Consider the following 57,671-nt stretch of genomic DNA (forward strand, 5'->3'; position numbering starts at 1 on the left):
GATGCTGCAGATATATTATGACTACATATCTGAATTAAGTTATGAATATGTGTAGGTAAAAAAGCATCATATTTAACCTCTAAGATCATTATTGGCTTATCGAAAATCATTTTTGTAGCAACTTTATCATCGAATACATCATATGAATTGATGCCCGCTCTCAAGTTTTTATCAAAGGTAATCCTAACATTTCCCGACTCACATATATAGGCTTCCCTATCATAATCAACTATTACAGCTGGTTTAAGTAATTTAGTCCTTTTCTCAATATATAACTCCCTAAGAAGCTTATTACCTGAGTTCATCAAAAACTCATAATTACCATCTATAAGTTTATAAAACTCTTCTTTGGTAATTCTAACTGACTCCTTGCCGATATATTGTCCGTACTTACTCTTTTTCTCCAACTTAATAATTTTATCGCTAATATTGTAAATTCTTACTCTATATTTCTTTCGCTTAAATATTCCAAGTTCTTTTTCATTAAAGGCACTGTTATACATATCATCAAAGTATAGACTGCGGATATGATAACCATCATCGATAGTACCATTCTCGTCTTTCTTCATACCAGCTAAAAGCCTCTTTTTCAAATAAGTATATTCATGTTCATTGATGAAATACTTTAGTTCATGCCGAAGCATTCTTTGTCCATAGTTCATTGTTCCTCCTTGTATGTCAGTGGCATATATTTACTGAATAATGATCCTTTTAGATCCAGTAATTTCTTTACCATCTTCTCTAACTAAGTCAAATGCTTCCTGCCAATTTCCCTTTGAATCATAGGCTATTACTTTCCAGAAATATTCTCCTGGATTTAGACCATCTACTTTACAGTTAGTACTTTTCAAATCTTTATAATTTACTATAATATTCTTAAACTCATAGTCTGAACTTAGTATAAACTCGTAGCTTAAATCATCCGCCTGCAAGTCATATGATGGGGACCAGTTAAAACTATAGCTTCCATCTCTATTCTTGGGCTCTCCGAGAAAAAAAGGCATTGGATTTTCTAAGGATTCATAGTAGTACTTTTTGTTTTTTTCTGTTATTCCGGCAATAGAATAGTAGTCTTTTTCGAATTTTACTGGTGTGCTCTCAATATAATCTACGTCAGGAGATTTAAAGACACTCTTCTTGACTAAGCCATAATAGCTATCTAGAAACTTACTGGTATTTTCCTCATTGATTGTATTTGATAACTCCTCAATTTTTTTACTTAGTTCTTCAACATTATTTGCATCTTTAAAAAATCTGTTGAAGAGCACCATCCCCCAATAGGTTGACAGGCCTTTTCTCCATTTACCTCTAAATACCTTTTCACTCCATGCTCCGTCATAATCCCAAGGAATAAAAAACCACTTATCGGAATTCAATGGACTATATAGTAAAAAGTTTCGACTGTTTGTGTCGTAATTGTTAATAAGAATATTTACCCCTACCCATGTTAATAGGTTATCTCTGTCAAAATATTTATCAACTACCTCATTTATATCTCTATTGTAGTTATTAACGGCTTCAAGCATCTCAATAAGCTTCTTATGATCATCATTTCCTCTCATTTCAAGAATTTCTTCAAATTTATTATTATCATAGGTTATATCTTCCTTGGTTTTTAATTTATCTGGATATCTAAAAAACTCGAAATATTCCGCTTTGTATAATTGAGCATTTGGATCAAGATTATGTCTCTTCAAAAATCTTTTGTTGGATTGCTCAATGAAGGTAAATAATCCATAGCTTCTAAATTTATCATCCTGATTTTCCGAAGATAAATCTCTAATATATAGCTCCACGAATCGTGTTCGCAGACTGACAAAGTCGGGAAGCATTTCGAAATAGTCAAAGGACAGCTTATTTCTTATTCTCAAGGGGTCTGAAGAGTGTTTATTTAGATTAATGGTTTTGAAACCCTTCCATTTCTCGGTATTATCAAATAGCTTTATTTTATAAGACTTTTGGTTATAAAAACGTGATGATTGTCCTCTAATTTCCATGGTAGCATTTGGCACATAGGTTGAATTATTATCTTTATTAAGTTGTTTACCGCTAAATACAATTTCGACTACAGGGTCCATATCGTCGCTGACATGATCTTTATTCGCATTGTTTATATTAGCATTTAAGTCCTCTAAAGTAACAGCATCGTTACTTTGTGGAGGTAAAACGGTTACGTAAAGCTTATCTACCTGTGAATCTTCATCTTCACTATAAATTTCTTCATTATCAACAAGTTTAACTGTATTCAAAGGGTTACTTATCTTTTTTTCTTTATCAGGTTTTTGGGCTCCATTACTTTTATCTGAATAGTTTAATTTAAAATCTTTTCTTTCTTCTATGGATAAACTTGAAAACATAATAACCGAAAGTAGGATAAAAAAACCAAGACCTAGTCCCCAACTTCTTTTCTTCATGAAACTTAGCCTCCAATTTTATTTATTCTATCGATTAAGCCTGTTAATAGACCCTCATCTTTTTCCTCCCAAGATACCTGGATACAGAAAACATAGTATTCGATATTCTTGAGATACCTTCTTAGCATAACTATTGAGTATATTAGTGACAACAACCCCGACATAAAAAAGCCTAAACCGTAGTATACTTCACCTAAATAAACAGTCACTATAGTAAATAAAGCACTTGTAATCATAAAGTGAGCCGCTACTAAACAGGCATCTTTTTTATTGTCATAATACAACAATATAGTCATGACGACGAACATAATTATAGTGCAGTAGTATCCTAAGATCAATATATTAAACATATCAATCATATTCGCAGTAAATCCAACAAATGGCAAAAGTTTTATTCCTAATATTATAAATCCTATGGAGAAAAAAAGTTGTATCTCCATGATATAAATCAGTTCTCTATATATAATTTTTATCATTTCTTTTTTCGCTACTTCTAGATCTTCATAGCATGCACCATTATTAACTAGATAGAAGTAGTTTCTATATTTTTCATAAAAGGCAGTTTCCACTTTTACAACGAATATAACCATTGTTGGCATTATACTCAGAAAAGCATAGAAAGCCGGAATGTCATAGGAAGGTGCATAAACATATGTAGACTCTACAATATGGTTTACCTGAGTAAGACTCCAGAAAACAAAATTGTGCATGTACAGTCCCAATGTATAAAAAACATTTGTAAAAAAAATCAAACGGTACTTATTAAAGTATTTTATATAGTTAAAGTATAGTGTGCTTTTTTCTCTAAAGTATTGTTGAACTTCAAGTGCTAGTAATATAATAACTATCAAAATGCATATATCAAAGGCTATTAAAACCGATAGAATCTCATCAAGCGTTGTATACTTGGTTAATACATAGCCCATTATGACTGCTGCAAATGTACCATATAAGAAGCTATATGCTACTCTTTTAAAATTATCAACTGCTGATATATACACACTTAAAACCATCTCAATAACCAACTCTACAAACAGCATATATGCAAAAAATTTATAAACAGTATCTAAAGGAGATCTAAGGTAAAATATAAATCCTATTATAGCCGAAACTATAAGTATAAAAGCTATTGACCCATATAGGGCTGGCAGGATATCCTCTTTCCTTTCCATGTATAGCTTATCCGAGAGATATCTAGACAACATCATACAGTAACCACTTGATATAATAACTGCAAAAATAAAAGAATACATTATTGTCGCCTGTAATATTTCCCTTCTATACCTCTCTACGCCAATATATTTTAAAAGGAATTGTAAAAAGGTTATTACTATAACACTAATTACAATAGGACCAATGGTTACAAATATGGAATACAGATAAGCCCTTACTTTAGCAAGTAGCCCTTTATTTTTATAGAGTTTTTTTAATTCAAATCCTATTCCTGCCATTCGTTTCACTTCCAAACTGTTTATACAATTCTCTATAGTTTTCAATAAGGTCATCTTTTCTATAAAAATTCGAAATCCTATTAAATGCATTTTGCCCCATTTCAATTCGCAGTTTTTCATCATTGCAGAGCTTTATGATGGACTGTGCAATCCCGACATAATCCATTACATATTCAATAAATCCAGCTTGTCCATAATGGTCTTGCCTTCCAAATAAAAGGTCTCTACAATCGCCAACATTTGTGCATACATGGGGTTTTTTAGCAGCCATTCCCTCCATTACTGCTAATGGCTGTCCTTCACTTATACTGGTCAAAACAAGCACATCCATTTTTCCAATATATTCAGATATATTTACTGTTCCTGTAAAATAGACATCTTGCAAATTCATTTGTTCTGCTAATAGAAGACATTCCTCATAATAATCATTGTCTTCTTCTGTCGGCCCCATAATATAAAACTTAGCATTTCTAATTTCGTTTTTTACAATATTGAAACTCTGCAGCATTGTCTTAATATCCTTGATTGGGACCACTCTAATTATTGCTCCTATATTAATGCTATCGCCCTGCTTTTCATCAGAAATTTTACTAAATCTTGAAACATCTACACCATTAGGAATTATACGAATCTTTTCTTCAGGACATCCCAATTCTATTTGAAGCTCTTTATTAGTGCGAAATAACGATGTAACAGTATCAGAATAATTATAGGCACATCTTGAAAGATTATAAAAATAGTTAATCCAAAGTTCTTTATAGTATCCTTTAACCCAATCTGCCTTTATGATTTCTTCTTCTCTCTCTCGTGTATATATTCCATGTTCTGTCAATATAAATGGTCTTTTATGTAAATGCTTTGCCTTACTTGCCAAAATCCCAGCATATCCGGTGGAAACACTATGATATAAGTCAGCTTTAGGTATCTCTTGCATAAGTAAGTAAAACAATATTAGATACATCGACCGCATAGTCCACAAAAACTCTGTAAAGGGAGTATAGGGATATGTAGTAATGTACATTTCCTTTACTAAGTCAAAAAAATTTTTACTCATAAAGAACTCCGATGCATGGTTAAATTCTGCATCCCTAAAAAAGTCGAATACATTTCCCCATAAAGAACTATCTCCATTTAATAAACCCTTTAATCCATCATATTTCTCTTTACTCAGCTTATACTTTCTACCTTTGTTTCTATCTGTAAGCTTTATGCTATCTAAAAAAACGTCTTTTACATCTATTATGTTTTCAGGCAGCTTATATTTAAAATTTCCCTTACATCTGGATTCAGCACCTATGGCATAAATAATAAATTCATGTTCAGGAAAGGATCTAATTATTGTATTAATCCAGCTCGATACACCACCTAATATATAGGGATAGCTTCCTTCTGCAAATATGCAAATACGCATTGTATCACCTTTTAAAATTTATTTGACATATTGGATCATAGCTTTCTACTAGATAAGTATTATCATCAATTTTTTCTACATTACACCCTTCTAACGATTCAATAGCCTTTTTAGTCTTTAAAACAAAATATGCATTATCAAAATAGTTATTTATGTAAACCTTTAAGTAATCATCCTTCTTTTCATATCTAGGCTCGCTAAATATATATTTCGTCATCTCATTAGCCCCTTCAGAGGCTGTCATAGCTCTTAACCATCTATAATTATTAAATACCATTTTATTAAATTCATCATATTCCTCTAATAGCTTAGACCATCCCTTGCCATCGGTACGATGATTATCCAAGACATCATCGGGATGGATAAAATGCGAAAAAATACCATAGGAAGTAACACCATTTAATATCATCCACTTATTTTCTATTGAATTTATATATCCAGATGTTAATCTAGGAAATTCAATTATCCCATCGGGTGATATTTCAAACTCCTGCTCATAATCATCCTTATAATAGGAGTTATTATATCGTGAAGAAATGATCTTAATATCTGAATCTGCCTCCACCAAAGCCTTCCTTCCTTCGGGATATAAAATGTTTGATGGAGGTACATAAACCATAAACTTATAATAAGGAAAAGCTTGTTTTGATAATCTATTGATTTCTTCAATAGAATCGATCATAGTCTTAGTATCTTTCCAAGTCTTGTAACCCAAGTCCTTATCGAACAGCTCTATATCCGTAAGAGGTTGATGATTATATCCATGTATGCCGATTTCTCCCCCATTGTTAATCAACTCTCTACCGAAGTAAATATAATCCTTGATATTGAGATCAGTAGATCCAGGTTTTATATTCTCGACTTCATCGTTATATGTACCAATAACGACGCCGGTATATTTAACACTATATCTTGAAGCCAGTTCTAGCATATCCGGCCACCAGATATCTTTATAAAATCTTGGAACTGTTCTTCCAAACTCCTTTTTTATCCTTTCATTTTCTCCTGCTGGACTAGGTGCTGGGAAATCATCTATAAAGCTTATTTTGGTATTTATAATTGGATAGATAAAGTCTTCTTCTAAGGCACCTATTGCCCCTAAAACAAGTCCTCTATTCACTTTTTCCTCTAGCATAGTACCATTAAAATATACAATATTACCTTGTCCGTATTTTTTCTTCCACAGCAGGGGCACACCATCTATTGACTCAGCATATTTTTCACAGTCCTGTTCGATTCTTAAACTCATAGATGAATTTAGGATAAATTCCTCTTCCTTGAGCTCAAAGCCCTTACCCTTTATCAAAATATTATCTAAAAGACGAATTCCTCCTGTATCTATATAGTCACCAAATTCAATAATTCCAAGTTTTCTAGTAATTCCAAAAAAGCCATCATTATAGTCCAATCTAAAGGTAAAAAATAGATTTCCACCTTTAAATACGTAATTCATTAGTTCCTCAGTATCTTGTAATTTTCTCATATCATCTAACACCATAATAACTGAATCGTAACTGTTGTTTATTCTAGTGACATTAGCAATATCTATCGATTGATATTCCCTCTTGATGTAGTCTAATACTTTTTCTACATTGTTCTTAGTTTTAAGGAATACTTCTTGATCAGAATCATAAATAATCAGATATTTTTTTGATGGTAGACTCTGTAATAAACTCTCATCTATTTGAATTCCTATTGTATTCTCTAAATCAATCAACTCAAAATTTTCATTTCTATTTAATCGTACTATAAATTCTGATCGAGTAATTTCAACTGCAAATGCAATTGCAATTACAGACAGTATAATAATAATAATATTTCTTTTCACCTTCATCTAAACACCATCCAGCCAAAATCTTATAATGCTAAGCCCTTTATTAGAAAGCTTTATTGACGAGCCTAGTAAACTATCGAACACATCATTAAAACCAGTTTTATCTTTGATTAGATAGAAATATTTCAAGTTAGCTAGATATGCTCCTTCATCTTTACAGTTTTCAAGATACTCCTTACAATACTTTTTAGCTTTATCAATCTCATTAACTTCATACAACACATTAATGAGTCTATTATAATAATCACTATTACTTCCATGACTTTTTAAAAGATTTTCTAATACCCCAATATATGTGAATATAGTCTTTCTTCGAGCATATTCATCCAATAGATTACTATTTAAATACTCTTCTAAAGTATCAGCGTATTGCTTTAAAACATCAGTATCTAATTTATTCTTTTCATATTCTACTGAAAAGGCTTGAAGTTTTAGATCAAGCTTTCCTTTTATATCAGCTATCGCTGAAGCTGCATAGTGAGATGTCTCTACATCTTCGTCTCTAAGGGCCACTTTAAGCATATCAATATACTTGCTAGATTCCTTTTTTAAGGCATTAATCAATTGCTCTCTCTTTACCTTGGTGTCATTGATAAGCAGCGTTTCCTCAAGAGGTACAATATTTGTATCTCTTTGTCTATCGAATCTCTCAGTAAATAGAATTAGAGCATCTTCAATATCAGGCTCATTTTCGATTTCCTTAGGATTTTTATTTCTAGATAAATACAAAATTAATACTGTAATATAGCCTCCAACAGGGAAAAACAGGGCTATTATAAAGTTGCAAAACCTTTCTTGCTTATTTATCTTGTCTAAACCTAAAAAAGCAATGAGGCAACTAAGCACTAAATGTCCCAATATGTAGATTACCATAATATTCGTCCTCTTCTATCAATTCTACATCTATATTTATTTTATTAAATCGACTTATTACAAATTGTGCCTCTTTTTTACTTGTATTGGCCAATAGCACAAAGAGTTCATTTTTCTCATTAACTCCAATGTAATCTAGCTCTCTTATGGTTTTTCCTATTTGATATGAGATATCTCCATCCTGCCAGTTAGATCCGCTTACTCTGAGTAAGATGAAGTCAGCATAATCTTTCTGCCTTATTTCTATCTTGTTTTGCAGTAATTGTGAAAAATATTTACGCTTTAAAACTAATGTTCCACTAACATATTTTTCATCGTATATTGCTTCATCATATTGATAGGCACGGGCTAAAGTAGATGTTACTAAGCTCGAAACAGCCTTTAGAAGATTTTGCTTATACAGAGACATAGTTTCAAACTCCATTTTATAGATTGCTATTATGGCTATTACTTTCTCGTTTACAACTATAGGTGACATCATCATAGGTAATGATTTTTTTAAATCCTTGTTTACAAAGGTCGATTTAGTATTTATTAGATTTTCTATTTCAGGAAAGTCTTTAACCTTAATTGACTTGTTAACCTGTATATAAGATTCCTTAGACTTTGAAATCAATCTCAAGTAGTTTTGAGCTTTAGAAACTGAAAAAATACATATATCTTTAGACTTCATAATTTCTTCAATTACACCAACAGTTTGTCCGAAAACCTTCTCAGGTTCTAGAGTATCTAATGTACTGGTAATTTTGTATATCTTTCCAAAGCTATCTTCAGAACTTAGAATTTGGTCTTGGAGTTCTTTCCTAACCAACTTACTTTCGTTATACATATCATAAAGGAAATCAAATTTCTCTTTTATTTCTTTAAGAGCTTCTTCCTTAGAATCTATTTCAAATTTTTTACTATCAACAGAATATCCTAAAACTGCTCCAACAAATATGTAAACACTAAAATATATCAATGTATTTATGTTATATATAAGTGATATAATATCATGACCGGTCTCACGTATATCCCAAATAAAAAGAGTACAAGATAAGAAAACAGCAATCGAAGCTTGCTTTAATCCATATAAAATAGCAATAACTATAATATAAATTAGTTTAAAATCAAAAACAGTCTCCATACCTATTTTCTGAGAAAATCTGGACAAGAAATATGCAATAAAAAATGATATTAGATTTTCAAAGTAGGGTAACAAACTTCTTAAAAAACTTTTCTTCTCCTTCTTTTCCTTAACTTTGCTCTCTTTGATCACCTTTGCATCATTTTGTTTACAATAATTTGAATACCACCTATAGGTTTTTTCAATACCTTTCTCTAAACTATAGATTGGAGCCCAACTCAGTTCCTTTATGGCTTCATCATTTAGCAGTCTAGAGTGTAGTATGTCCCCTTCTCTTGGCTTCGTATATTCAATCTCAACATCCCTATGCAATTTTTTTATGGAATGAATTAAATCATTTATACTAACCTGTGTATTAGTAGATATATTCAGAATATCGCTGGAGCAAAACTCTACAGCTTTGTATATAGCATCTACAAGGTCTTCAACATATATAAAGTCCCTCGTCTGCTGTCCATCTCCATAAACTAATAATTTTCTGTTGTTGAAAACATTGTTCATGAAGATTGAGACAACACCACCTTCACCTTTTATAGATTGTCTAGGCCCATATACATTAGAAAATCTAAGACATGTTGTGTCTAAGTTATGTATTGTTTTCCACAACCCACAATATTTCTCTCCAGTCAATTTACTTACACCATATGGAGTTATTGGATTGCACCCATCGTCTTCTATTAAAGGTATTTTTTCGTTATCACCATATACAGCAGCAGAAGAGGCAAAAATAAATTTTTTAACATTATATTTGCTTGATAGCTCTAATATATTGATTAATCCTAGAACGTTTGACTCTGCATCAAGGCAGGGTTTTTCTATTGATAGGGCGGCATCAATGTGGGCTGCTAAATGTATTACTATATCAAAATCATTATTTGCAAAAATTTCTTCGCATTTTCTATCCTCAACATCCATTTCATAAAGTTTATGTTTGATTATAAGATTTTCTTTCCTTCCCGATGAAAGATTATCTATTATATAAACCTTATATCCTTCTTTATAAAATCTTTCTGCCGTATGCGAACCTATGAATCCACATCCACCCGTAATAAGAACTTTCATAATAGTCCCCCTTGCTGATGCGTTAAAGATATTTTTTGACTTTTCCTCGGTTGACTCTTAGATTGCGGTTCTTTTTTAACTATAAAGTCGATATCATTATTATGGACTTTTGTAAATAGTCCATTTGTTCTATTCAACATTATCATATACTATTTTTCAACATTTTTCAACATTTTTTGACATAATATTACAATATTCTCGCTCTTTTTTGTTCAAAAAAATAAATAAGACTTAAAGGATTTTCACCTTTAAGTCTTATTATTTCATCTGATATTTCGCCTACCCAATATGCCCTATTTGCATTTTTTCTCTAATCTTCTTTAGATTAGGGCCAAACTTCTCATCGAGTTCTTTTTTGTATTCCCTATATATTTCAGCTAAATAGATATCATGCACAATAAATGATTCAGCCATTAACATAAAAGCCTCATTTTCTGTCCATATAGCCTGTGGTTTATCTTTATTGAATGTTACAAACAAGGATTCTTTTCCATCGGAAACCAAAGTTAACCATCTACCATGCTGGACAACATTCTTTTGCATGTCTTCCATCTCATGATAGTATATTTCTCCTACTTCTTCATCTGTATCTCCATATAATACTGTAACCAATTCTATTCCACGGTCCTTTAGAATTTTTAAATCCTCTTTTAAAAGTTCATAGTCTTCGTTCCAAGCTTCTAAATATACAAACTTCTCTGCATTAGAAAGCACGGATTTCACTTTGTTATTAATATTATCCATTCCCTCTAGATGCAATATATAAGAAATATTGTTTGAAGAATTTACTTCTTTTAAGTTGCTTTTTAAATACTTCACAGTTTTATTTACATTCTTTTTATAAGTATCTAAGAAGCTTTCAAAATCTAAAGCTATATATTTTACTGGATTGTCACTTATTACATTAACTAAATTTTTTTCTAGTAATTTAGCCATTGTCTCATATATTTTAGCTTGAGGGACTCCTGATATCTTGCTTAATTCATAGGCCGTTATGTCTGGTCTTTTGAGAAGAGATATATAAGCCTTTGCTTCATATTTGTTAAGACCTACTTCCATCATCTTCTCAATGGTTTTATCATTATTCATTTAGATTTGAGTCCTTTCGTAGACATTATTTAACTACTAAAGTACCTGTTTTACCTTCGATTCCTTCTCCTGCCTTTTCAAGAGCTGTTATAAGTGATTTTCTACCTTCCTTTGATGCTGCAAACTTCATAGCAGCCTTAACCTTTGGAAGCATTGATCCAGGAGCAAAATGACCTTCTTCGATGTATCTTTCTGCATCGGCTAAATTCATTTCACTTAATACCTCTTGGTTAGGCTTTCCAAAGTTGATTGCAACCTTTTCAACTGCTGTTAATATTATTAGATAGTCTGCATCTAGTATCTCAGCAATCTTTTCACTTGCAAAATCTTTATCTATAACCGCTGGCACTCCAACTAGGCTGTTTCCTTCCGCAACAACAGGAATTCCGCCCCCACCAACTGTTATAACTATATGTCCATTTTCTACTAATGTCTTTACTGTTTCTTTTTCAGCAACATCTACTGGGATAGGTGATGGTACAACTCTTCTCCAACCTCTACCAGCATCTTCCTTTACTATATAACCCTTTTCTGCCTCAAGCTTTTTAGCTTCTTCTTCAGTATAGAATGCTCCTATAGGCTTTGTAGGATTTTCGAATGCAGGATCATCTTTATCTACTATCACTTGAGTTATCACTGTAGCAACTGGCTTTTTGTTTCCTCTACTTAATAACTCTTCTCTAATAGCATTTTGAAGGTGATATCCGATATACCCTTGGCTCATTGCACCACATTCTGGGAAAGGCATTTCTGGAGTTGCAGCCTCTGTTTTAGAAGCTGTTTCCATAGCTAAGTTTATCATACCTACTTGAGGTCCATTTCCATGGGCTATAATAACTTCATTTCCTTTTTCTATTAAATCAACTATTGGTTTAGCTGTATCCTTTACTAGGCTTAATTGTTGTGCAGGTGTCTTACCAAGTGCATTTCCACCTAATGCAACTACTATTCTCATTATTAGTCCTCCTTAAAGTAATTGACACTTTAAAGGTTGATAAATTTGGCTGAAAGAATGTAGAAGTGTTCATTATTTCAGTAAAATTTATCTTAAATTTTAAGGTGTCATGACTATATATAGTTTATAGCTGCTAGCTCCTAGTCTCTAGCTATTTTAAGTTTTCTATTTCAGACCATCGAAGCCCTAAAAGTTAACCCTAAAAAGCCATGTTCTAGTAACTAACAGCTATTTTATCTCTTCATTTTAATTTCTTATTTTTTTAACTAGTGGTTAATAGCTTTATACTATTTACCCATTGTTGCTACCATAACAGCTTTAATTGTATGCATTCTATTTTCAGCTTCATCGAAAACTACTGAATGCTTACTTCTAAACACTTCATCAGTTACTTCCATTGACTCAATTCCAAACTTTTCTTGTATGTCTTTTCCTATTACTGTTTTTGTGTCATGGAAAGCTGGTAAACAATGCATGAAGATTACGTCAGGGTTTCCAGTCTTCTTAATCATATCCATGTTTACTTGGTATGGCTTAAGTTGGTTGATTCTTTCTTCAAACATATGCTCTTCACCCATTGATACCCATACATCTGTATAGATTACATCGGCATCCTTTACGCCTGCTGCAACGTCTTCTGTAAACTCTATTACTGCTCCAGTTTCCTTTGCAACTTCTTGCATTTCAGCTACCAATTCTTCTGATGGGAATAATTCTTTAGGAGCTACTCCTACAAAGTGCATACCCATTTTTGCTGCACCGATCATTAATGAGTTACCCATATTGTTTCTTGCATCTCCTGCATATACAAACTTAACTTTGTTTAGAGGCTTATCAACGTGTTCCATTACTGTTAAGAAGTCTGCAAGGATTTGTGTTGGATGGTAAAGGTCTGTAAGTCCATTCCAAACCGGTACTCCAGCATGAGCACCTAAATCATCTACAGTTTCTTGCTTGAATCCTCTGAATTCGATACCATCGTAGTATCTTCCAAGTACTTTTGCTGTATCTTCAATTGATTCTTTTTTACCCATTTGGCTGTTGCTTAAGAATGTAACCTGTGCACCTTCATCAAATGCAGCTACCTCAAATGCGCATCTTGTTCTTGTTGAAGTCTTTTCAAATAATAGTACGATATTTTTTCCTTCTAAAAGATCTCCTTTAATTCCTGCTCTTTTCTTTCTCTTAAGATCCATTGATAGATCTAACATATACTTGATTTCCTGTGGTGTAAAGTCCTTAAGTGTTATAAAGTTTCTTCCTTTTAAATTGATTGGCATTTTTATTCCTCCCTTTGGATTATGTTTTGTCGGTTTTCCGTTTTCGGTTACCGGTTATATTATTTTTAAATTCTTATTGATCTTTCATTATCGAAAGTCCTATTCAAAACCACTAACCTATAACTGTAAACCGTTATTTTTGTACTCTTTCTCTAAACAATGGCATACTCATGCATCTTGGGCCTCCACGACCTCTGGATAGTTCCGAAGATGGCATGATATGTAGCTTGACACCATGTTCTTCTAAAAGTCTGTTGGTAACATAGTTTCTTGAGTATACTATAACTTCACCTGGAGCTATAGCCAATGTATTAGATCCATCATTCCATTGTTCTCTAGCTGCATCAATCATATTTCCAGCTCCACAACGGATTAATGTAACATCATCTAGTTCTAAATATTTCTTAAGTATATCACTAAGTTCCATTGTTTCCTTTTCTATCATCAATTCCTCTGGTTCTTCACCTTTTCTTATTGAATAAACCGTAAGTGGTCCTTCAATTTCAGGATGAATTGTGAATTTGTCGTAATCAACCATCGTAAATACAGTATCAAGATGCATAAAGGCCCTTTTCTTTGGTATATCAAAGGCTAATACTACCTCAAAGCTCTCATCTGCACTAAATATCTTCTTAGCAAGCTTCTCTATGGATGCCGCTTCTGTTCTTTCAGATATTCCGATAGCAATTACCTTATCACTAAGTACCAGCTGATCGCCACCCTCAATTGAAGCTTTTTCTTCTCTGTCATACCAAAATGGGATATTTACACCCTTAAACATCTCATGGTACTTAAATATATATTTAGAAAATAATGTTTCTCTATTTCTAGTAACTGTTTTCATATGATTTAGGGAAATTCCACTTCCTATAGTTGCAAATGGATCCCTTGTAAAGTATAGGTTCGGCATAGGGTCTATTATAAATGGATAGTCTGATTCAATCATATCCGCTAAGGAAATCTTTTTATAATCCCCTATTTCATTTTTCCTAATACCTTCCATCATTTTATTTACCATTTCTATATTTGAGGGACAGTTTAAAAGGTATTCTTTAACAAGCTCCTTTTTTCTATTGCTTTTTATTCTAGCTTCTCTTATAAACTCTTCGACAAAATCATTTTTCACGTCATCATTTATAAGGGCTTCAGCAGCTAGTTCCTCTAGGTAAACTACTTCAGTTCCATTATTTCTAAAAATATCTGCAAATGCATCATGCTCTTGTCTTGCTATTTTTAAGTAAGGAATGTCATCAAACAACAGTCTGTCCATTAAATCTGGTGTTAGATTTTCTATTTCTTTTCCAGGCTTATGTAATAAAACTTTTTTCAACTTTCCTATTTCGGAATATACTTGTAAAGTATTTTCTCTACCCATATCACACCCCCACTATTAATTAGTTACCACCTCGGTAGTTAGTAACTACACTTTGAGTATAATACTTCTTTTTGCACTTGTCAAATCGTTTTCCGAACTTTTTTTGACAATGAAAAAAAATACTGTCGTCAATAATCCTCTAACTCTGAAATAATGCTCATTTCAATACTATTAGCTATTTACAAAAAGCACCAGTTTTATACAAATAACTCGAAATGAATTTTTACCAAACCAATTTTTTAGGCATTTCAGTTTCATTATCCTCCTTAAAATTGTATATAGCAAAAAACTCCCTTAACAATATAGGGGAGTCTATTAATTAAACCATTATAATTATTTGTTGAGGAATTATTCTATTTATTGTTCTAACTCCATACATATACCAGTGTCTCCATCGATTAATACAAATTTTTTATCTTTGGTTAATCCAATTCCAACATTTTTTTTCTTCAATAAGTCTACTATGACACCAGCCAGCCCCTTAAGTTCTTCCATTGCTTGTTCCTTAGTCTTATCCATAAATAACCACCTGTCCTTTATATATATTATTTTATATATTTATATTTTTTCATCTCATTGTTTATCATAACTAGCAATTCTAAGAAAAGACATAATTCTTCAAAATATCCTATATTTATTATAATATATTTTTTTGAATTTGTAAGTTATTGTTTGTATAACTTAAGACCTAGTTTTCATTTTTTTTCAAAAGAAGGAGTTATTGAAAGAAGATAGAACTATAAGTAGAGCATAAACATGGTTATTCAAATTTTATTTTTTTATCTTTACCAGTAAAAATATCAAAACATGAAGTAAGTTTTTAAGTTGTTTTTGGGTGATGGGAGGATATACATATGAGCATAAGATATAAGTTAGTAATTAGCTTTGTCATATTAATTGTATTCTCAGTGAGTATACTTGGATTTTTTGTTGCTAATTTATCAAAAAATGCAATTTTCAAAGAAGTGACGGAAAAAAGTGAACGCATAACTGAGCTGATCCATAATATGGTTAGCGTTCGTAATGATCTTCTTTCAGAAAAAATTAGAGCAGATGCGCATTTCGCCAAGCAAAAATTGAGCAATTTAGGTGAAATAAAATTAGATCACACAAATCCGGTTTATATACAAGATGATATCCTGCCCTCTTTATACGCGGGGTCTTCAAACTTAACTTTAGATACTTCTCTTGTCGATGAAATTGAAGAATCCCTAGGAGCTGTTGCTTCAATTTTTCTATTCCATGATGAAAAGCTTATAAGAGTTACTACTAATCTCGATTATAATGGAAAAAGAGCTATAGGTACCTATATCTCAAATGATTCTCAGATTTTTAAAAAACTAAAAAAAAATATTCATTACCAAGGTAATTCTTTTATTTTAGATGATTGGTTCATAACCTCCTATGAACCTATTAGTGACAAAGACGGAAAAGTTATCGGAGCCATAGCTCTGGGATACAAGGCTTTGAATAATCATTTACGAAAGACCTTAGATGATATAAAGGTTGGAAAAACTGGATATGTTTATGTTATGAATTCTAATGGAGATGTTTTTGTTCATCCTAATAGTACGGGAGAAAACATAGGAGATTTTGATTTTTCTAAGGAAATCATCAAGAAGAAAAACGGCATAATCAAGTATACTTTTCAGGGTGTATCTAAATTAGCTGCCTATAGATATTTTGAACCATGGGATTGGTACATAGTTACAACAGCTAATTACGAGGATTTAGAATCACCTTCAAAATCAATCTTATATGCAATATTTATAGTAGCATTGATTATTTTGTTAATAGGGGTCCTCTTAGCTTTTTTCTTGTCTCAAAAATTAGTTACCCCTGTTAATAAGTTAATAGAATGTATGCAGATTGCTAAGCAGGGAGACTTAAGCATACAATCTGATATACATAGTAACGACGAAATAGGTGTACTTTCAGATAGCTTTAATTCTATGATTAAAGAGAATAAAAGACTTTTAGAGGAGACTATTAATTATAATAAGTTAAAGACAGAGTTTTTTTCCAATATCTCACATGAATTGAAAACTCCCTTAAATATTATTTTTTCAACTACTCAATTATTTGCTTTACACAACAACGATAGCGCTCATTCTATTGATTCGACTAATTTTAGTAAATATGTGCACATCATAAAGCAAAACTGCTACAGATTGCTTCGATTAGTTAATAATTTACTTGATATCACAAGAATAGACACAGGTTTTATGACCCTGAGCTTAGCAAATGAAAATATCATAGAGATAGTTGAAAACATAACCCTTTCCACAAGCGAATATATTAAGAGTAAATCACGGACTATTATATTCGATACCGATATAGAGGAAAAAATCATGGCCATTGATCCAGAAAAAATCGAAAGGATCATGTTAAACCTTATTTCAAATGCAGTTAAGTTTACAAGGCACGGAGACAAAATAAGTGTCACTGTTTATGACGAAGGTGATCACATTCAGATTTCTGTAAAGGATACGGGGATCGGTATCCCCGAAGATAAGCTCAAAATGATTTTTGAAAGATTTAAACAGGTTGACTCTTTATTAAGCAGGAGGCACGAAGGCAGTGGTATTGGTTTGTCTCTTGTCAAGGCCTTAGTAGAAATGCACGATGGTAAAATCTCTGTAAAAAGCAAAACTAATGAAGGTACTGAGTTTATAATGGAGCTACCTGTAAAGTGTATTGACAATGATAGTGAAACTGAAAAAATGAATGATTTCGCACAAAACGGTAATGTAGAAAAAATTCAAATTGAATTTTCAGATATATATATGTAAGTACTAAAAGAAGAGCAACTATTCGATTCCTTATATCCTACATAAAAGAAGCTGAACAAAGAATTACTTCTCTGTCAGCTTCTTTTAAATTCATCATTCAATATCGATCTTAGATGTTGTACTTATACTCTCCATTCTCTTCCAATCCAAAGAAATCTGAATAATTAATATCAAATATGTCTTTTTCTATATGTGAAATGTTAATCTTGTTTTTTATTATATGTGTTAGGACTCCACAGTAGGAAATATCTCCTTGTATTACTGCTCCATATATAATCCCATCCTTATGGATTACCTTTTTATAACTATCTTCATATTCCTCGATGGAGATATTATAACTATTGTCCGGGGCCTCTATCAATCCAAGAGAAACCGTTTGCAATCCTAGGAAGTTCATCGAATTCCTTAAACTAAAGGAATCTTCTACCTCTTTACTTTTCCCCGTCATATTATAGGCCGCTACAATCCCCTGTTTTACAGCAAGGGGCCATATAGGGCTCTTGCCGGTTACGTCACCAGCAGCATAGACATCTTCGATATTAGTTTCACTTTTGCTATTAATTACTATTCCCCTATCGAGAGCAATTGTATTATCCGCAATAAAATCTACATTTGGTCTTACTCCTGTTGCCACTACTATCATTTCACATCCAATTAATCTACCATCACTTAATCTAACAGCCTTAACTCTATTTTCTTCATCTAATAATACTTCTTCTGCACTTACACAGGTATATATTCTGGCTCCCTCTTTTTCAAAAAGCTTTTCATATTTTGAAGCAGCCCTTCTATCAAGCTGCATTGGAAGGATTCTATCTGACATTTCAACAAGAGACACATTTATATCATGCTCCAGTAGACCTGTAACGGCATCAATACCAACAAGGCCTCCTCCTAGTACAACGACATCCTTTACTAGATTTACCTCTTCCTTTATAATGAGGGCATCTTCGATGTTTCTCAGTCCATATATCCCTTTACCTTCTCTAAGGTTCTTAACGGGAGGTATAAACGAAGATGCTCCTGTTGCAATAAGTAGCTTGTTGTATTCAAGAGTTTCACCATTATCTAAGGCAACTTTCTTGTCCGTTGTATCAAGACTTACGGCTTTTACATTTTTCATCCAATCAATTTTAAAATCTTCTGAAAATTCTTCGTTCACAAAATTGATTCCTTCAACACTTCTTTTTTCACCAATTACATGATGTAACATACACCTTGAGTATATTTTTTCATCCTTTGATACCATAGTAATTTGCCCATTAGGGTCTAACTCTCTTATAGTCTTAGCACAGTTTACTCCAGATGCACTGGCACCTAAAATTACATATTTCATAACTATTCATCCCCCTCTATGCTTAGACATCCAGTCGGGCAGCTTTCTATACATCTAGGTATCTCCTTACTACCACACATATCACATTTCAGTACTACTTTCTTCTCTACATCATCGGCCTTTAAAACACCGTATGGACATGACATAACACACATAAAGCATGAAGAACATTTCTCTTCATCATAGTCAACCAGTCCAGTATCCTTATTCTTAGTCATTGCACCGCTCATACATGTATATACACACTCCGGTTCTTCACAATGTCTACAAATGATTGGAGTTGGAATCTTATTTTTATCAAGCTCTATATGATTTCTACCTTCATTGGCCCTATCTTCAAGATCTAGATCATATATACTTTTTCCTTTTTCATTATGCTCAGCCATACATCCTAAAACACAGTTCAAGCAAGCCATGCATAAATCTTTATCGACTTTTATTCGCTTCATCATATACAATTGACCTCCCCTTCAATTATTCACAGGATATAGATAGAAGGCTGTTAGCAAACGCTCAATTTCTGCGTTACTACTAAAATCTCCGTTACTCACTTGCAAGTCTAGCAAGCTCCGTTACTCGATTTCAGCGTGCCTTGAACTTGAACGTTTGTTAAAGCCTAACATCTTGTTAACTTTGTTAACAATCTGAGAAACAGCCTAAGCTATTTCTCCTATCTCTGAATCTAAACCTAATGCTTTTCTTCTATCTAGAACTATTGCTTCTAATCTATCGGCAGCTTTCATAACATCATCTTCAAGTATTAGTTGACCACCTGTTATATCAGGTAGTGCATTTGTTAATGTTTCTGTAACTACCTTACTTCCTGTGATAAATGGAGGTATAGCTAGATGTAGCGGAAGTCCTAAAGCTAAACCAAATGCTCCATCGGCTAATGCCTGTTCTTCAAGCCATTGTGGTGCAGATAATACTAATGGTAGTTGTGGTAAATCTATATTAAGAGCCTCTGCAAGCTCAGTAGCAACTATCTCTAGTCTTCCTATAGCAAGACATGGTCCAAAGTTTAATACTGGAGGTATACCTAATGACTCACAAACAGCCTTCAAGTTGTCACCAGCCATACTAGCAGCTTTAGGTGACATAAGTCCTACATTTTCAAGGCCCCCACTAGAACATCCTGCTGATAGCACTATAATATCTCTCTTAATCAATTCCTTTGTTAACTCTACAGTAAAGATGTCATGACCCATGGCAGTAAGATTTGAACATCCTACAACTCCGGCAACTCCCTTTATTTTTCCTGATGCAATCAAGTCAATAAGTGGTTGCCATGTATTTCCTAAGAATCCTTTTAGGGACTTTTCGCTAACTCCTGTTATTACATCATCATGTCCATGATCTTTCGGAATATCTATAGTTACCTTATTTCTTCTAGCCTTGTGAGCTTTTAATGCTTTATCAATAATAAGCTCTGATATTTCCGCATCCTGTTCCATTGTGAAGTTAACATAATCGGCATTGGCTTTTTTAGCAACATCATCTAAGCAGATCATTTCAACCATAAATTCATCTGCTATAGGTTCAATACCAGGTAATGTACAGTTAAATTCAGATACAATAAAGTCAATAGCTCCTGTAGCTAAAAGTCCTTCACTTGTAAAGTTGTTTCCTGCATGACCTGAGAATACTTCTTGATAATGCTCTCCTCTAAGCTGTAAGTCTTGACCAACACATGTACATCCAACAAGCTTAAAGCCCTTTGCTCCAGCGTCAACAGCTAATTTTTTAACATCTTCATCTATCAATCGCTCTTGAAGATGGGATATAACTGAATGTTGATGTCCTGTAATCATAATGTTGATATAATCTTCATCTACAACCTTAAATCCTACCGGTGCAGTTCTTATAACTGGCTCTCCTAACATTACATCGTTTAATAGGTTTGTAAGGGTTAAACCGTAAAGTCCAGTTGATATTCCTAGGTTCAATGAATGCAATAGCATATCTACAGGATCACTGTTAAGGTTTGTTGATGTTTTTACTATCGCATCGAAAACCTCTGATTTTGCACCGCCTGGAAGTATATTAAGTTCCTTCCACTTATTAAATCTTGGCTCATAGGCCATCTTTTCAACTAACTCCATCTTTTCATTTCTTGATTTGTATAGGTCATTTAATACTTTATCTGCAACCTTGATTGCCTTATCGTGAATATCATTAGATTCAATGTTAAAAAGCTCAGCTAAATCGTTTAAAGTATTTGCTCCTTTAATTTTTCCCTTTCTTTCTCCTACCGTCTTTAAGTTTCTTGCAGTAGTTTCAATTACGTGTAAATAACATGCTGCTCCAGCCGCTACGGCTCTTAAAAAGTTCCTTGCTACTATGGTATCTGCAGTTGCTCCACAAACTCCCCTTGGAGACTTTGGAGTTATTCGACATGGTCCATTTGAACATAGCCTACAACAGACTCCTTGCTGGCCAAATCCGCATTTTATTTTTTGATGCTCCACCCTATTAAATGAAGTCTCTACATCCTTTGTTGATATGTAGCTCTCAAGTTTTGTATCTGCTGATTTACACATTTTCATCTATTATTCCTCCTTTAAAACTATACCATTTTAGTATAGTTTTAATTAATTTTATACTATTTTAGTATACTTTTAGTTATATTTTCAAAAACATTGTAAATATGAGCTTCAGTCTCTATATTTGATCCTTATTATTTCATCAAATCGCTGAAATTGACGCTTTCAAGCTCTTCTATCAATGTTTTTCTAACTTTATTAAGTTCCCTGTGGATATCACAAGTACCTGTCCTATGGATATTGCAATATTCCTTATCATATATACATCGATTTATATAGATAGGTCCATCTATTGCTTCTATTACATCCTTCATGGTAATGGCTTCTGGCTTTCTATTCAAAGAGTATCCACCACCTACGCCTCTATAAGACTTCGTTAAGCCGGCCTTTGTCAGCTTTCTTAAGATCTTTAGAGTAAACCTAGCTGGTATTCCCTCACTCTCTGATATACTTTTAGCATCTACCCTTGCATCTATGCCATTCTTTGAAAGATGTAAAATAATCCTTAGGGCATAATCGGCTTCTTGAGTTATTTTCATTTCTCCACTCCAAACTAATGACAAAGTCCACTCATGTCACTTCGTCGTTTATAAGGTTCATAAGTTTCTAATTATCAAAACAAAAGTATACCTTTTCGGTACACTTTTATAATATTACTTTGTTTTTTATTTGTCAATACTTTTTTGTAATTAATATCCATTATGGATTATATCATCTTAACATCCTTTAAATCCTAGAAAACCAAGCATCAATCATGGGACTCTCTTCCATCTCCGCTTAAATCAATCACTTCGCCTAAATATGTTGGCTTTGGCTTTATAAAGTTTACAAGTATATAATCCTTACATCTAGCTAGACTTTCCCTAAATTTATAGATAGCCATTTTAGGATAGATGTGCTTATCAGAAGAAACTCCATATGCCTCAATTCCAAGCTTTCTTGCAATATAAACTGCCCTTGATAAATGATATTCTTGAGTCACAATTATAACTTTTTTTGCTTTAAAAACATCCCTAGCTCTATATACACTTTCATAGGTATTAAAACCTGCATGATCCATAAAGATATCCTCTATTAGAACTTCCCTGGATGATGCATACGACTTCATTGGATTTACTTCATCATAATTTTTTTGTCCATGGTCTCCACTGAGTAGAAGTTTTTCCACTTTATTTTCCTTATATAAATCTATCCCCACATCCAGTCTGTCGGCAAGAATAGGTGATACCATTCCACTTCTATAAACTAATGCTCCCAAAACTAATGCTGCCTCAGCCGTTGGAGCTTCTTCCGAGGATACAATATAGTCATCTGCAAACCTTACTACATGGTAATTTATAATACCGTAAATGCTTAAACCTAAAATAATTCCTGCTAATAATATCAATAGTACTCTCTTAATATGTTTTTTCATATGTTCTAATCCTTCCTAGTATGGTAATGCGATATTAGCTACTTTTGAGATCCATCTTGTCCTTTAGCTTCTCAAACTTAAATCCTCCCTGCATCTTGCAACTTTCTTCCGCATATTTCACTGCAAGTTCTAAAGCTTTCCTTTTATCCTTATCTCTAAGCGTGCTATCAATTAAAATAGTATCAAATAGGTCACCAGCGCCAATCGTATATGGTAGGGATTCATTACTTCCTCCTACCACTGTATTTCCCCATTTAGCACCATATGGACCTAGTTTGACTATATGACATGAACTTTTTTCATTTTCCTTAGAGTTCCCAATCTTAATGATATTCTCTGGTAAGATTATATCATCTAGCATATGGGGCCGTGGTCCGATATCTAAGAATATTTTTTCCCAGCTCAACGATAAAATTCGCTGCAAACTGATCTTATTTAATTCCGTTGTTATAACAGCACATTCACCACTTAATAATTCCATGTCTATTGTAAGTTCCTCTGCATTTACTCCTCTTTCAACTGATTCCAGTTTATCATTTTTTGCAGTAAATAGCCCTGTCACACCACTTTTTATAGAAATACCCTCTATCGGAAAACAATTATTCTCTAACTCATTCAAAATCTTATCTTTTCTCTCATCTTGTCCAATATTTCCATAAAACCTAACATCATGACCTAGCAAATGAAGACCTAACGCAATACTTAAACCTGAGCCACCTATTGACTCAACCACTTGAGTACTGTCTTCCTCTTCATAAATGTATCTATCTAAAAATATTGCTCCAAAAACATCTATCTTCATAATCTTTTCTCCTCTTGACCCCTTTATTCTTATTATAAAGGGGGTGTTTCAGAATGGCAAATTTCTGCGTTTTTTGAAATGTTCACCGACTTGGCACGTACGTCAGTACTAGCCAAACTGTTGAAATTTCAAAACCTTGAACTTCACTCATTCTGAAACACCCTTGGTTCTGAACTCATAAGAAAACTTTATGAGGCATCCTCTAATTTATAAAGTTTAATATTTTTTTAAGCTACTTAATTGCTGATGGTTTTATGTGAGAAGGAATTGGAGACTTATAGGTCCTGTCACCAAGTTTTTTCTTTAGTTCCGCCTTAGCCCTTTTAACAATTTCAGGGTTCATTAAGATATCTACAGCAGTCATCGCTAAAACCTTGCCTGCAACTATCATCCCCTTATGACCTATACTAGTTGCCCCCTGCGCTACCATCTGCCAGGAATGCCCTGGAGTACCTAAAGCACAGCAGGCCGTTATAATTTGACCAGTTGGAACAATCCAACTTACATCTCCAACATCGGTCGAACCCGATAACATACCTGCATTATGAATAAATGGAAGTATTGCATCGGATAATTCCTTATCCTTCATCTTTTCTATTATTTCCTTACCCTTTCCTCCAGTAAACATGTTAGCCATTTTCATTTCATTATTTATATCTGAATCTGATAATGTCGCTGTAATTCTTTTGGCATACTCTTTATCATCTTCATCAAACTTAGGTACTCCTACCTCAATAAAATTCTTATAAAGAATTTCTTCGATAGTATTATTAGAGATTAAGTTTGAACAAGCCTTGTCAAAAACAATCTCATACCTAGTCTGAGTCATTAATGCTGCTCCCTTTGCTATATCATTTACCCTATCAAATATTTCTTGAACCTGGGATGTTTTTGGTGCTCTAATAAGGTATAAAGACTCTGCCTCTGCTTGAACTACATTTGGTGAAATCCCTCCTGTGTTGGTAACTGCATAGTGAATACGAGCTTCAGGAATAATATGTTCCCTTAGATAGTTGACTCCTATATTCATCAGTTCAACAGCATCCAAAGCACTTCTTCCTAAATGCGGTGAAGCTGCTGCATGGGAGCTTTTGCCATAAAACCTATAATACACTTGATAATTAGCTAAAGAACTCACAGAGAAAATTCCATTTTGTGCAAAGGGATGCCAGCATAAAGCAATATCTATATCATCAAAAGCACCTTCCCTTGCCATAAATGCCTTTCCGGAACCACCTTCTTCACCAGGGCATCCATATAGACGTATTGTTCCCTCGATATTCTTCTCTTTCATATAATCTTTTATTGCTACAGCTGCAGCAAGGGAGCCTGCTCCCAGGAGATTATGACCACATCCGTGGCCATTTCCACCCTCTTGAACTGCTTCTTTTCTGTCAGTACCCGGTTTTTGACTTAGGCCCGATAAGGCGTCGTACTCAGCTAATATTGCTATAATAGGCTTTCCACTTCCAAAGCTACCTACGAATGCAGTAGAAATATCAGCAATTTCTCTTTCTATTTTAAACTCTTCATCTTCTAGTACCTTACAAAAAAGATCTGCAGATTTGTATTCTTGAAAACGTGTTTCTGCATATTCCCAAACCCTATTACTTACATCAATGAACAAGTCCTTTTTAGTATCTATTATCTCGCCTATTCTGTTTTTATAGTTTAACATATTATCCCCCCATCGTTTTTACATAAAAATATTTATTCCAGGGCCTATTGGAAGCCTGAAGATAAACCAAACTGCCAGTTGCAATATCCATATTAGACCAAATCCAACGGTATAAGGTAGTATCAACGAGAAAAGAGTTCCCAATCCAGCATCCTTCTTATACTTTTGCATAAACCCCAGAACAATAGCTATATATGGAAATAGTGGAGAAATAGCATTTGTCGTGGAATCACCAATTCTATATGCAAGCTGTGCAAACTCCGGTGAATAGTCTAACATCATAAACATCGGCACAAAAACCGGTGATAATAAGGCCCATTTTGCAGATCCACTACCTAGGAAAAGATTGATAAACATAGTTACTAGAACTACGCCTATCACCATAGGAAATCCAGTGAAGTTAGCTGCTTTCAAAAGATCTCCCATTTTCACAGCAAGGATAAGTCCAAGATTTGTCCAGTTGAAAAAACTGACGAATTGAGCTATAACAAATACAAAAACTATATATCCTGCCATACCTTCCATTGCTTTAGTCATCATTTCAGGAACATCTGATGCCTTTTTAATAGTACCAGACTTTCTACCATAGGCTATACCAATAGTTATAAACCAAAACAATATAAAAGGAATAATCCCTTTTATAAATGGTGATTTAATAATACTTCCTTCTGCACCTCTCAAAACTGAATTCTCCGGTATCAAAACAGCAATAACTATACCCCAATAGATTAAAGTTGCTATTCCTGCACTTCTTAATCCTTTGATTTCCTTATTTGACAATTCATACTCATCGGTGTTTATTTCGATTCCCTCTTCTGGGATATATTCACCAGCTTGTTTTTCTACATATCTCTTAGTAATCCAGGTTCCGACTAAAGTTAATAAAATTGTAGATACAAACATGAAATAGTAATTTACCAAGGGAGATACTGTAATACTTGGATCAATGATGTGTGAAGCTTCCTCTGTAATACCTGCTAAAAGCGCGTCAGTACCAGCAATTAAAAGGTTTGCAGTAAAACCTGCACAGGCTGCCGCATAACCGGCTGCAACCCCGACAATCGGATTCTTTTTAGCTCCATAGAAAATGGCACCGGCCAATGGTGGCACTATTATTACTGCTGCATCGGAAGCTATGTTTCCACATATACCTATTAAGAAAATCGCCATTATCAATAGTTTCTCTGGAGCACCTAGGATAAACTTTCTCATGAAGGCACTCATCAAACCAGCTTTTTCAGCCAAACCAATACCAATCATCATTGATAATACTAACCCTAAGGGTCTAAATCCTGTGAAGTTTTTCAAAAGATTGAGCAGTATGTATTGAACCCCTTCTCTACCCAGTAAGTTTTTAACGGCTACTACTTCATCTTTTACGGGATGTCTAACCTGTACACCTAGCTTAGATAAAATAAATGATAAGACCATGACTACTGCAACTAATCCGACAAATAGCAGGAATGGGTGTGGTAATTTATTACCTGCCACCTCTACCCATTTCAAAAATCTGTAAAGCCTTGACTTCCTTTGAGCCTTAGATTTTCTCATTCTCTATTCCCTCCTTAATAGAGCCATACATATAGCTCAATTATGATATGTCTAATACTATATATTCTTACTTTATAAAATATATTCTACACAGATTTACAATAAGCATTAAGAAGGACTATACAACAAGTAGAAATATTCTAAAAATTTAAAAATTCTCTTGTTTTGATTTACAAATCATCAAAATAATGATATACTCAAATTGAAAAGAGAACGGCGTTCTATTAAGCGGAACAGTGTTAAAAATACTAGTCAATAGAACGGTACTTCTATAAATATAACAACAGGTTGGGAGGTAATATTATCATGAAGGTAGCGGTTAAATCAGAGAGATGCAAACAATGCGAATTATGTGTGGTGAACTGTCCCAAAAAAGCCATATCATTTACGGAAGACTTCAATGAGTTTGGATATAGAACCGTAATTGTAGATGATGAGAAATGTATAGCTTGTGGTATTTGTTATACTATGTGCCCAGATGGCGTATACGAAATATTAGGTTAATTATAGAATTTAAGGGGGTAAAAAAATATGGCAGACATGATCAAAGGTAATCACGCTATATCCGAAGCGGCAATAAGAGCCGGCGCAAGATTATATGCAGGATATCCAATAACTCCTTCAACAGAGATTATGGAATATGCATCGTTTCGTATGGAAGAGGTTGGTGGAGCATTCGTTCAAGCAGAAAGTGAGTTAGCAGGTATAAATATGATAATAGGTGGCGCCGCATGTGGAGTTAGAAGCTTTACTGCATCCTCTGGCCCTGGTATTAGTTTGAAGCAGGAAGGTATTTCTCAATTATACGATGAAGAATTAGCCGCAGTAGTAATTAACGTTGTTAGATATGGTAATGGTATTGGTACATTATTAACTGCTCAATGTGACTATTTAAGAGAAACTCGAGGCGGAGGAAACGGTGACTATAGAACTATAGTATTATGTCCTGAAAGTATACAGGAAGCAGTTGATTTAACTGTCTTAGCCTTTGACCTTGCTGAGAAGTACAGAATTGTATCTACTCTTATGACAGAAGGTGCATTAGGACAAATGATGGAGCCTTGTGTTCTACCTGAGTTCCAAGAAGTAAAGCGACAACCATGGGGCTTTGACGGAAAGTATTCATATAAGAAGATTGGTATATTTGATAGAGATTCTATGAAGGAATCTGTATTACTTAACGAAAAACATAACGCCATTAAAGCCAACGAGCAAAGATGGGAAGATGGAAATATTGAAGATGCGGATTATGTATTTGTATCCTATGGCTTACCTGGAAGATCAACAAAGGGAGCCGTTAAGCAACTTAGAGAAGCTGGTCATAAAGTAGGCTTTATTAGACCTATTACAGCTTGGCCTTACCCTGAAAAAGCCTTTGAAAAGGTAAACCCAAACGTTAAAGGTTTTATAACCGTTGAAGCTAACGCTACAGGACAGATGGTAGATGACGTGGCATTAACTGTAAAGAAACTATTCGATAAAGACATCCCTGTATACTGTTTACCTTATGTATATGGTATACCAGCTATGAAAACAATAAAGTCTGACTTTGGTAAAATAGCTGCTGGTGAGATTAAGGAGGTGTACTAATTATGGCTAAAGCAAGAAAGGTTCCTGCTATCGTTGATAGAGCCAGTACATTTTGTCCTGGATGCGGACATGGCGTCGTAATTAGATTAATAGGAGAATGTTTAGAGGAATTAGGTCAAGATCAAAATGTAATATTTGGTATTGGCGTTGGCTGTTCAAGTTTATTAGGTGGAGTTCTTGAAACAGATAGACTTCACTGTGCCCATGGCCGTGCTTCAGCAGTATGTACAGGTATGAAGCGTGTATCTCCACATAATATGGTTATCTCTTATCAAGGAGATGGTGATGCCTACAGTATAGGTTTGTCAGAGACAACTAATGCAGCCTATAGAAATGAGAATTTTACAGTTATCGCCGTAAACAATACAAACTTTGGTATGACAGGTGGACAGATGAGTAGTACAACTATGCCTGGTCAAAAGACTACTACTTCTCAAAATGGTAGAGATTGTTCTGTTACAGGTGCACCAATTAAATTTCCTGAATTAGTAGCTAGTCAATTTGATGTTGCCTATGTTGCAAGAGGTGCAGTAGATACACCTGCTAATGTTAATAAACTGAAGGGCTACATCAAGAATGCCTTAGAAGCTCAATTAAAGGGCGAAGGATACTCATTTGTTGAAGTAATTTCTCCTTGCCCTACCAACTGGGGAATGACACCTCTTCAGGCTATGGATAGATTAAAAGACGAAATCATTCCATATTATCCATTAGGTGAACTTAAAACTAGGGAGGGGAAATAATCATGAAAGAGATCGTATTTGCTGGATTTGGCGGTCAAGGCGTATTAACAGCAGGATTAGTTATTTCACAGATAGCAGTTCATAAGGGATCAAACGCTACATGGATACCTTCCTATGGTTCTGCAATGAGAGGCGGAACGGCTAACTGTACAGTTAAATATGGCGAAGATCAAATATATAATCCATCTCAGGAGGAACCAGATATATTATTAGCTATGAACAATCCCTCTTTACTTAAGTTTATTGATCTTGTAGCACCGGGAGGAACTATAATAGTAAATAGTGATATGGTAACATATGACGATAATATTAGAAATGATGTTAAAATCGTAGAAGTTCCATGCTCTACTCTGGCTAAAGAAATAAATCATCCAAAGGGTGCAAATATAATCATGGCTGGTGTAATCGCAAAAATAACAGAAGACTTCACTCAAGATGAAGGAATCAAAGGCATGAATGATATGTTTAGAAAAAAAGGTAAAGAAAAATTTGAAGAAATGAATACTAAGGCCTTTAAAATGGGGTATGATTTTATATAAAACCCTCTTTAAAGCTAATAATTTTGATCCCCAGATCAATAAATTGGAGATTCCTCGTATACATAAGGAATCTCCAATTATTTTATTGCTCTATTTAGCTCTTCTCATTGCCTTAACTCTATCGTTTTCATTTAATATCTTTTTTCTAAGTCTTATTGCATCTGGAGTTATCTCCACTAGTTCATCCTCTTCTATAAATTCAAGAGCTTCTTCAAGTGTAAATACCTTTGGAGATAATAGCTTTATTGCCTCATCAGCTCCAGATGATCTTGTATTAGTTAATTTCTTATTTTTACACGGATTAACGGTCATATCTTCTTTTCTACTGTTCATACCTATAATCATACCTTCATATACATCAACAGCAGGTCCTACAAACATAACAGCTCTTTCACTAAGATTAAATAGTGAATAAGCCATGGTACTACCATTAATTTGAGAAATCAAAACCCCATTACTTCTCTTAGGAATCTCTCCCTTATGACCTTCGTACCTTTCAAAGGATCTTACTAGTGTACCTTCACCTCTAGTATCATTTATGAACTGACTACGATATCCTAATAGACCTCTAGTTGGTACTAAAAACTCAAGCCTTGTATATCCATTTTCCGATTCCATATATTCCATTAGACCTTTTCTAAGGTTTAGCTTAGATATTACAGTTCCAGAATACTCATCGGGTACCGATACTATTACTCTTTCTATAGGCTCCTGTAACTCTCCATCTACTGTTCTCATTAAAACCTCTGGTTTTGATACAGATAATTCATAACCTTCTCTACGCATATTTTCTAGTAAAATTGATAAATGAAGTTCTCCTCTTCCAGAAACCCTATATCCATCAGAGTTTTCTAATTCTTCAACTCTAAGTCCAACATTTACCTCTAGTTCCTTCTCTAGTCTAGCTTTAATATGTCTTGTTGTAACATACTTTCCGCTTTTACCACAGAATGGAGAGTCATTTACTAAGAAGTTCATAGATAAAGTCGGTTCTTCAATCTCTATCATTTCAAGGGCATCTATCTTGTCGACATTACAAATCGTTTCACCAATAGATATATCAGCAATTCCTGATAAAACAACTATATCACCGCTACAAGCTTCCTTTTTCTCTACTCTATTTAGTCCTTCATATACGAATAACTTAGCAATCTTTCCATTAGCTATACTTCCATCCCTTTTGGAAATAGAAACCTGCTGCCCTGATCTTATCGTTCCTTTTGTTATTCTTCCAACACCTAGTCGTCCTATATATTCATCATATGCAAGAGAAGATATCTGAAGCTGTAGATTTTCATTATCCTTATCAGGATAGGCTTCAACATGCTCTAATAATAGTTCAAATAAAGGCTTTAAGCTATCACTTTCTTCCTCCATTTCCCTTTTTGCAATACCTTCCTTTGCAATTCCATAGACGATTGGAAAGTCAAGCTGTTCATCGTTAGCATCTAGGTCTGCAAATAAGTCAAATGTCATATCAACAACTTCTTCTGCCCTTTGATCCTTTTTATCAATCTTATTTATAAATAAAATAGGCTTCAATCCTCTTTCTAAGGCCTTTTTCAATACAAACCTAGTCTGAGGCATTGGTCCTTCACTTGAATCCACTAGAAGTATTGCAGTATCAACAGTCTTTATAATTCTTTCCACTTCCGATGAGAAGTCAGCATGGCCTGGAGTATCCACTATATTTATCTTTACATCACCGTATTCTATTGCACAGTTTTTAGAATATATAGTAATTCCACGTTCTCTTTCCAAATCATTACTATCCATTACACAATCTACTACCTCTTGATTCTCTCTAAATACACCACTTTGGCTAAGCAGCGCATCAACCAAAGTAGATTTTCCAGCATCTACATGGGCTATTACTGCTATATTTATTATCTTTTTCTTTTCTGTCATTATACCTTTTCCTTTCAAATTGTTTGACTATTCACGTATTCATTATTTAACTACGAAAGTAGCACTCCTATAATAGTACACGTTATTTGGATATTAATCAATTACGTTTGTATAAAATTTTTGTTAATTCAAAATTTCTTTTTATTTAAGATGATAGCTTTTATTTTTTATATGTTATATTATTAGCCACTTAAACACATTTAACCCCATGTCATTCCTCAAAAGAGGATTAACATGGGGTTTAAAACGGTGTTAATTAAATCTTAAACCTCTGAATTTGCTCCTGTAAATCCTGAGCCATACCAGCAAGTCTTTTAGCGCTTGACGCAATTTCTTCAATCGACGCCTTTTGCTCCTGAGTTCCATCGGATATCATCCTTGTATTAATAGTACTTTTTTCCTTAAGATCAGTTACATTTTCCATGGAAGTTACTATTTCATCGGATCCAGCAGACATCTCCTCCGTTGCTGCCGATACCTCTTCTATACTACTTGTCATCTTACCTATTGCCCTATGTATTTCGTCAAATACCTCTCCAGTTTGTGACACTGTATTTGCTCCATACCCTACTATATTCTCCCCTTTATCCATCAATTCTACTGCTCTTCTCGTTTCTACCTGTACTTCTTCAATCAGCTCAGTAATCTTACCAGCTGCATTACTTGACTCTTCTGCTAGTTTTCTTACTTCATCAGCGACTACAGCAAAGCCCTTACCTTGCTCACCGGCCCTTGCCGCCTCTATAGCCGCATTTAATGCCAAAAGATTAGTTTGCTCAGCAATGCTTGTTATCATCTGAACTATATTTCCTATTTCATTTGAATTTTCTCCTAACAATCTAGTAGCCTTTACAGATTCCTTCATAACACTTTGAATTTCACCCATTGTCTCAATAGCATTGTCAACGGTATTCTTACCATTCTCTACTGCTTGTCTTGCATCTATTCCTGCTTCATTTGTCATTTGCGCATTAATAGCAACCTGCTGTATTCCCTCTGCCATCTCTCTAATAGTCAGATTTGTACGCTCAACATCGGATGATTCCCTAGCGGCATCCTCTGCAAGCTTATTGATACTCTGAGCCATTGTATCAGTCATAGTGCTATATTGATCCGATGATGCAGCCATTTGCTCTGAAGAAGCACTAAGATCTATCGCTGCCGTTGTTACGTGTTCAATTAATTGTCTTAGATTTTCTACCATTTTATTAAATGCAGTTCCTAACTGTCCTATTTCATCATTGCTATTTACCTTAACATCAAGGGTTAAATCTCCACTGCTAATAACCTCAGCTGCATTAGTTAATTCCTTTATAGGCTTAACTAGATACCTTGCAAAGTATAGGGCGTATAGGATTATAAGTATGAATGCAATAGCATTTATGATAAAGTACTTCATTTTTATATTTTCTAATGTTTTATAAATTTCGCTTTCTGGAATTGTAACTCCAAGAACCCAGCCAGTAGAAGGAATTTTTTCATACACTATAAATCTTTCTTCTCCACCAATAGTATAATCTCTACTTCCTCCTTCATTTGCCAGCATTTCTGTAGTTATTTCCTTAAATTCTTGCATTTCTTCATCTTTTAAAAGGTCTCTAGCCAACATTTCCTTATCTGGATGAGCTAGCACAACCCCTTTATCGTCAATTAGTATTGCGTAGCTACCTTCCTTAGTTTCAATATTGTTGACAATCTCGCTTACCTCTGTCAGTTCCATATCCCCTGCAACTACAGCAAAGGTATTACTGTTATCTCCCTTTATCGGAATCGAAGCGGATAATACATTTTTCCAGCCATTTGCTTCATCTGCATATGTGAGTGAATATACAATATTACCGACTTTCTTCGCTTCTTCATACCACGGACGCTTTCTAGCATCGTAGTCGTCAGGAGCTACCCAATCTCCACCATCTAGTACACTTCCATCCTTCTCGAAACCTATGTATATATCATAGATATGTGGATCGTTTTTAAAAGCTTGTAAATGATTTTTCGTTATTTCGCCATCCTTTGCAGAGGCTTGTACTATAAGACCAGTTGTTTCTACAGTTTTTGCTTTGGTATTAAGCCATCCATTGATTTCCATGCTCACACCGCTTACTACGGCCTCCATCTCAGAGTGAATATTAGCTATTAGATGCTGCTTTACATTAATAAAGCTAAATGCAGATACCACTATTAGAGCTATACAGGATAATAAAACGAAGCTTAATATCAATTTTGATTTTAATTTCACTATTTTAACCCCCTTTAAAATTTTTACTCCTTTTCTATTTCCATATTTCTATTCATACTCATCAAAGTCTGCCCTAGCTGCGTACTTCTCGAATTTTGAAACATCTATGAATATTTTACCGGACGAATGTTATGTATAATTTAATATTAGAACATAATTAACATACTATTAATAAAACAACTATCATAGACCCTATTTTCAAACACGTAAATCATGCTTCAAGTTTATTCGAAAGCAAACTAAAGCATGACTTACTTAATTATGATTATTTTGTTTTTCTATTTTCTAAGTATATATTTTTACAACCAGTTTCTTTAACAAATAAAGATGCAATAAACCCTATTACCGATGCTATAAATACTACAGTAAATGCTTTTTGATATAAAGCCGTAGCCGATAATGTTGCACTATATTTATCAAAAACATTTGCAACTAATGGAGGTAATACTATCGTACCAAAGAATCCCCCAATATTAGCTACCGATGTCGATACTCCAACATATTTAGGATGATTGACTTCCTTTACACAAGGCCAGCTAACTACATAGGCACAGCTCATAAATCCTATAGTAAATATTAGCGGATATAGCAGCGCCGATGGAGGTTGACCGCCATTTGCAAAGGTTAAAAATGCCCACGTTAGGACGTATAACCCACCTGTAATAAGTAGTGGCTTCTTTCTACTCTTCATTTTATCCGACATATTTCCAATTATCACAGAGCCTACTGCGCTTCCCAATACTCCAGCTATTATATAATTTGATGCCTGTATTGTTGACTTTCCATAAACGCTGGATATGAATGATGTTCCCCAATATCCCATCATAATTACATATGTGCCGTAAAATCCTGCATATAGAAAGAATACTGGCCAAGTTTTTGGATTTTTAAGCACCTGAAGTAGTCCTCTCATTATGCTTATATTTTCTGCAGATGATCCATCTTGAGACCCTTTTTCCTCTATTGGGCTCATTCCCAATTCTCCAGGTGTATTTCTTACTATAAAGTAGATTGCAGTAGCTACTACTATTGAAGCAATACCTATTCCTCTAAAGGCATTTCTCCAGCCTATTGTAGAAACCATTAATGCTAGAGGCGTTTGAGCCAACGCCCCTCCTAAGACACCAATAAAACATGTGATTCCAGTCATAGTTCCAAATTCACTTTCCTTAAACCACTCTGACTGAATTTTAAGTATTGATACAAATACTACAGATGTTCCAAGTCCTACCATTCCTCTCCCTACATATAGCAATGCTACACCCTGTGAGAAGCTAAACAGCATTATCCCGACCGCCGATACCAATGTTCCATAGGCTGCTGTTTTTCTTGCGCCAAGAGTATCTACTAATAATCCAGTAGGTATTTGCATGATAAGGTATATATAAAAGAAAGTATTTCCTATTGAAACAAAGGTTGTTTCCGTTAAAGCAAATTCAGCAATAATCGTATCCTTTACGACCCCCATTGATAGTGAGTGGAAAAACTTTATCGCGTAGGAAAGTACCATTACTCCCCATATTACCCATCGGTATTTCATCATCTTTTTAGTTTCTTGATTTATATTTGCACTGCTAATACTCTCCATCTTAAAACTCCTTATTAAATAGTTCTCCTAAGAGTCCTATTCCTTCCACTATCTGCTCTTCTGACATATTTGAATAATTAAGTCTTATGGTATTTTCGTGTCCACCTTCTGGATAGAATGGCCCACCAGGTACAAATCCCACATTTAATTCTAATGCCTTTTTAAGAAGCTCCGTTGCATCTGCTCCCTCTGGAAGATCAAGCCAGACGAACATTCCCCCCTCAGGATTTGTTCTCTTTATTATCTTCGGGAATTTCTCATCAATAAGACTACACATAAGATCTCTTTTTATTTTATAAGCATCTATAATTTCCTGTATCTGTTCCTTCATATCATATTGATTCATAAATTCATTTACCTGCATCTGTGCAAGTTGATTGGACTGAAGGTCTGCACCTTGCTTTATCATCTCGTATTTACTTATAATATCTTTATCACCACAAATCCATCCCACTCTTAATCCTGCACAGAATACCTTAGAGAATGAGCCTAGATATATTACCCGGTTCTCCTTATCCATCGACTTTATTGTCGGTAAATCCTCACCTTCAAATCTTATTTCTCCATATGGATTGTCTTCGATTATCGGCAAATCATACTTACTTGCAATTTCAAGTAACTTCTTTCTTCTCTCTAATGACCATGTTCTTCCCGTTGGGTTTGAAAAATTCGGAACTACATATATCATCTTTACTTTATTATCATTTTTCAATGCCTCTTCAAGCTCATCCATCTTCATACCATCTTCATCTACGTCTATTCCCTTAAACTTACATTCGAAGGGCATAAATGCTGCCAAGGCTCCTAGATAACTTGGATTCTCAGTGATGATTGTGTCACCCTTATCGAGAAACATCATGGCACTAAAGGATATTCCCTGCTGTGACCCTGTAGTAATCTGAATGTTATCAGATGTTATATCAACGTTCTTTTCCTTCATTATCTGTACAATCTTTTCTATTAACGGTCCATACCCCTTTGTAGGCCCATATTGTAATGCAGTAGCTCCTTGCTCTCTTAGTATTTTATCTGTTATGACTCTAACCTTTTCAACAGGTATCAATTGTGGCGATGGAAGTCCTGCCGCAAATGATATGCATCCCGGTCTTGCAGCTATTTGCTTTCCTGTTTCTCTAATTGCTGACGGTTTCATAACCCCTAATCTGCTTGATAATTTCATAAAAAATAGCCCCCTTACCAATTAAGTCCGATATGATATATAGTCTAGCATCCTAAAAATTCAGTCAAATATAGTAATTTAATTAAATAGATATACCATCTTAATCTTCTTTATTTGAAGCTAAACAAGCTAATGCTATTGAATTCAGTTTAATCTCTGCAGTATCACTTCTTGAACCTAGTACTACTGGATTAGTTGCACCTAATACTATTCCAGCCCACTTCGCTTTATTGAAATGAATCCATGACTTTCCTAATACATTTCCTACTTCTATATATGGTACAAAGAATAAATCTACATCACCTGCAACCTTACTGTCTATCCCCTTATGCTTAGCTGCTTCTGCGTCACAGGCTACGTCCATAGCTATAGGCCCTTCTATAATACAGTCTGGTAATTCTCCTCTTTCATTCATTTCCACCAAAGCCTTAGCATCAACCGTTGCAGATATCTTTGGATCAACCATCTCATTGGCAGCTAAAGCCGCAACCTTTGGCATTTCAAATCCCATTGACCTTAAAGCCAGTAACGAGTTTGTTAAAATATCCTTCTTCTGGTCTAAATTCGGTGCAACATTTACACCGCTGTCACTACAGAAAACTATCTTATTATGTCCAGGAATTTCATAACCAGCTAAAAGACTTATAAGTCTTCCAGTTCTAAGACCTTTATCCCTATTAAGAATTCCCCTCATAAATATACTTGTATTTACAAACCCCTTCATCAATACACTGGCTTTGCCTTCTCTCACCACTGAAACTGCCTTTTCTACTGCTAGAGTATCGTCGGTTTCATTAATAACAAGCGTATTATTATCTAATCCTACTTCATCTAACATAGGCTTAATTTTCTCTTCATCACCTACTAAAATAGGTTTAATAAGTCCTATATCCTCTGCCATTTTGATTGCCTTTAAAACCGCTAGATCCTGGGCCACCGCAACACTCACTGTAAATGGTCCTAGCTTTTTAGCTCTCTCCACTACCTCTTCAAATTTAGTAAACATAATATTCACACCGCCCTTTAATGTCTTTACATATATTCCTTTGTCTCTTCTTCTTTTGTAAGAACCCTTAAAGCTCCCATAGCTAAAGCTTCAAGCTCCATTTCCCCAGGTATTACTTCAACAGAAGCGATAAATTTAACCCTATCTTCAATCATTTTAACTATCCTAGCTGAATAAGCTATTCCGCCGGTTATAATTATCCTATCTACATCACCACATAAAACCGTAGCATAGGCTCCAATTTCCTTAGCCGTTTGCTGGACAAATGCATCTAGTACAAGCTTCGCCTTATCATTTCCTTCATCTATCATTTCTTCAATTTTTCTTAAGTCCTTTGTTCCAAGATAATCGTACATTCCACCGATAGTACTTACCTTAGCCACCATTTCTTCGTAGGTGTATTTTCCTGAATAACATAGCTTGATTAATGGATAAGTTGGAAGTCCTCCACTTCTTTCCGGTGAAAAAGGTCCATCAACCCTTGCTCCACCGCCATCAACGGCCTTACCCCTTCTATGGGCTGCCAGTGAAATACCTGACCCTAAGTGAGCTACTATTAGATTTAGCTCTTCATATTTCTTACCTAATTTCTCTGCTGTTTTACGACAAACGGCTTTCTGATTTAAAGAGTGAAGCCAGCTAGCCTTTTCTAAATCAGTGATTCCAGTTACCCTCGATGCAGGTTCAAATTCATCTACCGATACAGGGTCTACTACGAAAGATGGAACACCCACTTCATCTGCAATGTTTCTAGCTAAAACACACCCTAGGTTTGAAGCATGCTCACCATTAATGGCATTTCTTACATCATCAATCATTATGTCATTTACAGCGTAGGTTCCACCTTCGATAGGCTTAAGTAATCCCCCTCTTCCAGCAACCGCCGACAAAGAAGATACCTCAACATTTTCTTCTTTTAAAGCCTCAATTATAAGATTACGACGATATTCGTATTCATCAAATACCCTCTCAAAATTCTTTAGGTCTTCAGCCGAATGATCTACGGATTTTTTAAAAAGAAGCTCTTTTCCTTCATAAACGGCAATCTTAGTTGACGTTCCTCCTGGATTAATCGCTAAAATTCTCATTTTTGCCCTCCTGACTTTTCTGTTCATTTAAATTTAATTTAAAACTTTTCCGATGATTCTTACTATAAAGACCTTGGCATAACAATAGGATGTTCCTTTTAGCGCAACAACGTTCCTATTAATACCTAGTCCTATTACTTCTAATAATCTAACTTACATCTTGGTTTAAATGTATATCAAATATAACTAAAAAGTTTTGTTCCACTCACTAGAACATCGTTCTGATAGTATCTTATAAAAAAAAGAACTTTTACATTCTTCATTTAAGTAGATTTTATCATAAATAAACTTCTCTTGTAAACTAATCCTATTAAAAAAATTAAGATATTTTTCCTGTCCTTTTTTCATATAAACTGTTTAATCCAAAATATTTTTATAGCTTGGAATAATAAATTAAAAATTATCCCAAGCCATAGAATTGTATTATTTATAAAATGTCCTTATAATCCATATGAGTATATCTTATAATCAAAACCAAATTCAGATCCTAACCTACCCAGGTTTATTAGATTTCAAACTTAATCTTCCCTATTAAAGATGTCCGATTTTCATCAGTTAATCATTTACATCAAATGCAATTAAAAGCTAATATTCTATACTGCTTTACGATTTTCTTTACCATTTTCTCTAAGTATAAATATACCAAAGTATGCCAGTACTATTGAAATTAGAGGATTCAATATATTTAAGAATGCATATGGTACATAAGACATTGTAGGTACTCCTAGAGTAGCTGCAACAAAGGCTCCTGCTGTACACCATGGAATAAGTGCTCCAGTCATTGTACCACCTTCTTCTAGAAGACGACTTAGCATTCTCTTTTGAAGACCCTTTTCTTCAAATGCTTCTCTATATAAACTACCATTTAATATTACTGAAAGGTATATTTCACCCATTGCTGCGTTTGATACAGCAGTAGTAAGTATTACTAGTGTAACCATGTTTGCAGCTGATTTTATTCTACTAACAAGCTTCTCAATAAGTACAGTTAAATATCCAACCTTTTCCAGAACTCCACCTAGACATAGAGCTATAAAGGATAGGGAGAAGGTCCACATCATTCTTTGAATTCCACCTCTTAGTAAAAGGTTATCAACTATTTCTACTCCTGTTGCGTCAGAGAATCCGTAGTTAATAGCTGTTAAAGCAGCACTTAGGCTTGATCCCTGGAATACTATAGCAATGATTGTTCCTAAGAATGTACCTGTTAGCATTGCAGGAATTGAATGTACCTTCATTAAACTCATAACAAGAAGAACTACAATTGGTAATAATACTATAGGATTCAGATTGAACTTTTCAGCAATGATGCTCTGAATTTGTAGAATTTGCTCAGGATTAGCATCAGCACCTGATGAATATTTGAATCCTAAGATAGTATACATAATAAGAGAAATTACATATGCAGGAATAGTTGTATAAAGCATTGCACCTATATGCTTATATAAGTCAGTTCCTGCAGATACTGCTGCAAGATTAGTAGTATCTGAAATTGGAGACATTTTATCTCCGAAGAATGCTCCTGAAACTATCATACCTGCTATTATAGGTGCAGGGATTCCTAAACCAACACCCATACCCATAAGTGCTAATCCTACTGTTCCAGTAGTTCCCCATGAGGTTCCAGTAGCAAGTGATGTTATACTACAAATAATTAGGCCTAGTGGTAAGAAAAATTTAGGACTTAAGAACTTTAGTCCATAGTAGATTAATGCAGGAACAGTTCCGGCATGAATCCATGAACCTATAATAGTACCTATTAAAATGAATATAACCATTGCTACCATAGCTCTGCTGATACTCGTCTTCATTCCATCTAATAAATCATCTATGGTATAACCATATTTCACCGCAACTCCTGAAGCAAGGATAAGACCAAATATTAATAAAACATGAATATCTACTTTGAGTATTTTAATTCCCAATATTAGTATTAAAACGATTCCAGCAAAAACTCCTGCCGAAGCTGCAAATGATGGTCTTTGTTTATTTTCCATTCTTTTTCCCCCTTTAAGGATTATTTTGAATTTATAATTCAGTTTTTCATTAAACTCTAAATCTTCACAATACGTGAATTCTCATTTCATTCAAAATGTTTCAAATTACTTTTTTTCAATCTTGACTTGAACAGACTTCATTAAAGGGAAACCATCAATTGGATCAAATTTGTCATCGTGGGTAATTAAGTTTACGTTAGCTTCCTTCCATCCGTGGGTAATTTGTGTAACGCCAGGAAGGATTTCTGTTTCTGATACTACATTAACTGGGATTTCTATTGAGCCAATTGTAGATGTAACCTTTACAATATCCTTATCAGTTACACCAAGCTTTTCTGCGTCCTGAGGATGTAATTCTATCTCCGGACTAGGAATAGCGGTTCTAAATCTCTTAAAGTTTCTATTTCTACCATGGTAATAAACTAGTTTTCTTGCTCCTGTTATTAATGTAAATGGATATTCTTTCTTTGGATTAGTCTTATAGGCTGGCGGTATATATTCCGGCAGTTCCTCGTATCCATAATCCTTTAAGTATTTTGATGCAAACTCGACTTTTCCTGATGGCGTTTTAAATGGCTTTTCCTTATACTTTTTGTAACGTATTGGTTTATACCTATACCCCTGAGGACAGGCCTTTATTTCTTCTAAAGACACTCCTGTAGGTTCTACAAGCCATTCGTTTAGTTCATCTTCATTTTTCCAAGGGAAATAATCTCCAATTTCTAACCTGTGGGCAAGGTCATGTAAAAACTGATATTCATCTTGGACCTGAGGTATTGTAAACACTCTCTCGGTTAATCCAACTATTTGGTAACCTCCATGGCAGTGAAGCTCTGAACGCTCTAAATATGACGCCGCCGGCAGTACATAATGAGCAAGCTGAGCAGACTCTGACATAAATAGGTCTCTAACAACTAATAACTCTAAACTCTCTAGAGCCTTTATAACTTTCTCTGAATTTGGATTAGTAAGGACTGGGTTTGCACCAGCTATTATCATCCCCTTTAAGGGATATGGATCTTCAGTTAAAATTGTATTCATCGCTGTCATTGTATGACATTCCTGCCTGAAGTCATAAAGCACTGGAAACTTATCGGCTCCTATAGGATCTAAATGACGAAGTGGAATTTCTTCATATAAAGTTAGCTCCCTTAGTCCAAAGCCTTCTGGCATAAAGTTTCCACCTTTTACATCAAAGGCACCGATTAGTCCATCAATGCATCCTACTGCTCTAATATTGTTTATACCATTTTGATGATGCTCTAAACCATTACCTACATAATTTACTACGTTAGGTTTTCTCCGAGATATAAGCTTAGCTATTTCTAAAAGTGTTTCCTTAGGTACTTCAGTTTGCTCTTCAACATATTCTGGAGTAAATTTTTGAACATAATCCTTTAACTTTTCAAAGCCTAATGTATAGTCCTTTACAAACTCGTTATCGATTTCATTATTATTAATTAAGTATCTCATTATTCCATGGGCTAACGCACCATCTGTTCCTGGTCTTATTTGTGCAAAAACATCGGCTTGTCTAGCTATAGCACTAAGTCTTGTATCTATAACTATGATTTTAGCTCCATTTTCTTTGGCCTTCATTATAGATTGGGTCATATTAGGATGGGCCATAGGTGGATTGGCTCCCCATATAACAATGCAATTTGAGTTTTCAAAGTCAGGTTGAGCAGGCCATGTACCAGCAACTAGTGAGTATCCTATCCAGCGACCTACAAAACATTCTGAATCATTTGAGAAGTAATTCGGTGATCCAAAGGCATGAATGAATCTCCTAGCCATTTCTTCCTGCTGAGCAAATCCTATGGCTTCACCCTTCCAAATACTCATGCTTCTGGCACCATAGTTTTCTTTCAGTTCTTTCATCTTTTCAGCTATTTCATCAAGGGCTTGTTCAAGTTCTATCTCTTCCCATCCTGTCTCAGTTCTTTTGAGGGGCTTCAATATACGATCCTCTGCATAGATCATATCTACACCAGCCCTACCCTTTACACAAATCCTACCTTTATTCCAGTAATGGGGCTTATATCCATCTATATCTACTACTTTTTCATTTTCTATATATACGTTTATACCACAGTGATCATCACACATACGGCAAAGGGATTGTACGACCTTTTTATCTGACATCTTTATTCCCCTCCCTTCCTGTCATTTTTCATTTCTTCTAAAATTGCTCTTAGCTTACTATCAAAGCCCTTTCTTTTAGACTCAAAGGCTTCATCAACTTCTTCATATTGTAAAGCTCCGGAAATACAGAATTTTACGCAGGTTGGATCACCTTCGCATAGATTACACTTTCTACTTACTAGTTTTTCAGAGTCAAAGTGTATATTTCCAAAGGGACATGATAACATACACATCTTACATCCAGCACAACGATTTTGATCTATTTCTACTGCCCCTGTCTCTTCATTACGTTTAATTGCTCCCGCAGGACAGACTTCCATACACCATGCCTCATTGCAATGAACACACGTGAGTGGTATACAAACCCTTACCTGAGGATAGTAATTTACTCGTATATTTGAATCCTTTCTCTTAAAATCACCTTTTTGCTTAAAGGCACAGGCATATTCACAGTTTCTACATGCTACGCACTTGCTCGGATCCATTGTAACAACACGCATCTAACTTTCCCTCCTTCTTTTATCATTTTCTACACCCTTTGAAATAATCAACACAAAATTTTAGAAAAATAGATTTTGTGATTTTATATGCTTGTGCTGATTATCCTTATATAACCTCTAAAATATTTTTTGTAGGAGTGGATGCGATTTTTTTGTGTAAAGTCTCCATCAACTTTTCTGGTGAGTCTTCAATTCTTTGCTTCTTCCTTATGAAAGGTCTTAGTACTCCCAAAAATGCCACTAAGTCAGATCCTCCGGCAATTGTTCCTCCAACGGGAATTCCATCTTCAAGTACTACCTTTAAATAACTACCTTCTTTTCCATCATAGTGCTCCCAGATTTCGTTTCCTTCTTCATCCATAAATCTTCCCATTGACGCTACTGTTATTTCAAATAATTGTGTAACATTCATATTTAAGCTGCCTTCATAACTTCGCTCTTCACCAGCCATATTGGCACCAGCTATTTTACCCATTTCTATTGCAGTTGGCCATAGGGCATGGATTACGTGCTTTTCTCCAAAGGCTGTTGGACCCTGAGCCACATCTCCAGCAGAGTAAATACCAGAAACATTAGTCTCCATTTTCTCATCTACAAGTATACCTCTATCGAGGTTTACTGATGTATTCTCTAAAAAACCAATATTAGGGCGTACACCGGTTCCTACAATTATAAGATCAACTTCAAAAGGTCCCTTGTCCTTAGCATGGACCTCCATAGTTCCATCTTCTTTTCTCTCTATTCTTTGAGTCAATGTGTTAACATGAAGTTTTGCTCCATGTTCGATTATCCTTTCACGAAGGAGTTTTGCTCCCATATCATCAAGAACCCTTGGCATTATTCGAGGCGCTAGCTCATAGATGGTTACATCTAATCCCTTACAAATTGCCGCCCAAGCAGCCTGAAGAGATACAAAACCCGATCCCAAAACTAGAACTCTGTTCCCTTTTTTGAATAAAGGTTCAATATTCTTTACATCCTCCAAGGTCCACATATTATATACTCCTTCACCTGCTAAACCCTCTATCGGAGGTTTTATTGCAGATGCTCCAGTAGCAATTAACAATTTATCAAATGGAAAAACTTCTCCATTATCTATTTCAACTACTCTCTTTTCATCATCAATGTTTGTTACAGTAGCCTCAATATATCTCGTATTCATTTCTTTATAAAAATCATTATCTCTAATAAAAAATGTATCGTAATCTACCTTTCCCCTTAGATAGTATGGAAGTAATACTCTAGAATAAGCAACGCCACCTTCCTTTGATATTAATGTTACTTCGCTTTCCTTATCGTACTTGCGGAACTCTTCTAAAGCATTTATTCCAGCCGCGCTGTTTCCAATTATTACAACCTTCATACTTTCACCTCCCTCTAAAGTATCGATATTTACAAAATTCCCACACACCAAGCAATATGGAATATTAAAAATAATCTGATAAATGATATCAAAAAAAGACTTCTGCGATATCATTCTTCGCAACAATCGTTCCTTTAGTCGGAACATTGTTCCGCATTTTAGTTAGAAATTAAGGAATAACTCTCAAAGCAGTAATTTGAACCTTCTTACAATTCGCTTTATTATTCCCCATACTTTTCACTATTTTTCTATAAATAAAACATATCATAATTTTGCAATAAATTCAATACAATATTTCATTATTAAATTTTTAACAAAATATTATTTTTCAATCCCCATAATTTTTTCTTCAATAATGTCAACTAGACTAGAAGCATCGTTTATATCACAAACAGGTACGCCATCAATGTCATGGTCACTGTCACTTGCTATGGCAACTAATTCTTCTGCACTGCATAATAGTTCACTATACATTTCTGATCTGAAAACTTCAATCTTAGGCTTGTTACTCCTTTTATACCCTTCAGTGAGAATCAAATCAGCATCACTATTTAATTCTATCAACTCATCTAAGGTCCACTCTTCATCTACTCTTTTTATCATTGCAACCCTGTTTGGTGAAGAAATCGTTACAGTGTCAGCTCCAGCCTTAGCATGCCTCCATGTATCTTTCCCTGGTTTGTCTATATCAAAACCATGGACATCATGCTTTATGGTAGCAACTTTATGGTTTCTTTTCTTTAATTCCTTTAATAGCTTTTCGATTAGTGTTGTTTTTCCTACATCTGATTTACCTACAATACATACTATTGGTGTCATAAAATCATCCCCTCATCTGTAATTATAATAATTTATTAAATTTAAAGTTTTTTATTTACAAATTGGCTGTAATCCGATGGGGTATTTATATTCCTAAATATCCCTTCAATATCTTTAAAACCTTTCAGCTCATCATAGTCGACATATCTAACTTTAACCTCAGGATAGAAATCTATAATTTTATGGACATTGTTCCTTAAACACTTTTCAATAGCTTCAATACATCCTTTACCATATATCGCACATAGTGGTTGAAAGTGTTGTCCAGACCATGGAACAACTACATCGTATCCTTCAGCTAACCCTCCTAAATAGTCAATTAAATTCTTCTCAACAAATGGCATATCGCATGCCAGCACCAGGGAGTGTTCATATTTTGCATTAATTAACCCCGCATGTATTCCACTTAAGGGTCCATGACCAGGTATAATGTCTTTAATAACCTTCACTCCTAGATGATTATATAATGACGGTTTATTTGAAACAATTATTTTTTCGCTATAGGATGAAACTTCATTTAAAATTGTCTCGATAAAACTTTTGCCTTTGACATGTAAGAATGATTTATTTCTATAATTCATCCTGCTATTCTTGCCGCCCGCAAGAATAATAGCCGTTTTGTCTAACATCATACCACCTCTTCAAGAAACACATTCAACGTTTTTAAATTCAGTTTATCTCTTGGGGCATAAAGATACAATTAAATCATTACTATTTCCACAATTTGTCCACTTTCAAGGGATGGTGAATCCTTTGGAACATCTATTAAGCAGTTGCTATTCAATATGCAATTCATCTTAGATGATGTCTGCATATTTTTTGTCAATATAACGCTCTTTCCCTTAGATGTATTGGTCATTTTTCCCCTTAAGAATCTTCTAACGGGACTCTTTTTAGAAAAGTCCTCTTCTAGTACGGCCTTATCCCTTACCAAAGTTAAATCCGTTCTATGAGAAATATTATTTATAATTGGTCGTGCAAGTAACTCGAAGGATATCATTGCCGCAGAGGGATTTCCCGATAGGCTGATTACCAACTTACCCTGTAGTTCACTACAAAGTACCGGTGATCCAGGTTTTATATTAACCCTCCAAAACAGAATGTTTGCCCCGCATCTATACATTACATCCTTTACGATATCCTTTTTTCCTACTGATACTCCCCCAGTAGTTATAAACAAGTCAACCCCATCAATTTCCTGCTTTATTCTTTCGCACATTATCTCAATGTCGTCACCAGCAACACCTAGAATTATAGGCTCTCCCCCAAGTTCTTTAATTCTTGATGCTATAGCATAAAGATTGCTATTGTATATTTTCCCGTCACTTAGCTCATCTTCAACACCTACAAGCTCATCTCCAGTACTTAAAATTGCAATCTTAGGTTTTTTATAGACACTTACTTTACTTACTCCTAAGCATGCTAACACTCCTATTTCAGGAGATTTCAACATTCTCTCTCTCTCTAGGATTAGCTGTCCTTTTTGAAAATCTTCGCCTTTAAAGCAATAATTATCCCATTTTTTAAGTTCCTTTAGAATTTTCACAGTCTGTCCATCTACAAGAGTTTCTTCCTGTCTAATTACACAATCTGCATTCCTTGGAATAGGTGCTCCCGTCATTATTCTTGTTACAGTGCCTCTAGATAGTTTTTTTTGAGGATATGAGCCAGCATATACTTCTTCAATTATCTCCAATTCAATTTGAGTATCTCCACTTGCCCCTTTTGTATCCTCGGCAATTAATGCAAAACCATCAAGTGGAGAACGGTCAAAGGGTGGATGGTTTATTGGAGAAAATATATCCTTTGCAAGTACTCTATTCTGAGCATCCATCAATGAGACCTCTTCGGTTTCTATATCTATTATTTTTTCATCTAGGATATTTAAGGCTGTTTCCAATTCTATTTTTTGTAGCATTTATAAATCACCAACCCTTTCCAAAGCTACAGTCGGGATATCTACACTCATCGCAAGACATACAGAATCCACCATGTCCACAGGCTGCAATATCTCTATGATTAATCTTGTCACCGGCAAGTACTCTAGGCAAAAATAAGTCAAAGCTAGTGGTTTTACAGTACATTCCACATCCCGGCAACCCTAAAATCGGTACTTCATCTTTATAGGCTACTAAGAGCATTGCACCTGGAAGGACAGGGGCACCATAGGAAATAATCTCTGCTCCAGTCTTTCTTATTCCTAACGGAGTAAGGTCATCGGGATCTACTGACATCCCACCGGTGCAAATGATAAGTTCACAACCCATTTCTATTAGTTCCTCTATTGACTGGGTTATTTTATCACTATCATCGGGTACTATTCTACTATCAACTACTTCACAACCATACTCCAATACCTTGCTCCTTACGACAGGTCCAAATTTATCTTCTATTCTGTTGTGATATACTTCATTTCCAGTAGTTACTATACCTACCTTAGATTTTTTATATGGAATTACTTTAATAATAGGTTTCTCACCAATAACATCTTCAGCCTTTACTATCTTTTCTTCTTCAATAATCAGTGGAATAACCCTTGTTCCCGCTAATTTCTGGTTCTTTTTCACAGGATAATTGTTATGAATAGTTGCTAAAATGATTTCATTGATAGAATTGATTTCTAAAAGTCGATCGGTGTCTATCTTAAGAATGCCATCCATATTTGCAATAAAGTTTATCTTCCCTTCTTTAACATCGCTTAAATATATCCCTTCGCCTGCAGCCTTGGACAATCTATCGGCTGCTTCATTCTCATGTAAATATCCCTCTTTCTTTTCCCAAACGTAAATATTATCTTTTCCCAAAGAAAGTAAAACAGGAACATCCTCTTCAGTAATTATATGACCCTTCTTAAAGGCTCTCCCTTTAAACTTTCCGGGAATGATCTGGGTTATATCATGACATAAAATGGTTCCTATGGCTGTCTCAACAGGTATTTTTTTCATTTTACCACTCCCATATATTAAGATTTTCAGAAACATATAATCCCTCTGTTTTGCTTCACAAAAAAAGCCCTTCATTGCTTGAAAAAGAGCAAGAAGGGCATATATATGGGTATAACATCATTTTAGAAACCATACACCTCAAATCATCCACTAAAATGATCAAAGCTAGACAATTCATAGAAGGATTTAATTTTCTATGAATTATATGAACTTAACTATATATACACTTTCTCCTTTTCAAGTTATGTGAAGGCACTTCCGTTTCCCAAAGTACCCCGTGGATTAATAAATCCAGGCTGTGTTCCTTAGACCGGAACTTCATTCCGTTATTATGGCACACTACGTCCTTAGGAATACACAGCTCGGAGAAGTAAAGATACAATATTAAGTTTTCATCAAACAAACTATCGTCTACAAGAAACGACAAATCTATACATTTAACATATCACTTATACCACATCTTGTCAACTACATGTAACTAGTGTTCTAAGGTCAAAGCAATTACTCAGTTTAGAGAATATTACTACTTCTTGAGCATTTTATAATCTAAGAGTACGCTCTGCCTTAGGTTCTTAACTAAATCTTTTATAAAGAGATCACACAAAAGTAAAAATACACTCTATTTTAATAAGTTAGAAATTTTCCACGCAGTATTCTTTACTTCATTCACAATTGATTCAAATTTCTCAGACCTAATTCTTGAGGTAGGTCCAGATATACTCATTGCAGCAATAACATTGTTCTCTTTATCCACTATCGGAGCCGCTACACAGGTTAAGCCTATTTCCAACTCTTCATTGTCTATCGCATACCCGTTAATCCTTACATCTTCTAGTTCTTTTAATAAATCATCCCAATTACTTATTGTATTCTTTGTGTATATAGGAAGATCCTGTGCTTGAAACCTATCTAAAACTTTTTTTGGTGAAAAGGCTAGTAAGCACTTTCCAACGGCAGAGTAATGACTCTCACTACTTGATCCAACAATAGGATTGACTCTTAAAATCTGATCAGGGCTTTCTTCCTTTAAGATTAGAATAGTTCTAGGATATTTTTGTGATGTCTTATCAAGCACCGATACATTTACAACCTCATGGAATTTTTCAAATAGTTCCTTGGCATATGGTCTAATGATATGCTTTAAAGGCATTTTCTCTCCAACCAGCATACCAAGGGCATAAATCTTCATTCCTAGCCAGTACTTTCCATTCTCCAGATTTTGTTGTGCAAAACCTTTATTTTCTAAAGTTGACAGAGTTCTATGAACAGTACTCTTATGTAGCCCTAAAGTTTTTGCAATCTCAGTTACCCCAAGCTCTCTTTGCTCATAATACAAAAGTATCAATATATCTAGAGCTCTGTCGATAGAATTTATGATTTCCCCGTTTTTATTCAAAGTAGTACTCCTCTCGTCTTATGACCAAATTATTCTCTTCTCAAAAGTCTGCCATCTTGTTGACTTTGTCAACAAAATGAGGCTATTCTCATAATCTGGACAAGCTAAATTTATTAATATTATCCCATAAATTTATATTTAAATCAAAGAGAATATTAAAGTTTTTACCTGAGTTTAATTCTTCTCAACAAGATAACGCCAGTATCTCATAGGCATATTTCTTTTTTGAAGCTTCGGATTAATCCTGTTTTTAATTGCAATGGCTTTAAAATATTCCTTCCAAAGTTCTTGATAGCCAAACTCATCTCTATCATATTTCAGTTCTTTATTAACATCAATGTCTCTGATTATCCAATCTTCACCGTTATATACTGCTCCAATACCCCTTTTCACATCATGTATTATCCAACTTTGGTCTGATAACCTATCAACAAAGTGTGGTGCAATCAGTCCAACAATATTGAACTTCGGCTCAATAGGAGCATAATAAACATTTCCTTCTAAACACCCGAATCTCACTAATCCCAGCATTAGATGTCTTTCTCTATCAATGCTTAATCTAGCCTTATGTATTTTTAATACCCTGTCATCGGCAATATTATCCTCTATACCGCCTCCTATCTTCCATCCTAATTTTAAATACTCGTATATCCAAATTCCCGTGTCCTCTAGTTCCGTTAAATATGTATAGAAAATATTTTCAAGTGCTCTTTTTGATATTTTTGTTCTGATTGATTCGTATACCTTTCTAGCCTTCTCTGGATCCGTATGTATGTGTACCTTCTTATCTAAGAAATTTTCTTGATAATCCTCAGAAAATAATATTCTTTCAGGCACCTCTTTTCTATAATACGCTTCATATATGGATGTCAATAATCCATCAAAGCTACCATCATATATATAACAAAGCATTAAAACTCCCCCGTTATCTTTGTGATATTCTCTTCTACAGGAAATAGTAGATTTGGATAAAGAGAAAATATAGTAAGCTGCTCTCCATCATTTACCTTCTTTTTCTTACTGCTATCAATAACTAGTTGCTCTCTAACTGTAAACTCGTTCATGTTTCTCATCCCATAGTACTTGCCCTTACAGGTTATAAAATATTTGGCCCTTTTTAAAACGATTCCCATTTTCTTTAGATCATCATATCCCAGGTGACAAAACCTTCTTGCGGCAACGATTCTTCTTGCTGATTTTACTCCAACTCCCGGAATTCTAAGGAGCATATGATAATCGGCTCGATTTATTTCTACTGGAAACATATCAATATTTCTAATGGCCCAGTCACACTTTGGATCAAGGTGTTCATCAAAGTTTGGATTTTTCATGTTTAACAGTTCATTGGCCCTAAAACCATAAAATCGCAGAAGCCAGTCGGCTTGATAAAGTCTATGCTCCCTTAAGAGCGGTGGTCCTGAGATGCTAGGTAGATTAGGATGACTAGCTACTGGAACATAGGCTGAATAATATACTCGTTTTAATTCGAATTGCTTATATAATGCTTCTGAAAGGGTCAAAATATTTATGTCATTGTCTGTAGTCGCACCAACAATTAGTTGGGTTGATTGCCCAGCCGGAACAAAGTTAGGCGTCGATCTAAATTTTCTTTTGTTCTCACTTGTCTGATTTATCTTAGTTGTAATGAGACCCATGGGTTTTATAATGGATTCCCTTTTCTTCTGGGGAGCAAGGAGCTTTAGCCCATTGGTAGATGGAAGTTCAATATTTACACTCATTCGGTCTACACACTCACCAGCTTTTTCGATAAGAGTTTGATCGGCACCTGGTATCGCTTTAAGATGGATATATCCGTTGAAACCTCCTTTTCTCAGCTTAATTACGGTCTCAAGTAATAACTCCATTGTGTAATTTGGGCTTTTGTATATAGCCGAACTTAAAAAAAGCCCTTCTATATAGTTCCTTCTATAAAAATTTATAGTCAAATTGGCAACTTCCTCTGGGGTAAAGGCAGCCCTAGGCAAATCGTTTGATGCTCTATTAACACAGTATGCGCAGTCATATATACAGTAATTTGTAAACAATATTTTGAGTAAAGATATGCATCTACCATCATCGGACCAGCTATGACAAATGCCGCTTACATGGGCATTTCCAAGTCCTCCCTTCTTATTTTTTCTCGAGCTCCCACTAGATGAACAAGAAACATCATATTTAGCAGCGTCGGCTAATACCTTTAATTTATCTAAAAGTTCCACATCAATCACCTCGAACATATGTTTGTGTTCATTTTACCATAACACCCATCCATTGGCAAACATTCGTTCGCTTTTTTTATTTTTTCTCTGATAAAAAATTTAATTCAGATTTATGGAACTTTCTTCTTTTTTATGCGTCTATTAATATAAACCCGGATTATTCATTAATAATCCGAGTTAAACCATGTAGGAGGTGCAGTTCATGATAAAAAGAATAGTTATATTTGCTGCTGTACTCACAATTTTTGTTACAGCATTCACCCTTAGTTTCTCTCAAAAAAATACGATTTCTAAGCAGGATACTGAATCCGAACTTTCCATGAAAAACATATCTATTAATAATACTACATACGTCCCAGTTAGAGAATTATTCGAAAAGCTTAGTTTTTCTGTTGAATGGGTACCTAAAGAAAAGTCCGTTCTCATGTATGATGAAGAAAATTTTATTAAGCTTCAACTAGATGACGATTATTTCATTTTCAATGGAGAGCTAATAAAGCATGAAAGTAAACCAATTATAAAAAACAGTAAATTCTATGTAAGTAAGGACTTTTTTAAAAGTGTCTTCAATAATTATGAATATGATAATACCAAAGAGCTCTTAGTTTTTAAGACCTTAGATATTTTTAGAAAACTAGGTTACCTTCCTTCTGTAGAAAGTAAAGAAAAGCTAGAAAAGCTATTGTCATATTCTAATAACGGGTATGAAGAAGAGCTCCTATTTGATGGAGGCGATGTTTTCTTTGCAGAAGATGCTAAAGCTGATTCTGTACAAAAAGCTATGCCCGCTACTGCTAATTATAAATCAGAGAGTAACGAATCTAGTCACTCCGAAACAAATGTTCAGGTAAAGGGTGTAGATGAAGCTGATATTGTAAAAACAGATGGTTCTTATATATATACACTAAGTAATAACAAATTGTATATAGTCAATAGTAAAAAAGAAGATTTTCGACTATTAAATACTTTGACCTTCGATAATTATGACCCTGTAGAGTTTTATCTTAAGGATAATAAACTTATTACAATTGGGTACTTTTATGGCCTTGAACTTAATAAAACCGACGATGAAGTGAATTTCAAGATTCTCCCTCTTTATTCTAACCCTTTAAGGGTACACGTATATGATATTAGTGATAAAAAGAATATTACTTTATTAAGAAACGTCGAGCTAGACGGCAACTACCTATCATCAAGGCTTATTGACGATAACTTTTATTTAGTAGCTAACAAAAATGTTTATCATGGAGATGCTGAACCAAGACCCTATTATCTGGACTCAATTGATGAAAAAAGGGCTTTAATTGATTACAACGATATCAAATATTTCCCGGAAAGTATCTACAATAATTATCTAATTACTTTAGGTCTTAATCTGGAAAACCTTGACTCATCTAAAATTGATGTCAACGCATATCTTGGAAGTGGAAATAATATGTACGTTTCAACGGAAAACATGTATATCAGCCAAGATAAATTTAGATACAACATATATAGTTCCCCTAAAAAGTTCAATGAAGATAGAACTACTAGCATATTTAAATTCAAGCTAGATGAAGGAAAGATCATATACACTACCAAAGGGGACGTTCCTGGAAATGTTCTAAATCAGTTCTCTATGGATGAACATCAAGGTAACTTTAGAATAGCTACCACTAAGGGAGATTCATGGAGAGGTAGTGAATCAACATCAACAAGTAACGTATACGTTCTAGATAGCAATCTTAAACAGCTTGGTAAAACTGAAGATTTAGCTCCTGGTGAAAGAATCTACTCCGTAAGATTTATGGGAGACAAGGTCTATGTAGTTACCTTTAGGCAAGTAGATCCTTTCTATGTAATTGACCTGCAAGAACCAAAGACTCCAAAAGTACTGGGGTATCTAAAAATACCTGGTTATAGCAGTTATTTACATCCATATGATGAGGATCATATTATCGGAATTGGAATGGATACTATTGAAAAGGATGGAAGAGTTATAAACGGCGGTGTAAAACTATCTATGTTTGATGTAACTGACTACAGTAACCCTATTGAACTGGATAAGATTATCATTGGAGGAAGAGGCTCTTACACAGATATCTCACATGATCACAAGTCTCTACTATTTTCAAAAGAAAAAAATATACTCTCTCTTCCAATTTATGTTTCAAACTACGATAACAACACATATAAACATACCTTTGAAACTCAAGGGGCCTTTGTTTTTAGTATAGATGAAGATTATAAGTTTGACCTTAGAGGCGATATATCTCATTTAAGTAATGATGATGACTATAGTAAATATATTAGAAGAATACTTTTTATAGGTGATAATTTATATACTATATCTGATGACAAGATAAAAATTTCTGATTTTAATACTTTAAAAGATATTAAAGACCTAGGTCTAGAATAAAATGACTAAAGGAGCCAAGCAATTTTGCTTGGCTCCTCTCTCATTTTATTTGCTAAATGGTTCATTTAGTTCTTCAGTTCCCTTTAAAACAAATCTTCCATCTCTAATTATCTCAATTTTTTCACCATCTTTAGTTATAACCGAAATCTCCTCAAGAGCATCATATGGGAGGGTTATATCTGTATGCACATTCGTATAAGCCTCTTCTATATTCGTTTTTCTAAGGATAGACTTTTCATTATCCCTTGCTATTATTTCTTTTTTATCTAAAAGATTATATACAGGCAAATCCTCTGCCCAAGAAAAACACGTATCTCCTATAGCAAAATGTGGACCCATTTTCTCTATGATAAGCACCGGTAGCTTGTCAATGATTCCATATTTTTCAGCTATAACGTAGGCAAGTGTATTCGTTCCTATAGCAAATTCTCCCAAGGGCAGCGTCTTATGAGGGAATAGAAGATTCTCTCTAATGTACTCCTTGTTTGCCTCCTCATCTTCGAAGTTAGTACAGCTATAGTCACTAACATATCCATCTTTGAATGTAAGTTTTAAGTTATAATATTTAAAACCTTCAAGATACACTTCATCTATATGTAAAACCCCATTAGTATCCTTCAGCACAGGTGATGTAAAGACTTCACCAACCGGTATATTGACATCAGCAACACAGTTCACGAAATTAGTTTCTTTATCTGGATTTTTCAATTCATTAAGCTTTACTTTGATATCTGTTTCATTCCCTTTATTTCCCTTAACATAAACATATTCTCCCCTATCTAGTGCATCAATGATTGCCTGCTGAATAACCTCATATCTATCACTATCAAGCATATTTATCATCATGGTATCTTCAAAAATCTCTTCAAAATTTTCTCCGATTTCAGGTGTTGGAAAGGCAACTATGCAAAAACTTGTTTCACAATCTGGCATGTGTTTTTCAATTGTTTCACGCATTTTGTTTCTTTGATTTTGATACAGTTTAAGTTGGTCATCAGATAATTTTAAGCGTTCCTTCTTATTCTCGGGACTAAAAGGTGATTCTCCGAATTTTTCGATATACATTATCCCTGAATAATCTTTAAGAAATCCATTACTTTTTTCCCCTTCATCTTCAAAGGTCTTAATTCTAAGGTCAGTTAATTCCTTATCTAGGTATAAAGCGTCATCAAACTTATGATCGTAATCATATTGTTTATTAACATCAGTAGAAATCACTTCACTCACAAAGGCCTTTAAATCATGAACCTTAAACTCTTGGATTAAGTGTCTTACTAGCCTCTCCTGCCCAACATTACATATTATCCTAACGTCTGACCTCTTTGTTATATCCTTATTATCTCTAACAAATCCATTTACATAGGCCTTGGCTATCGCCCTCGTTAAAGTATTTATTTTATCTACTGGATACTCAAGCAAAAACTGTGCTGTCTTAATTTCATTTTCAGATATATACTCTCCATACTTAAAAAGATATCTTAAATCCTTAAGATCTGAATTCTCAGTTATGTCAGTAAAAAATTGAAAATCCTTGTTATATCTTTCCTTAAAAAAATACCCAGTGTATTTCTCAGTTTCTATAACTTCATATTTTCTAATCAGCTCTGTTAGGCCTTCGTAACTTACTTCATTATCTCTAACATAGTTATAGGCTTCTATGAATAGCCCATTAGAGACTTCCATTTTAAATATTTTATGCTCGAAGGCATAGGATATATAACTTCTGTATCTACAATACAATGAGGAAAAGGCTTGACCAATCTTTTCTCCGAATATTTTTACCCCATATGTAGGATTAGCATAGCTTACCTCATAATTTTCTGGCAATAGTTCAGAAAATAGCTTATAGTTTTCGTCCTTTAATTCCTCAATAGGTTTACTAAAGAAATAGTTGTCATTAAAGGCTCTTTCTAGTTCAGCAAGCTTTAAGATAAAGTTTGAAACGTGATTGAAGAATTTAAAATATTCCTTCTTCTCACTATTTTCTCCATAGTTGCTTGTCTCTTCGCAGATCTCTCTGATTCTCAAGATTGTATCTTGATAGGATTCTAAAACCCTATCATTATCATGCTTATAAAAGTTCTTTTCTGTAAACATAACATACCCCCGTAATTGATGTATAGTTTAGCCTATTATATTGTCGAATTTTTCAACAATATAGCGGTTTTATCTATTTAAAAGACTACATTACTTGGTAGTTTTTGTAAAGCCTCTTGGAGGCTTTAATCTCTTCTCTTATCATCTTCTCTTAATCAGAAAAATCAAGGTGAAGATTCCTAAAGCCAGTACTATACTACAAACTATTCCTCCTTCAATTCCAAATAATCCACCTGTTATAAAATCAGATCCTGATGTAGGCTTAAAATCGATTAAGATCCCTCCTACGGGTAAGGTTCCACTTACCTCAAAACCAAATACATTTCCTTGAGCCCAATTCCATGAGCTATGTAATGCACATATACCCCATAGACCACCTTCCCATATAACATATAACGCTGCAAACACCCCAAATAGGACCAGATTTATCATAGCTAGAGGTCCAATATTTGCATTCTGTAGATGTAGTGCTCCAAACAATGTAGAGGATATAAAGATTCCCAGGGCTACATTGTGTCTAACTCCGACTACCGGCAGGAGCCAACCCCTTACCATTATCTCTTCCGATGCACCCTGTATTATCCATCCTATAAGTACAATAAGCACACCTCCTAGGGTATTAAAACCCTTTACTCCTGAATTTGAGGTGTCAATTGTTACAGTACCCAATATAGAAAAAATTATAATACAGAGAAAAATCATTAGTACGCCAAGAATAAATCCTCTAAAATATTTTTTGCTTATTTCCTTTCTTTCAAACCCCATTGTGTATATGGGTCTTCTTTCAACGAGCCTTACCAAAGCAAAAAATGCTAGTATATACAATCCAAAACGTATTGCTAACCCATTTATGGCGTAGGCAAAGGCCTGACCAGCTAAACCCTTAGACGCTATACTTCTACCTAATCCCCAGAGTGGTGTCAAT

Annotated in this window: 45 protein-coding genes and 1 riboswitch (2 of these 46 only partly in view); of the genes, 6 read left to right on the top strand and 39 right to left on the bottom strand. The window is 34.4% G+C overall.

Features of this window, described 5'->3' with window-relative positions; all coding sequences use genetic code 11:
• The 12 genes from R9X47_RS07925 to R9X47_RS07980 all read right to left on the bottom strand — a co-directional run.
• Positions 1 to 662 carry the 5' portion of a polyphosphate polymerase domain-containing protein gene (locus R9X47_RS07925; RefSeq protein ID WP_432666252.1) on the bottom strand. It extends 43 nt beyond the left edge of the window, so only the first 662 of its 705 coding nucleotides appear in the window; the start codon lies at positions 660 to 662; the stop codon falls past the left edge of the window.
• Positions 663 to 692: 30 nt separating this feature from the next.
• Entirely contained in the window at positions 693 to 2,414 is a 1,722-nt protein-coding gene (locus R9X47_RS07930; RefSeq protein ID WP_432666253.1) for a CotH kinase family protein, read from the bottom strand.
• A gap of 5 nt (positions 2,415 to 2,419) precedes the next feature.
• Positions 2,420 to 3,865, bottom strand: coding sequence for an exopolysaccharide Pel transporter PelG (gene pelG / locus R9X47_RS07935; RefSeq protein WP_432666254.1), 1,446 nt, complete (start codon positions 3,863 to 3,865; stop codon positions 2,420 to 2,422).
• Positions 3,846 to 5,276 carry a GT4 family glycosyltransferase PelF gene (gene pelF / locus R9X47_RS07940; RefSeq protein WP_432666256.1) on the bottom strand — a complete coding sequence of 477 codons (1,431 nt, stop codon included), beginning with the start codon at positions 5,274 to 5,276 and terminating at the stop codon, positions 3,846 to 3,848. Before pelF ends, pelG begins: the two co-directional genes overlap by 20 nt.
• A 4-nt stretch (positions 5,277 to 5,280) precedes the next feature.
• On the bottom strand, positions 5,281 to 7,110 hold the full coding sequence (locus tag R9X47_RS07945; RefSeq protein ID WP_432666257.1) for a DUF2194 domain-containing protein: 1,830 nt from the start codon (positions 7,108 to 7,110) through the stop codon (positions 5,281 to 5,283).
• On the bottom strand, positions 7,111 to 7,983 hold the full coding sequence (locus R9X47_RS07950) for a hypothetical protein (RefSeq protein ID WP_432666258.1): 873 nt from the start codon (positions 7,981 to 7,983) through the stop codon (positions 7,111 to 7,113). It abuts the gene before it with no gap.
• Positions 7,949 to 10,171: an NAD-dependent epimerase/dehydratase family protein gene (locus R9X47_RS07955; RefSeq protein ID WP_432666259.1), complete on the bottom strand. Its 2,223-nt coding sequence runs from the start codon at positions 10,169 to 10,171 to the stop codon at positions 7,949 to 7,951. The genes R9X47_RS07950 and R9X47_RS07955 overlap by 35 nt, the downstream gene beginning before the upstream one ends.
• A 279-nt stretch (positions 10,172 to 10,450) precedes the next feature.
• Positions 10,451 to 11,260 (bottom strand): TrmB family transcriptional regulator, encoded by an 810-nt coding sequence (locus R9X47_RS07960; RefSeq protein WP_432666260.1) that lies wholly within the window; start codon positions 11,258 to 11,260, stop codon positions 10,451 to 10,453.
• A 25-nt stretch (positions 11,261 to 11,285) separates the two neighbouring features.
• The gene (gene arcC / locus R9X47_RS07965; RefSeq protein ID WP_432666261.1) at positions 11,286 to 12,215 is read right to left on the bottom strand and encodes a carbamate kinase; all 930 of its coding nucleotides are present in this window, start codon (positions 12,213 to 12,215) and stop codon (positions 11,286 to 11,288) included.
• 287 nt (positions 12,216 to 12,502) lie between these two features.
• Positions 12,503 to 13,495 (bottom strand): ornithine carbamoyltransferase, encoded by a 993-nt coding sequence (gene argF / locus R9X47_RS07970; RefSeq protein WP_432666262.1) that lies wholly within the window; start codon positions 13,493 to 13,495, stop codon positions 12,503 to 12,505.
• A 133-nt stretch (positions 13,496 to 13,628) separates the two neighbouring features.
• Positions 13,629 to 14,870 (bottom strand): arginine deiminase, encoded by a 1,242-nt coding sequence (gene arcA, locus R9X47_RS07975; protein WP_432666263.1) that lies wholly within the window; start codon positions 14,868 to 14,870, stop codon positions 13,629 to 13,631.
• Between the two features lie 357 nt (positions 14,871 to 15,227).
• A complete protein-coding gene (locus tag R9X47_RS07980; protein WP_432666264.1) occupies positions 15,228 to 15,389 on the bottom strand; it encodes a hypothetical protein in 162 nt (53 codons plus the stop codon).
• 335 nt (positions 15,390 to 15,724) lie between these two features.
• Here R9X47_RS07980 and R9X47_RS07985 point away from each other — a divergent pair, with 335 nt between their 5' ends.
• Positions 15,725 to 17,662 carry a Cache 3/Cache 2 fusion domain-containing protein gene (locus R9X47_RS07985; RefSeq protein ID WP_432666265.1) on the top strand — a complete coding sequence of 646 codons (1,938 nt, stop codon included), beginning with the start codon at positions 15,725 to 15,727 and terminating at the stop codon, positions 17,660 to 17,662.
• Between the two features lie 109 nt (positions 17,663 to 17,771).
• On the opposite strand, the gene R9X47_RS07990 is transcribed toward R9X47_RS07985, so the two are convergent.
• From R9X47_RS07990 to R9X47_RS08025, 8 genes are all read right to left on the bottom strand, one after another.
• Positions 17,772 to 18,998 (bottom strand): NAD(P)/FAD-dependent oxidoreductase, encoded by a 1,227-nt coding sequence (locus tag R9X47_RS07990; RefSeq protein ID WP_432666266.1) that lies wholly within the window; start codon positions 18,996 to 18,998, stop codon positions 17,772 to 17,774.
• Positions 18,999 to 19,000: 2 nt separating this feature from the next.
• A complete protein-coding gene (locus tag R9X47_RS07995; protein ID WP_432667604.1) occupies positions 19,001 to 19,447 on the bottom strand; it encodes a 4Fe-4S dicluster domain-containing protein in 447 nt (148 codons plus the stop codon).
• Positions 19,448 to 19,654: 207 nt separating this feature from the next.
• Positions 19,655 to 21,544 carry an anaerobic carbon-monoxide dehydrogenase catalytic subunit gene (cooS, locus tag R9X47_RS08000; RefSeq protein WP_432666267.1) on the bottom strand — a complete coding sequence of 630 codons (1,890 nt, stop codon included), beginning with the start codon at positions 21,542 to 21,544 and terminating at the stop codon, positions 19,655 to 19,657.
• A 131-nt stretch (positions 21,545 to 21,675) separates the two neighbouring features.
• Positions 21,676 to 22,080, bottom strand: coding sequence for an RrF2 family transcriptional regulator (locus R9X47_RS08005; protein WP_432666268.1), 405 nt, complete (start codon positions 22,078 to 22,080; stop codon positions 21,676 to 21,678).
• A 209-nt stretch (positions 22,081 to 22,289) separates the two neighbouring features.
• Positions 22,290 to 22,955 (bottom strand): SanA/YdcF family protein, encoded by a 666-nt coding sequence (locus R9X47_RS08010; RefSeq protein ID WP_432666269.1) that lies wholly within the window; start codon positions 22,953 to 22,955, stop codon positions 22,290 to 22,292.
• A 34-nt stretch (positions 22,956 to 22,989) separates the two neighbouring features.
• Positions 22,990 to 23,757: a PfkB family carbohydrate kinase gene (locus R9X47_RS08015; RefSeq protein ID WP_432666270.1), complete on the bottom strand. Its 768-nt coding sequence runs from the start codon at positions 23,755 to 23,757 to the stop codon at positions 22,990 to 22,992.
• A 232-nt stretch (positions 23,758 to 23,989) separates the two neighbouring features.
• Positions 23,990 to 25,435: a M20 family metallopeptidase gene (locus tag R9X47_RS08020; RefSeq protein WP_432666271.1), complete on the bottom strand. Its 1,446-nt coding sequence runs from the start codon at positions 25,433 to 25,435 to the stop codon at positions 23,990 to 23,992.
• A gap of 18 nt (positions 25,436 to 25,453) precedes the next feature.
• Positions 25,454 to 26,986 carry an AbgT family transporter gene (locus R9X47_RS08025; RefSeq protein WP_432666272.1) on the bottom strand — a complete coding sequence of 511 codons (1,533 nt, stop codon included), beginning with the start codon at positions 26,984 to 26,986 and terminating at the stop codon, positions 25,454 to 25,456.
• A 306-nt stretch (positions 26,987 to 27,292) separates the two neighbouring features.
• On the opposite strand from R9X47_RS08025, the gene R9X47_RS08030 reads away from it, so the two are divergent.
• The 4 genes from R9X47_RS08030 to R9X47_RS08045 are packed head-to-tail and all read left to right on the top strand — an operon-like array spanning position 27,293 to position 29,858.
• Positions 27,293 to 27,490: a 4Fe-4S dicluster domain-containing protein gene (locus R9X47_RS08030; RefSeq protein WP_432666273.1), complete on the top strand. Its 198-nt coding sequence runs from the start codon at positions 27,293 to 27,295 to the stop codon at positions 27,488 to 27,490.
• Between the two features lie 27 nt (positions 27,491 to 27,517).
• Positions 27,518 to 28,576: a 3-methyl-2-oxobutanoate dehydrogenase subunit beta gene (locus R9X47_RS08035; RefSeq protein WP_432666274.1), complete on the top strand. Its 1,059-nt coding sequence runs from the start codon at positions 27,518 to 27,520 to the stop codon at positions 28,574 to 28,576.
• 2 nt (positions 28,577 to 28,578) lie between these two features.
• Complete coding sequence (locus R9X47_RS08040; protein WP_432666275.1) at positions 28,579 to 29,319, top strand: thiamine pyrophosphate-dependent enzyme; 741 nt, start codon at positions 28,579 to 28,581, stop codon at positions 29,317 to 29,319.
• 2 nt (positions 29,320 to 29,321) lie between these two features.
• Complete coding sequence (locus R9X47_RS08045) at positions 29,322 to 29,858, top strand: 2-oxoacid:acceptor oxidoreductase family protein (protein ID WP_432666276.1); 537 nt, start codon at positions 29,322 to 29,324, stop codon at positions 29,856 to 29,858.
• A 90-nt stretch (positions 29,859 to 29,948) separates the two neighbouring features.
• Here the strand turns inward: R9X47_RS08045 and typA are convergent, their stop codons facing one another.
• From typA to R9X47_RS08130, 17 genes are all read right to left on the bottom strand, one after another.
• On the bottom strand, positions 29,949 to 31,766 hold the full coding sequence (gene typA / locus R9X47_RS08050) for a translational GTPase TypA (RefSeq protein ID WP_432666277.1): 1,818 nt from the start codon (positions 31,764 to 31,766) through the stop codon (positions 29,949 to 29,951).
• A 256-nt stretch (positions 31,767 to 32,022) separates the two neighbouring features.
• Positions 32,023 to 34,005 (bottom strand): methyl-accepting chemotaxis protein, encoded by a 1,983-nt coding sequence (locus tag R9X47_RS08055; RefSeq protein ID WP_432666278.1) that lies wholly within the window; start codon positions 34,003 to 34,005, stop codon positions 32,023 to 32,025.
• A 265-nt stretch (positions 34,006 to 34,270) separates the two neighbouring features.
• Positions 34,271 to 35,593, bottom strand: coding sequence for an MFS transporter (locus R9X47_RS08060; protein WP_432666279.1), 1,323 nt, complete (start codon positions 35,591 to 35,593; stop codon positions 34,271 to 34,273).
• A gap of 1 nt (position 35,594) precedes the next feature.
• The gene (locus R9X47_RS08065; RefSeq protein ID WP_432666280.1) at positions 35,595 to 36,773 is read right to left on the bottom strand and encodes a PLP-dependent aminotransferase family protein; all 1,179 of its coding nucleotides are present in this window, start codon (positions 36,771 to 36,773) and stop codon (positions 35,595 to 35,597) included.
• A gap of 100 nt (positions 36,774 to 36,873) precedes the next feature.
• Entirely contained in the window at positions 36,874 to 37,779 is a 906-nt protein-coding gene (locus R9X47_RS08070) for a bifunctional enoyl-CoA hydratase/phosphate acetyltransferase (RefSeq protein WP_432666281.1), read from the bottom strand.
• 26 nt (positions 37,780 to 37,805) lie between these two features.
• Positions 37,806 to 38,867, bottom strand: coding sequence for a butyrate kinase (gene buk / locus R9X47_RS08075; RefSeq protein ID WP_432666282.1), 1,062 nt, complete (start codon positions 38,865 to 38,867; stop codon positions 37,806 to 37,808).
• A gap of 593 nt (positions 38,868 to 39,460) precedes the next feature.
• A complete protein-coding gene (gene nhaC / locus R9X47_RS08080; protein WP_432666283.1) occupies positions 39,461 to 40,864 on the bottom strand; it encodes a Na+/H+ antiporter NhaC in 1,404 nt (467 codons plus the stop codon).
• Between the two features lie 105 nt (positions 40,865 to 40,969).
• Entirely contained in the window at positions 40,970 to 43,009 is a 2,040-nt protein-coding gene (locus R9X47_RS08085) for a molybdopterin-containing oxidoreductase family protein (RefSeq protein ID WP_432666284.1), read from the bottom strand.
• Between the two features lie 2 nt (positions 43,010 to 43,011).
• A complete protein-coding gene (locus tag R9X47_RS08090) occupies positions 43,012 to 43,509 on the bottom strand; it encodes a 4Fe-4S dicluster domain-containing protein (protein ID WP_432666285.1) in 498 nt (165 codons plus the stop codon).
• 106 nt (positions 43,510 to 43,615) lie between these two features.
• Positions 43,616 to 44,872: an NAD(P)/FAD-dependent oxidoreductase gene (locus R9X47_RS08095; RefSeq protein ID WP_432666286.1), complete on the bottom strand. Its 1,257-nt coding sequence runs from the start codon at positions 44,870 to 44,872 to the stop codon at positions 43,616 to 43,618.
• Between the two features lie 321 nt (positions 44,873 to 45,193).
• The gene (mobB, locus tag R9X47_RS08100) at positions 45,194 to 45,691 is read right to left on the bottom strand and encodes a molybdopterin-guanine dinucleotide biosynthesis protein B (RefSeq protein ID WP_432666287.1); all 498 of its coding nucleotides are present in this window, start codon (positions 45,689 to 45,691) and stop codon (positions 45,194 to 45,196) included.
• 41 nt (positions 45,692 to 45,732) lie between these two features.
• Entirely contained in the window at positions 45,733 to 46,323 is a 591-nt protein-coding gene (gene mobA / locus R9X47_RS08105; RefSeq protein ID WP_432666288.1) for a molybdenum cofactor guanylyltransferase, read from the bottom strand.
• A 68-nt stretch (positions 46,324 to 46,391) separates the two neighbouring features.
• Positions 46,392 to 47,609: a molybdopterin molybdotransferase MoeA gene (locus tag R9X47_RS08110; protein ID WP_432666289.1), complete on the bottom strand. Its 1,218-nt coding sequence runs from the start codon at positions 47,607 to 47,609 to the stop codon at positions 46,392 to 46,394.
• A 7-nt stretch (positions 47,610 to 47,616) separates the two neighbouring features.
• A complete protein-coding gene (locus R9X47_RS08115; protein ID WP_432666290.1) occupies positions 47,617 to 48,636 on the bottom strand; it encodes a molybdopterin-binding protein in 1,020 nt (339 codons plus the stop codon).
• A gap of 214 nt (positions 48,637 to 48,850) precedes the next feature.
• Positions 48,851 to 49,016: riboswitch (molybdenum cofactor riboswitch) on the bottom strand.
• Between the two features lie 239 nt (positions 49,017 to 49,255).
• Positions 49,256 to 50,032 carry an IclR family transcriptional regulator gene (locus R9X47_RS08120; RefSeq protein WP_432666291.1) on the bottom strand — a complete coding sequence of 259 codons (777 nt, stop codon included), beginning with the start codon at positions 50,030 to 50,032 and terminating at the stop codon, positions 49,256 to 49,258.
• A 174-nt stretch (positions 50,033 to 50,206) separates the two neighbouring features.
• The gene (locus R9X47_RS08125; RefSeq protein WP_432666292.1) at positions 50,207 to 50,944 is read right to left on the bottom strand and encodes a TIGR03915 family putative DNA repair protein; all 738 of its coding nucleotides are present in this window, start codon (positions 50,942 to 50,944) and stop codon (positions 50,207 to 50,209) included.
• Positions 50,944 to 52,251, bottom strand: coding sequence for a putative DNA modification/repair radical SAM protein (locus R9X47_RS08130; protein ID WP_432666293.1), 1,308 nt, complete (start codon positions 52,249 to 52,251; stop codon positions 50,944 to 50,946). Before R9X47_RS08130 ends, R9X47_RS08125 begins: the two co-directional genes overlap by 1 nt.
• 202 nt (positions 52,252 to 52,453) lie before the next feature.
• On the opposite strand from R9X47_RS08130, the gene R9X47_RS08135 reads away from it, so the two are divergent.
• Positions 52,454 to 54,649 carry a beta-propeller domain-containing protein gene (locus R9X47_RS08135; protein WP_432666294.1) on the top strand — a complete coding sequence of 732 codons (2,196 nt, stop codon included), beginning with the start codon at positions 52,454 to 52,456 and terminating at the stop codon, positions 54,647 to 54,649.
• Between the two features lie 45 nt (positions 54,650 to 54,694).
• Here the strand turns inward: R9X47_RS08135 and R9X47_RS08140 are convergent, their stop codons facing one another.
• Both R9X47_RS08140 and R9X47_RS08145 read right to left on the bottom strand, forming a co-directional pair.
• Complete coding sequence (locus R9X47_RS08140; protein ID WP_432666295.1) at positions 54,695 to 56,746, bottom strand: aminopeptidase; 2,052 nt, start codon at positions 56,744 to 56,746, stop codon at positions 54,695 to 54,697.
• Positions 56,747 to 56,887: 141 nt separating this feature from the next.
• Positions 56,888 to 57,671, bottom strand: the 3' portion of a protein-coding gene (locus R9X47_RS08145) for a CPBP family intramembrane glutamic endopeptidase (RefSeq protein WP_432666296.1). The gene runs 137 nt beyond the window's last position; the window shows 784 of its 921 coding nt (coding positions 138–921); its start codon lies beyond the right edge, outside the window; the stop codon is at positions 56,888 to 56,890.

Source organism: Wukongibacter baidiensis (genome assembly GCF_050888315.1).
GTDB classification, from domain to species: domain Bacteria; phylum Bacillota; class Clostridia; order Peptostreptococcales; family Caminicellaceae; genus Wukongibacter; species Wukongibacter baidiensis.

Excerpts from the sequence above, each read along its gene's own strand:
- R9X47_RS07930 (WP_432666253.1), bottom strand. The coding sequence starts at position 2,414 with ATGAAGAAAAGAAGTTGGGGACTAGGTCTTGGTTTTTTTATCCTACTT.
- pelG (WP_432666254.1), bottom strand. The coding sequence starts at position 3,865 with ATGGCAGGAATAGGATTTGAATTAAAAAAACTCTATAAAAATAAAGGG.
- pelF (WP_432666256.1), bottom strand. The coding sequence starts at position 5,276 with ATGCGTATTTGCATATTTGCAGAAGGAAGCTATCCCTATATATTAGGT.
- R9X47_RS07945 (WP_432666257.1), bottom strand. The coding sequence starts at position 7,110 with ATGAAGGTGAAAAGAAATATTATTATTATTATACTGTCTGTAATTGCA.
- R9X47_RS07950 (WP_432666258.1), bottom strand. The coding sequence starts at position 7,983 with ATGGTAATCTACATATTGGGACATTTAGTGCTTAGTTGCCTCATTGCT.
- R9X47_RS07955 (WP_432666259.1), bottom strand. The coding sequence starts at position 10,171 with ATGAAAGTTCTTATTACGGGTGGATGTGGATTCATAGGTTCGCATACG.
- R9X47_RS07960 (WP_432666260.1), bottom strand. The coding sequence starts at position 11,260 with ATGAATAATGATAAAACCATTGAGAAGATGATGGAAGTAGGTCTTAAC.
- arcC (WP_432666261.1), bottom strand. The coding sequence starts at position 12,215 with ATGAGAATAGTAGTTGCATTAGGTGGAAATGCACTTGGTAAGACACCT.
- argF (WP_432666262.1), bottom strand. The coding sequence starts at position 13,495 with ATGCCAATCAATTTAAAAGGAAGAAACTTTATAACACTTAAGGACTTT.
- arcA (WP_432666263.1), bottom strand. The coding sequence starts at position 14,870 with ATGGGTAGAGAAAATACTTTACAAGTATATTCCGAAATAGGAAAGTTG.
- R9X47_RS07980 (WP_432666264.1), bottom strand. The coding sequence starts at position 15,389 with ATGGATAAGACTAAGGAACAAGCAATGGAAGAACTTAAGGGGCTGGCT.
- R9X47_RS07985 (WP_432666265.1), top strand. The coding sequence starts at position 15,725 with ATGAGCATAAGATATAAGTTAGTAATTAGCTTTGTCATATTAATTGTA.
- R9X47_RS07990 (WP_432666266.1), bottom strand. The coding sequence starts at position 18,998 with ATGAAATATGTAATTTTAGGTGCCAGTGCATCTGGAGTAAACTGTGCT.
- R9X47_RS07995 (WP_432667604.1), bottom strand. The coding sequence starts at position 19,447 with ATGAAGCGAATAAAAGTCGATAAAGATTTATGCATGGCTTGCTTGAAC.
- cooS (WP_432666267.1), bottom strand. The coding sequence starts at position 21,544 with ATGAAAATGTGTAAATCAGCAGATACAAAACTTGAGAGCTACATATCA.
- R9X47_RS08005 (WP_432666268.1), bottom strand. The coding sequence starts at position 22,080 with ATGAAAATAACTCAAGAAGCCGATTATGCCCTAAGGATTATTTTACAT.
- R9X47_RS08010 (WP_432666269.1), bottom strand. The coding sequence starts at position 22,955 with ATGAAAAAACATATTAAGAGAGTACTATTGATATTATTAGCAGGAATT.
- R9X47_RS08015 (WP_432666270.1), bottom strand. The coding sequence starts at position 23,757 with ATGAAGATAGATGTTTTTGGAGCAATATTTTTAGATAGATACATTTAT.
- R9X47_RS08020 (WP_432666271.1), bottom strand. The coding sequence starts at position 25,435 with ATGTTAAACTATAAAAACAGAATAGGCGAGATAATAGATACTAAAAAG.
- R9X47_RS08025 (WP_432666272.1), bottom strand. The coding sequence starts at position 26,986 with ATGAGAAAATCTAAGGCTCAAAGGAAGTCAAGGCTTTACAGATTTTTG.
- R9X47_RS08030 (WP_432666273.1), top strand. The coding sequence starts at position 27,293 with ATGAAGGTAGCGGTTAAATCAGAGAGATGCAAACAATGCGAATTATGT.
- R9X47_RS08035 (WP_432666274.1), top strand. The coding sequence starts at position 27,518 with ATGGCAGACATGATCAAAGGTAATCACGCTATATCCGAAGCGGCAATA.
- R9X47_RS08040 (WP_432666275.1), top strand. The coding sequence starts at position 28,579 with ATGGCTAAAGCAAGAAAGGTTCCTGCTATCGTTGATAGAGCCAGTACA.
- R9X47_RS08045 (WP_432666276.1), top strand. The coding sequence starts at position 29,322 with ATGAAAGAGATCGTATTTGCTGGATTTGGCGGTCAAGGCGTATTAACA.
- typA (WP_432666277.1), bottom strand. The coding sequence starts at position 31,766 with ATGACAGAAAAGAAAAAGATAATAAATATAGCAGTAATAGCCCATGTA.
- R9X47_RS08060 (WP_432666279.1), bottom strand. The coding sequence starts at position 35,593 with ATGGAGAGTATTAGCAGTGCAAATATAAATCAAGAAACTAAAAAGATG.
- R9X47_RS08065 (WP_432666280.1), bottom strand. The coding sequence starts at position 36,773 with ATGAAATTATCAAGCAGATTAGGGGTTATGAAACCGTCAGCAATTAGA.
- R9X47_RS08070 (WP_432666281.1), bottom strand. The coding sequence starts at position 37,779 with ATGTTTACTAAATTTGAAGAGGTAGTGGAGAGAGCTAAAAAGCTAGGA.
- buk (WP_432666282.1), bottom strand. The coding sequence starts at position 38,867 with ATGAGAATTTTAGCGATTAATCCAGGAGGAACGTCAACTAAGATTGCC.
- nhaC (WP_432666283.1), bottom strand. The coding sequence starts at position 40,864 with ATGGAAAATAAACAAAGACCATCATTTGCAGCTTCGGCAGGAGTTTTT.
- R9X47_RS08085 (WP_432666284.1), bottom strand. The coding sequence starts at position 43,009 with ATGTCAGATAAAAAGGTCGTACAATCCCTTTGCCGTATGTGTGATGAT.
- R9X47_RS08090 (WP_432666285.1), bottom strand. The coding sequence starts at position 43,509 with ATGCGTGTTGTTACAATGGATCCGAGCAAGTGCGTAGCATGTAGAAAC.
- R9X47_RS08095 (WP_432666286.1), bottom strand. The coding sequence starts at position 44,872 with ATGAAGGTTGTAATAATTGGAAACAGCGCGGCTGGAATAAATGCTTTA.
- mobB (WP_432666287.1), bottom strand. The coding sequence starts at position 45,691 with ATGACACCAATAGTATGTATTGTAGGTAAATCAGATGTAGGAAAAACA.
- mobA (WP_432666288.1), bottom strand. The coding sequence starts at position 46,323 with ATGATGTTAGACAAAACGGCTATTATTCTTGCGGGCGGCAAGAATAGC.
- R9X47_RS08110 (WP_432666289.1), bottom strand. The coding sequence starts at position 47,609 with ATGCTACAAAAAATAGAATTGGAAACAGCCTTAAATATCCTAGATGAA.
- R9X47_RS08115 (WP_432666290.1), bottom strand. The coding sequence starts at position 48,636 with ATGAAAAAAATACCTGTTGAGACAGCCATAGGAACCATTTTATGTCAT.
- R9X47_RS08125 (WP_432666292.1), bottom strand. The coding sequence starts at position 50,944 with ATGCTTTGTTATATATATGATGGTAGCTTTGATGGATTATTGACATCC.
- R9X47_RS08135 (WP_432666294.1), top strand. The coding sequence starts at position 52,454 with ATGATAAAAAGAATAGTTATATTTGCTGCTGTACTCACAATTTTTGTT.
- R9X47_RS08140 (WP_432666295.1), bottom strand. The coding sequence starts at position 56,746 with ATGTTTACAGAAAAGAACTTTTATAAGCATGATAATGATAGGGTTTTA.